Origin of the sequence: Kribbella sp. NPDC051586 (assembly GCF_044453965.1) — a bacterium.
GTDB lineage: Bacteria > Actinomycetota > Actinomycetes > Propionibacteriales > Kribbellaceae > Kribbella.
The window spans coordinates 1,705,125-1,760,489 of the sequence record NZ_JBITDF010000002.1; the positions used below are offsets into that span (position 1 = coordinate 1,705,125).

The 55,365-nt window shown below is 67.3% G+C and carries 58 protein-coding genes (2 of these 58 running past the window's edge); 20 read left to right on the forward strand and 38 right to left on the reverse strand.

The window, feature by feature from the left end:
- The 6 genes in view from ACIA58_RS18455 to ACIA58_RS18480 are tightly spaced (at most 25 nt apart) and all read right to left on the reverse strand, a layout consistent with a single transcriptional unit that may run on beyond the window.
- On the reverse strand, positions 1–266 hold the 5' end (the start) of the coding sequence (locus ACIA58_RS18455; protein WP_396404867.1) for a mandelate racemase/muconate lactonizing enzyme family protein. The gene continues 883 nt to the left of window position 1, outside the view; only the first 266 of its 1,149 coding nucleotides appear in the window; the start codon lies at positions 264–266; the stop codon falls past the left edge of the window.
- Complete coding sequence (locus tag ACIA58_RS18460) at positions 263–2,314, reverse strand: alpha-amylase family glycosyl hydrolase (protein WP_396404868.1); 2,052 nt, start codon at positions 2,312–2,314, stop codon at positions 263–265. The genes ACIA58_RS18455 and ACIA58_RS18460 overlap by 4 nt, the downstream gene beginning before the upstream one ends.
- A 17-nt stretch (positions 2,315–2,331) precedes the next feature.
- Positions 2,332–3,624, reverse strand: a complete 1,293-nt coding sequence (locus ACIA58_RS18465; RefSeq protein ID WP_396404869.1) for an ABC transporter substrate-binding protein — start codon at positions 3,622–3,624, stop codon at positions 2,332–2,334.
- Positions 3,625–3,649: 25 nt separating this feature from the next.
- A complete protein-coding gene (locus tag ACIA58_RS18470; protein ID WP_396404870.1) occupies positions 3,650–4,456 on the reverse strand; it encodes a carbohydrate ABC transporter permease in 807 nt (268 codons plus the stop codon).
- Positions 4,457–4,458: 2 nt separating this feature from the next.
- Positions 4,459–5,355, reverse strand: coding sequence for a carbohydrate ABC transporter permease (locus tag ACIA58_RS18475; RefSeq protein ID WP_396404871.1), 897 nt, complete (start codon positions 5,353–5,355; stop codon positions 4,459–4,461).
- Positions 5,355–6,959, reverse strand: a complete 1,605-nt coding sequence (locus ACIA58_RS18480) for an alpha-amylase family glycosyl hydrolase (RefSeq protein ID WP_396404872.1) — start codon at positions 6,957–6,959, stop codon at positions 5,355–5,357. Before ACIA58_RS18480 ends, ACIA58_RS18475 begins: the two co-directional genes overlap by 1 nt.
- Positions 6,960–7,034: 75 nt before the next feature.
- On the opposite strand from ACIA58_RS18480, the gene ACIA58_RS18485 reads away from it, so the two are divergent.
- From ACIA58_RS18485 to ACIA58_RS18495, 3 genes are read left to right on the forward strand one after another with little or no spacing between them, the layout of a single operon-like run.
- Positions 7,035–7,754, forward strand: coding sequence for a GntR family transcriptional regulator (locus ACIA58_RS18485; RefSeq protein WP_396404873.1), 720 nt, complete (start codon positions 7,035–7,037; stop codon positions 7,752–7,754).
- A 5-nt stretch (positions 7,755–7,759) separates the two neighbouring features.
- Entirely contained in the window at positions 7,760–8,551 is a 792-nt protein-coding gene (locus ACIA58_RS18490; protein WP_396404874.1) for an SDR family NAD(P)-dependent oxidoreductase, read from the forward strand.
- Between the two features lie 15 nt (positions 8,552–8,566).
- The gene (locus ACIA58_RS18495; RefSeq protein WP_396404875.1) at positions 8,567–8,920 is read left to right on the forward strand and encodes a sensory rhodopsin transducer; all 354 of its coding nucleotides are present in this window, start codon (positions 8,567–8,569) and stop codon (positions 8,918–8,920) included.
- Position 8,921: 1 nt separating this feature from the next.
- Here the strand turns inward: ACIA58_RS18495 and ACIA58_RS18500 are convergent, their stop codons facing one another.
- The 6 genes from ACIA58_RS18500 to ACIA58_RS18525 form a co-directional block, all read right to left on the reverse strand.
- Positions 8,922–9,620 (reverse strand): ThuA domain-containing protein, encoded by a 699-nt coding sequence (locus ACIA58_RS18500; RefSeq protein ID WP_396404876.1) that lies wholly within the window; start codon positions 9,618–9,620, stop codon positions 8,922–8,924.
- 10 nt (positions 9,621–9,630) lie between these two features.
- The gene (locus ACIA58_RS18505) at positions 9,631–10,578 is read right to left on the reverse strand and encodes an alcohol dehydrogenase catalytic domain-containing protein (protein ID WP_396404877.1); all 948 of its coding nucleotides are present in this window, start codon (positions 10,576–10,578) and stop codon (positions 9,631–9,633) included.
- Positions 10,575–11,402 carry a carbohydrate ABC transporter permease gene (locus ACIA58_RS18510; RefSeq protein ID WP_396404878.1) on the reverse strand — a complete coding sequence of 276 codons (828 nt, stop codon included), beginning with the start codon at positions 11,400–11,402 and terminating at the stop codon, positions 10,575–10,577. The genes ACIA58_RS18505 and ACIA58_RS18510 overlap by 4 nt, the downstream gene beginning before the upstream one ends.
- The gene (locus ACIA58_RS18515; RefSeq protein ID WP_396404879.1) at positions 11,399–12,340 is read right to left on the reverse strand and encodes a carbohydrate ABC transporter permease; all 942 of its coding nucleotides are present in this window, start codon (positions 12,338–12,340) and stop codon (positions 11,399–11,401) included. The genes ACIA58_RS18510 and ACIA58_RS18515 overlap by 4 nt, the downstream gene beginning before the upstream one ends.
- A gap of 35 nt (positions 12,341–12,375) precedes the next feature.
- Positions 12,376–13,566 (reverse strand): ABC transporter substrate-binding protein, encoded by a 1,191-nt coding sequence (locus tag ACIA58_RS18520; RefSeq protein ID WP_396404881.1) that lies wholly within the window; start codon positions 13,564–13,566, stop codon positions 12,376–12,378.
- Positions 13,567–13,727: 161 nt separating this feature from the next.
- Positions 13,728–14,936: an ROK family transcriptional regulator gene (locus tag ACIA58_RS18525; RefSeq protein ID WP_396404882.1), complete on the reverse strand. Its 1,209-nt coding sequence runs from the start codon at positions 14,934–14,936 to the stop codon at positions 13,728–13,730.
- A 147-nt stretch (positions 14,937–15,083) separates the two neighbouring features.
- On the opposite strand from ACIA58_RS18525, the gene ACIA58_RS18530 reads away from it, so the two are divergent.
- Positions 15,084–15,890, forward strand: coding sequence for an alpha/beta fold hydrolase (locus tag ACIA58_RS18530; protein WP_396404883.1), 807 nt, complete (start codon positions 15,084–15,086; stop codon positions 15,888–15,890).
- A gap of 16 nt (positions 15,891–15,906) precedes the next feature.
- On the opposite strand, the gene ACIA58_RS18535 is transcribed toward ACIA58_RS18530, so the two are convergent.
- The 3 genes from ACIA58_RS18535 to ACIA58_RS18545 all read right to left on the reverse strand — a co-directional run bounded on the left by ACIA58_RS18535 (position 15,907) and on the right by ACIA58_RS18545 (position 19,202).
- Entirely contained in the window at positions 15,907–16,794 is an 888-nt protein-coding gene (locus ACIA58_RS18535) for a sigma-70 family RNA polymerase sigma factor (RefSeq protein ID WP_396404884.1), read from the reverse strand.
- A gap of 115 nt (positions 16,795–16,909) precedes the next feature.
- Positions 16,910–17,920 (reverse strand): amidohydrolase family protein, encoded by a 1,011-nt coding sequence (locus ACIA58_RS18540; RefSeq protein WP_396404885.1) that lies wholly within the window; start codon positions 17,918–17,920, stop codon positions 16,910–16,912.
- A 67-nt stretch (positions 17,921–17,987) separates the two neighbouring features.
- Positions 17,988–19,202, reverse strand: a complete 1,215-nt coding sequence (locus tag ACIA58_RS18545; RefSeq protein WP_396404886.1) for a YbfB/YjiJ family MFS transporter — start codon at positions 19,200–19,202, stop codon at positions 17,988–17,990.
- Between the two features lie 44 nt (positions 19,203–19,246).
- On the opposite strand from ACIA58_RS18545, the gene ACIA58_RS18550 reads away from it, so the two are divergent.
- A complete protein-coding gene (locus tag ACIA58_RS18550) occupies positions 19,247–19,828 on the forward strand; it encodes a TetR/AcrR family transcriptional regulator (protein WP_396404887.1) in 582 nt (193 codons plus the stop codon).
- 28 nt (positions 19,829–19,856) lie between these two features.
- Here the strand turns inward: ACIA58_RS18550 and ACIA58_RS18555 are convergent, their stop codons facing one another.
- Positions 19,857–20,600, reverse strand: a complete 744-nt coding sequence (locus ACIA58_RS18555; RefSeq protein ID WP_396404888.1) for a hypothetical protein — start codon at positions 20,598–20,600, stop codon at positions 19,857–19,859.
- An 86-nt stretch (positions 20,601–20,686) separates the two neighbouring features.
- Here ACIA58_RS18555 and ACIA58_RS18560 point away from each other — a divergent pair, with 86 nt between their 5' ends.
- Complete coding sequence (locus tag ACIA58_RS18560) at positions 20,687–21,295, forward strand: TetR/AcrR family transcriptional regulator (protein ID WP_396404889.1); 609 nt, start codon at positions 20,687–20,689, stop codon at positions 21,293–21,295.
- Here the strand turns inward: ACIA58_RS18560 and ACIA58_RS18565 are convergent.
- Together ACIA58_RS18565 and ACIA58_RS18570 are read right to left on the reverse strand one after the other, a co-directional pair.
- Positions 21,240–21,935 carry an alpha/beta fold hydrolase gene (locus tag ACIA58_RS18565; RefSeq protein WP_396404890.1) on the reverse strand — a complete coding sequence of 232 codons (696 nt, stop codon included), beginning with the start codon at positions 21,933–21,935 and terminating at the stop codon, positions 21,240–21,242. The two genes, ACIA58_RS18560 and ACIA58_RS18565, sit on opposite strands and share 56 nt — an antisense overlap.
- Positions 21,932–23,017, reverse strand: coding sequence for a saccharopine dehydrogenase NADP-binding domain-containing protein (locus ACIA58_RS18570; protein WP_396404891.1), 1,086 nt, complete (start codon positions 23,015–23,017; stop codon positions 21,932–21,934). The genes ACIA58_RS18565 and ACIA58_RS18570 overlap by 4 nt, the downstream gene beginning before the upstream one ends.
- 103 nt (positions 23,018–23,120) lie before the next feature.
- Here ACIA58_RS18570 and ACIA58_RS18575 point away from each other — a divergent pair, with 103 nt between their 5' ends.
- Positions 23,121–23,717, forward strand: coding sequence for a TetR/AcrR family transcriptional regulator (locus ACIA58_RS18575; RefSeq protein ID WP_396404892.1), 597 nt, complete (start codon positions 23,121–23,123; stop codon positions 23,715–23,717).
- A 41-nt stretch (positions 23,718–23,758) separates the two neighbouring features.
- On the opposite strand, the gene ACIA58_RS18580 is transcribed toward ACIA58_RS18575, so the two are convergent.
- Positions 23,759–26,497 carry an AAA family ATPase gene (locus tag ACIA58_RS18580; RefSeq protein WP_396404893.1) on the reverse strand — a complete coding sequence of 913 codons (2,739 nt, stop codon included), beginning with the start codon at positions 26,495–26,497 and terminating at the stop codon, positions 23,759–23,761.
- A gap of 32 nt (positions 26,498–26,529) precedes the next feature.
- Positions 26,530–27,522 carry an MBL fold metallo-hydrolase gene (locus ACIA58_RS18585; protein ID WP_396404894.1) on the reverse strand — a complete coding sequence of 331 codons (993 nt, stop codon included), beginning with the start codon at positions 27,520–27,522 and terminating at the stop codon, positions 26,530–26,532.
- Between the two features lie 124 nt (positions 27,523–27,646).
- Between ACIA58_RS18585 and ACIA58_RS18590 the strand changes: the two genes are divergently transcribed.
- Positions 27,647–28,219: a GNAT family N-acetyltransferase gene (locus ACIA58_RS18590; protein WP_396404895.1), complete on the forward strand. Its 573-nt coding sequence runs from the start codon at positions 27,647–27,649 to the stop codon at positions 28,217–28,219.
- Here the strand turns inward: ACIA58_RS18590 and ACIA58_RS18595 are convergent.
- Complete coding sequence (locus ACIA58_RS18595; RefSeq protein WP_396404896.1) at positions 28,196–29,188, reverse strand: alpha/beta fold hydrolase; 993 nt, start codon at positions 29,186–29,188, stop codon at positions 28,196–28,198. The two genes, ACIA58_RS18590 and ACIA58_RS18595, sit on opposite strands and share 24 nt — an antisense overlap.
- A gap of 228 nt (positions 29,189–29,416) precedes the next feature.
- Between ACIA58_RS18595 and ACIA58_RS18600 the strand changes: the two genes are divergently transcribed.
- Positions 29,417–30,901, forward strand: a complete 1,485-nt coding sequence (locus ACIA58_RS18600) for an MFS transporter (RefSeq protein WP_396404897.1) — start codon at positions 29,417–29,419, stop codon at positions 30,899–30,901.
- Positions 30,898–31,293: an NAD(P)/FAD-dependent oxidoreductase gene (locus ACIA58_RS18605; protein ID WP_396404898.1), complete on the forward strand. Its 396-nt coding sequence runs from the start codon at positions 30,898–30,900 to the stop codon at positions 31,291–31,293. Before ACIA58_RS18600 ends, ACIA58_RS18605 begins: the two co-directional genes overlap by 4 nt.
- 280 nt (positions 31,294–31,573) lie before the next feature.
- Here ACIA58_RS18605 and ACIA58_RS18610 read toward each other — a convergent pair whose 3' ends face one another.
- Positions 31,574–32,320: an SDR family oxidoreductase gene (locus tag ACIA58_RS18610; RefSeq protein WP_396404899.1), complete on the reverse strand. Its 747-nt coding sequence runs from the start codon at positions 32,318–32,320 to the stop codon at positions 31,574–31,576.
- Between the two features lie 260 nt (positions 32,321–32,580).
- Between ACIA58_RS18610 and ACIA58_RS18615 the strand changes: the two genes are divergently transcribed.
- The gene (locus ACIA58_RS18615) at positions 32,581–33,039 is read left to right on the forward strand and encodes a carboxymuconolactone decarboxylase family protein (protein WP_396404900.1); all 459 of its coding nucleotides are present in this window, start codon (positions 32,581–32,583) and stop codon (positions 33,037–33,039) included.
- Positions 33,040–33,198: 159 nt separating this feature from the next.
- On the opposite strand, the gene ACIA58_RS18620 is transcribed toward ACIA58_RS18615, so the two are convergent.
- From ACIA58_RS18620 to ACIA58_RS18660, 9 genes are all read right to left on the reverse strand, one after another.
- A complete protein-coding gene (locus tag ACIA58_RS18620) occupies positions 33,199–33,702 on the reverse strand; it encodes a pyridoxamine 5'-phosphate oxidase family protein (RefSeq protein WP_396404901.1) in 504 nt (167 codons plus the stop codon).
- Entirely contained in the window at positions 33,699–34,070 is a 372-nt protein-coding gene (locus ACIA58_RS18625) for an STAS domain-containing protein (RefSeq protein WP_396404902.1), read from the reverse strand. The genes ACIA58_RS18620 and ACIA58_RS18625 overlap by 4 nt, the downstream gene beginning before the upstream one ends.
- Positions 34,071–34,207: 137 nt before the next feature.
- Positions 34,208–34,723, reverse strand: coding sequence for a GNAT family N-acetyltransferase (locus tag ACIA58_RS18630; protein ID WP_396404903.1), 516 nt, complete (start codon positions 34,721–34,723; stop codon positions 34,208–34,210).
- Positions 34,724–34,783: 60 nt separating this feature from the next.
- On the reverse strand, positions 34,784–35,542 hold the full coding sequence (locus ACIA58_RS18635) for an alpha/beta fold hydrolase (protein ID WP_396404904.1): 759 nt from the start codon (positions 35,540–35,542) through the stop codon (positions 34,784–34,786).
- A 108-nt stretch (positions 35,543–35,650) separates the two neighbouring features.
- A complete protein-coding gene (locus tag ACIA58_RS18640; protein WP_396404905.1) occupies positions 35,651–36,445 on the reverse strand; it encodes a sugar phosphate isomerase/epimerase family protein in 795 nt (264 codons plus the stop codon).
- Positions 36,442–37,494: a zinc-binding dehydrogenase gene (locus tag ACIA58_RS18645; RefSeq protein ID WP_396404906.1), complete on the reverse strand. Its 1,053-nt coding sequence runs from the start codon at positions 37,492–37,494 to the stop codon at positions 36,442–36,444. Before ACIA58_RS18645 ends, ACIA58_RS18640 begins: the two co-directional genes overlap by 4 nt.
- Before the next feature lie 36 nt (positions 37,495–37,530).
- Positions 37,531–38,427: a carbohydrate ABC transporter permease gene (locus ACIA58_RS18650; RefSeq protein ID WP_396404907.1), complete on the reverse strand. Its 897-nt coding sequence runs from the start codon at positions 38,425–38,427 to the stop codon at positions 37,531–37,533.
- Positions 38,427–39,317, reverse strand: a complete 891-nt coding sequence (locus ACIA58_RS18655; RefSeq protein ID WP_396404908.1) for a carbohydrate ABC transporter permease — start codon at positions 39,315–39,317, stop codon at positions 38,427–38,429. The genes ACIA58_RS18650 and ACIA58_RS18655 overlap by 1 nt, the downstream gene beginning before the upstream one ends.
- 29 nt (positions 39,318–39,346) lie before the next feature.
- Positions 39,347–40,651 carry an ABC transporter substrate-binding protein gene (locus ACIA58_RS18660; RefSeq protein WP_396404909.1) on the reverse strand — a complete coding sequence of 435 codons (1,305 nt, stop codon included), beginning with the start codon at positions 40,649–40,651 and terminating at the stop codon, positions 39,347–39,349.
- Positions 40,652–40,792: 141 nt separating this feature from the next.
- On the opposite strand from ACIA58_RS18660, the gene ACIA58_RS18665 reads away from it, so the two are divergent.
- Positions 40,793–41,869 carry a LacI family DNA-binding transcriptional regulator gene (locus ACIA58_RS18665; RefSeq protein ID WP_396404910.1) on the forward strand — a complete coding sequence of 359 codons (1,077 nt, stop codon included), beginning with the start codon at positions 40,793–40,795 and terminating at the stop codon, positions 41,867–41,869.
- A gap of 17 nt (positions 41,870–41,886) precedes the next feature.
- Here ACIA58_RS18665 and ACIA58_RS18670 read toward each other — a convergent pair whose 3' ends face one another.
- Complete coding sequence (locus tag ACIA58_RS18670; protein WP_396404911.1) at positions 41,887–42,318, reverse strand: nuclear transport factor 2 family protein; 432 nt, start codon at positions 42,316–42,318, stop codon at positions 41,887–41,889.
- 60 nt (positions 42,319–42,378) lie between these two features.
- Between ACIA58_RS18670 and ACIA58_RS18675 the strand changes: the two genes are divergently transcribed.
- Positions 42,379–43,059 (forward strand): TetR/AcrR family transcriptional regulator, encoded by a 681-nt coding sequence (locus ACIA58_RS18675; protein ID WP_396404912.1) that lies wholly within the window; start codon positions 42,379–42,381, stop codon positions 43,057–43,059.
- Positions 43,060–43,120: 61 nt separating this feature from the next.
- Here ACIA58_RS18675 and ACIA58_RS18680 read toward each other — a convergent pair whose 3' ends face one another.
- Positions 43,121–43,306: a hypothetical protein gene (locus ACIA58_RS18680; protein ID WP_396404913.1), complete on the reverse strand. Its 186-nt coding sequence runs from the start codon at positions 43,304–43,306 to the stop codon at positions 43,121–43,123.
- Positions 43,307–43,945: 639 nt separating this feature from the next.
- Between ACIA58_RS18680 and ACIA58_RS18685 the strand changes: the two genes are divergently transcribed.
- Complete coding sequence (locus ACIA58_RS18685; protein WP_396404914.1) at positions 43,946–45,814, forward strand: hypothetical protein; 1,869 nt, start codon at positions 43,946–43,948, stop codon at positions 45,812–45,814.
- Here ACIA58_RS18685 and ACIA58_RS18690 read toward each other — a convergent pair whose 3' ends face one another.
- Positions 45,815–46,600: a helix-turn-helix domain-containing protein gene (locus tag ACIA58_RS18690; RefSeq protein WP_396404915.1), complete on the reverse strand. Its 786-nt coding sequence runs from the start codon at positions 46,598–46,600 to the stop codon at positions 45,815–45,817.
- 114 nt (positions 46,601–46,714) lie between these two features.
- Here ACIA58_RS18690 and ACIA58_RS18695 point away from each other — a divergent pair, with 114 nt between their 5' ends.
- Together ACIA58_RS18695 and ACIA58_RS18700 are read left to right on the forward strand one after the other, a co-directional pair.
- Positions 46,715–47,074 (forward strand): nuclear transport factor 2 family protein, encoded by a 360-nt coding sequence (locus ACIA58_RS18695; protein ID WP_396404916.1) that lies wholly within the window; start codon positions 46,715–46,717, stop codon positions 47,072–47,074.
- Positions 47,075–47,104: 30 nt separating this feature from the next.
- Complete coding sequence (locus ACIA58_RS18700) at positions 47,105–48,592, forward strand: FAD-dependent oxidoreductase (RefSeq protein WP_396404917.1); 1,488 nt, start codon at positions 47,105–47,107, stop codon at positions 48,590–48,592.
- Between the two features lie 62 nt (positions 48,593–48,654).
- On the opposite strand, the gene ACIA58_RS18705 is transcribed toward ACIA58_RS18700, so the two are convergent.
- The 3 genes from ACIA58_RS18705 to ACIA58_RS18715 all read right to left on the reverse strand — a co-directional run bounded on the left by ACIA58_RS18705 (position 48,655) and on the right by ACIA58_RS18715 (position 50,979).
- Positions 48,655–49,356 (reverse strand): GAF and ANTAR domain-containing protein, encoded by a 702-nt coding sequence (locus tag ACIA58_RS18705; RefSeq protein ID WP_396404918.1) that lies wholly within the window; start codon positions 49,354–49,356, stop codon positions 48,655–48,657.
- Positions 49,353–50,075 (reverse strand): ANTAR domain-containing protein, encoded by a 723-nt coding sequence (locus ACIA58_RS18710; RefSeq protein ID WP_396404919.1) that lies wholly within the window; start codon positions 50,073–50,075, stop codon positions 49,353–49,355. The genes ACIA58_RS18705 and ACIA58_RS18710 overlap by 4 nt, the downstream gene beginning before the upstream one ends.
- Positions 50,076–50,274: 199 nt before the next feature.
- A complete protein-coding gene (locus tag ACIA58_RS18715) occupies positions 50,275–50,979 on the reverse strand; it encodes a GAF and ANTAR domain-containing protein (protein WP_396404920.1) in 705 nt (234 codons plus the stop codon).
- Between the two features lie 272 nt (positions 50,980–51,251).
- On the opposite strand from ACIA58_RS18715, the gene ACIA58_RS18720 reads away from it, so the two are divergent.
- On the forward strand, positions 51,252–51,992 hold the full coding sequence (locus ACIA58_RS18720) for a carboxymuconolactone decarboxylase family protein (RefSeq protein WP_396404921.1): 741 nt from the start codon (positions 51,252–51,254) through the stop codon (positions 51,990–51,992).
- Positions 51,993–52,066: 74 nt separating this feature from the next.
- Here the strand turns inward: ACIA58_RS18720 and ACIA58_RS18725 are convergent, their stop codons facing one another.
- Complete coding sequence (locus ACIA58_RS18725) at positions 52,067–52,315, reverse strand: winged helix-turn-helix transcriptional regulator (RefSeq protein WP_396404922.1); 249 nt, start codon at positions 52,313–52,315, stop codon at positions 52,067–52,069.
- Positions 52,316–52,520: 205 nt separating this feature from the next.
- Between ACIA58_RS18725 and ACIA58_RS18730 the strand changes: the two genes are divergently transcribed.
- The 3 genes from ACIA58_RS18730 to ACIA58_RS18740 form a co-directional block, all read left to right on the forward strand.
- Positions 52,521–53,567, forward strand: a complete 1,047-nt coding sequence (locus ACIA58_RS18730; protein WP_396404923.1) for an NAD(P)H-dependent flavin oxidoreductase — start codon at positions 52,521–52,523, stop codon at positions 53,565–53,567.
- Entirely contained in the window at positions 53,564–54,043 is a 480-nt protein-coding gene (locus ACIA58_RS18735) for an RrF2 family transcriptional regulator (protein WP_396404924.1), read from the forward strand. The genes ACIA58_RS18730 and ACIA58_RS18735 overlap by 4 nt, the downstream gene beginning before the upstream one ends.
- A 77-nt stretch (positions 54,044–54,120) precedes the next feature.
- Positions 54,121–55,365 carry the 5' portion of an MFS transporter gene (locus ACIA58_RS18740; RefSeq protein ID WP_396404925.1) on the forward strand. It continues 225 nt past the right edge of the window, so 1,245 of the gene's 1,470 nt are visible here — the first part of the coding sequence; its start codon is at positions 54,121–54,123; the stop codon falls past the right edge of the window.

Sequence of the window (55,365 nt, forward strand, 5' to 3'; positions counted from 1 at the left end):
CCCAGCCAGAACGTGGTCTGGTGCAGCTTCTCGCTCACCCGCTCCGGCTCGAGCGCGGACTCCCCCAGGTACAGCGGCCGCAGTACGTCGAGCGCCGCCCGGACCAAATGATGACTCGTGAACACACTGCCGACGCCTGTCGCCCCTTCGTCGGTGTGCACCAGCACGATGGTGTGCACCGCGTCGTCGGGTCGAAGCTCCTCGGTCCAGCCACCGGCCGGGGTCGCCCCCGTCAGGCCGACCGCGTCGATCCGATCGATCTTCATCGTTCCTCCTCGCTGCAGTTCGTGACCCGTACCTCGTACGGCGCCAGATCACCGGCCGGTTCGGCCGACAGGTTGACCCGTACCAGCCACGCTTGATCCTGAGTACGCCGTACCACCGCGAAGACCGATTCCTCGCCGGCGAGGTCGTACTCGACCGAGGCGCCGCCCATCCGCCGGCGCAGCTCGAGCACCTGTCTGAGCTCGTCCTCGATCCCGGTCTCGCCGCCGACATAGGTCATGAACGCCCCGCCGTTCAGCGCGAACACCGCCAGCAACGCCTTCGTCGCGGCCAACCCGTGCTGTTCGCGCCGCCATTTCTGACCGGGCAGCGGCCACCAGAACGTGTCGTGCGAGTCGATGTGGTGCGCGATGAGCGATCCAGGAGGAAGCACTGCGTCACGATCGGCGAGCCAGGCCGCGAGCTCCCGGCCGCTGCGGATCACCCCGCCATCGAGCACAGACGGGATCAGCCATTGCTCGTCATAGTTGTAGGTGACGTCCATCGCCTGCCGGAACAGTACGCCGGTCGGCTCGGTGTACAGCATCAGCGATTCCTTCAGGCGCTTGAGTCGCGGCCGCAACCGATCGAAGAGCTCCAGACAGCCGAGCGGCGAGTAGCTCGCCCGCCGGCGAGTCTGGGCAGACCAGTTCGGTAGGTCGTTGTACGTCGGCGCATCGATCCGGAAGCCGTCGACGTCGAGCCGCCGGACCAGGTTCTCCATCGCGGCGCAGAAGTAGTCCTGCCAGTCGGTGTTCGCGACATCGAACGCCTTCGTATAGATACCGATGATCTCCTGGGCGGAGTCGCGCATGAACCATTCCGGATGCTCGTCGACCAGCTGGTGGTGCTTCGGCGCGGCCATCCAGTACGGCTCGAAGTCGAGGATGTGCCGGGCCCACGAGATCAGCTCCGCGGTCTTCGCGGCGGCGCTGGTGCCCTGTGAGCTGGTCGTGTCCTCGCCGAGGCGCGCGTAGAAGTCGCTGTCACGAATCTGCTGCGCGGTCCGGGCCATCACCTCCTGATCGATCACGCCGTGCATGAGGACGTCGAGGATGATCCGCATCCCACGGTCGTGGCAGGCCGTCACCAGGTCGCGCAGCTCCTCCTCGGCGCCGTACGTCGTGGCGATGTCCTCGTAGCCGTGCACGTTGTAGCTCGGGTACGGATGACGCGGCATGAGCTGCAGTACGTCGAAGCCGAGGCCGGCGATCCGGTCCAGGTCGGCCCGCAGCGCGGCGAGGTCCGGGTACGGCTCGTATCCGTAGCCGTTCGAGAACGGCGCTCTGCCGACGTGCACCTCGTAGATAGTTGCTGACAGCACCCAGTCCGGGCGGTCCGCGGGCGTCGAGATCCCGAGTCCGCGGTACCAGGACGGGACCAGCGCCCGGGTCTCCTCCCACCCGGTGTCGAGGGCGTCGAGGTGGATCGCCTCGTACCGGAGCGTTTGGCCGTCCAGTTGCCCGGCCAGACCGGTGTCGAGCGTGAGATGCAGGCCGTCGCCACCGCGAATCGTGCAATGCCCGATCTCGGTCCGGCAGATCGGCCAGATCACCAAAGTCTGGCTGTCGTCGTGCGCCGCGACCAGACCGGACGATCCCATGAACCCACCGGCGGTCGACACCACGATGGGCTCGGTCAGCTCGGCCAGCGCCGTCCCGGGCCGGATTTCGTTGCCAGGGGCCTCGATTCGTCCTGCCATCGGGCTGGAGAACTCCAGCAGGAGGTCGCGCAGTACGCCGGGGCCGGTGATCTCGACCGCCAGCGCGACCCGCGGGTGCGTGTGCCGAACCGTGTACTCCCAGGCCACTGTCCAGTCGCCTACCGAGGTGACGACCGTGTAGACGTCGGCGGTGCCGTCTATGCGGTGCCGGACGGGTTCAGCGGTCCGTTTGAAGTCCGAGAGTGCGACAGTTCCCTCGTACCCGATTCCCCGCAGCGGAAGCCGGACGTCGTGCCCGCCGGTGACCAGGGTTGCCTGCAGCAACAACTGCACCGAGCCGAGTCGCGTGAGCAGACCTGTCGTGGCGTCGAAGTCGAGAAGTGTCAAGTCCCTGCCTCCGTCCATCATTTGCTCTTCGCAACGATCTGCTCGAGGGCGGTCTGCAGCTGCTCGGCCGCGCCGGCGGGGCTGACAGCGCCACGCAGCGACGCGTTGAACGTCTTGGCCATCGCGAGCGACATGTCGGAGTAGTAGGCGGTGAGCGGCGGAACAGTGGTGTGCTGGATCGCCTGCTTGGCCAGGGTGATCACCGGCATCGCCTTGAGGATGTCCTTGTCGTCGTACAGCGCGGGTCTGGTGGGCAGGAAGGCGTACCCGGCGGCGAGCTCTTTCTGCTGCTCCGCGGCCGTGAGGTACTGGACGAGCTTCCAGGCGTCGTCCTGGTTCCGCGAGTTCGCATTGACCATGCAGTTCCAGCCGCCACCGACATTCACCGGGTTCAGTCCAGCGCGCGCGACCGGGAGTTCGGCGACGCCGACCTGATCGGGGCCGAGGACGGACTGCTGCTTGTCCGCGAGCTTGCCGTACAGATAGACCCACTGCCTGGTGAACACGGTCTTACCGCCGAGGAAGGCGCCAAGACACTCGTCCTCCTTGTAGTTCGCCACGCCGGCCGGGGCGGCGCCACTGGTGACCATCGTTCGCTCGGTCGTCAGTCCTTGCACAGCCTCGGGGGACCCGATGGTGACCTTGCCGTCGGCCAGGACGTCACCGCCCGCGCTGCGGATGTACTCGATTCCGTTGACCGTTCCACCCTCGTAGTTGGCGCCCTGGAAATTGAATCCGAACGGGGTCTTGGTATCTCGGCTGATCTTGAGTGCCATCTCCCGCAGCTCGTCCCACGTCGCCGGCGGAGCGGTATACCCGGCCTTCTCCAGGAGGTCCTTGCGGTAGTACAGCAGGCCCGCATCCCAGTACCAGGGCACGCCGTAGACCTTGCCCTCCACGACGTTGGCGTCGACGGCAGCTTTGAGGTGCTGCGCGCGCAAGTCGGTGCTGAACCGCTCGGACAGGTCGGCCAGCCAGCCGTTCGGTGCGAACTGCGCGGACCAGGAGATGTCGCCGCCGAACACGTCGACGTCGGCCGACCCGGCCTGGAACTGGGTGCGCATCTGGTCCAGGAACTGCGAACTGTCCGCCGGCATCAACCGAACCTTCACCGGCTTGGCGGTGACCTTGCTGTCGTTGAATCGCGCGATCGACTTCTCGATGGCTTTGGCGATGTCCGGTGTGGCGCCGAACACGACCTGGGTGGACTCCTTCGACGAGCCGCAGCCGGTCAGAAGGCCGGGCGCGGCGATCGCGGTAGCGCCTGCGCCGGCCAGGCCGAGCAGGCGGCGGCGAGTGATTTCGAGCATGAGAAACTCCTTGGAAGCGGGGAATTCAGGACTTGAGCGCGCCCGCGGTGAGTCCTTCGACCAGCCGGCGCTGGAACACCAGCACGACGAGGGCGAGTGGGATGGTCACGAGGATGGTCGCGGCCGCCTGGGCGCCGTAGTCGACCGAGTGGACGCCCGCGTAGCCGGGGATGACCACTGTGACGGGCCACCGGGCCTGGTCGAACAAGAAGGTGTTGGCGAAGAGGAACTCGTTCCAGGCTGCGACGAAGGTCAGGATCGCCGTCGTGACGACACCCGGTACTGCGAGCGGCAGGATCACCCGACGGAATGTCTGGAGCACGCCGGCACCATCGATCCGCGCCGCTTCCTCGAGCTCGAACGGCAGCTTGCGGAAGAAGGCGACCATGATCCAGACCGACAAGGGCACCGCGAACGCGGTGTCGACTGCGATCACCGCGATGTAGGTGTCGAGCAGTTCGGCGGTCCGCAACTGCTTGAACAGCGGCGCGATGATCGCCACGCTCGGGAAGTACGCCATCGCCAGGAAGCCGATCAGCACCAGGGTCCGGCCGCGGAACCGCAACCGCGCCAACGGGTATGCCGCCAGGCTGCCCAGCGTCATGGAGATCACCGTCGTCGTACCGGCGATCAGCAGACTGTTCAGCACTCCGGCCCGGAACGCGGAATCGCCGAGCACAGCCGTGTAGTGACTCGCCGTCGGATGTCGCGGAACGAGCACCGGCGGCGTACTGAACAGATCCAGCCTGTCGCTAATACTCATCTTGAACACCCAGAGGATGGGCAGCACGCTCCAGACCGCGAGCGACAGCAAGGTAAGACGACGCGTCATCTTCATGCCTCCGAATCCCGGGACCGGAACAGCAGCAGGTAGCCGAGCGCGATGCCGATCGAGGTCGCGAACACGAACACGGCCGCCGCGTCGCCTCGGGCGAAGCCGAGCTGGCTGACCCGGACCCCGGAGTAGACGTACGTCGACAGCGAGGGCAGCCCGCGGTCGCTCATCACCCAGAACAGGTCGTAGACGCTCCAGGCCTCCAGCGTCCGGAACAGCAGCGCGACGAGGATCGCGGGCCGGAGCATCGGGAGGGTGACAGAGACGAATCGCTGCAGGTTCGACGCCCCGTCGACCTGTGCCGCCTCGTTCAACTCCCCCGGTATCGTCTGCAGGCCGGCCAGCAACAGCAACGTCACGAAGGGCGTCGTCTTCCACACGTCCACCCCGATGGCCGCGATCAAGAGGGAGGTGTGGTCGGACAGGATGGGCTTGTCGGTCAGGCCGATGCTGTGGACGAGCCAGGACACGACGCCGATCTGGTCCTGCAACATCAACCGCCACATCATCGCGGAGACGACCACCGGGAAGGCCCACGGAAGGAGCGCCGTCGTCCGGGCCAGCCCGCGGCCACGGAACTCTCGGTGCAGCGCCATCGCCATCGCCAGTCCGACCCCGAACTCGATCGCGACACCGGCGGCGGTGAAGACGGCGGTGTTCGCCAGTGCCGCCCGGAAATCAGGATCGGCGAACATGCCGACGTAGTTCGCCAGACCGGTCCAGGTCCCCGAGCTCGCTACCGTGGCGCTGCGGAAGCTCAGGTAGACCGAGTACACCACCGGGAACACAGCGACAACAGCAACGAACGCTGCCGCCGGCGCGATCATCGATGCTGCCACCGGCGCGTCCGACGGCCTGCTGCTCGTCCGGACGCGCAACTGCCTGTGGTGCGCCATCACAGTGATCCCTCATCGAGCACGACGCCCTCGTCGGGACCGAGCACGAGTGCACCGCCCGCAGGGCGACGGTCCCCCTTTGTGGAGATCAGAACCGTGCCGTGCGCGGTGATCTGCTGAGGTTCCGCAGTGAGGTTGAGCGCGACGAACTTGCGATCCTCGCCGGCCGCTCGGCGATAGGCCAGTACTCCGTCAGGCGCCTCGACCGGCGTCAGGTCACCCTGCCGCATCGCCGGACTGTTGTTGCGCAAGGCAATCAACTGCCGGTGGAGATTCAGGACCGAGGACGGATCGGCGAGCTGGGCCTCGACGTTCACAGCGCTGAGGTCGGCCGAGACCGGCAGCCACAGGCGACCCTCCGGCGCCGACGAGAATCCGCCGTTCGGGCCGTTGTTCCACGGCATCGGTGTCCGCACGCCGTCACGGGACACCCCACCGGCGAGCAGTCCGAAGCGATCGCGTTGCCTCGACAGCTCCACCGGCTGGTCGGTCAGGCCCAGTTCGTCGCCGTAGAAGAGCGACACGGTACCGCGCAACGTCAGCAGCATCATGGCCGCGACGCGTGCTTGTGACCGGCCGAGCCGGGATGCGAGCCGCGGGCGGTCGTGGTTGCCGAGGGCAAGGCATGGCCAGGAGTCAGCCGGCAGTGCCGATTGAAGCGATCGGATCTCCTTCCGCAGCGCGTCGGTGCGCCACGGCGTCTCGATCAGGCGGAACGCGAACGGCAGGTGGATCCCGTCCCCGGTGGTGCCGAAGAACTCGGCCCAGCGGTCCCACGGCAGTGCTTCGATCTCGGCGATCGAGACCCGTTCGCCGTACTCGTCGAGGACGGCCCGGATCTGCCGCAGCACCTCGTGCACATCGGGATGCATCCGGTCGTTGACGTGCAACTGGGTCGTGAAGTCCGGGTGTTGCAGGTCGTACTGATTCGGCCCGGCGTTCGGGGCCGGCGGGTTGTCCCGCAGCTCCGGATCCTTCATCAGCATGTGGGCGACGTCGATACGGAAACCGTCGACACCGCGGTCGAGCCAGAAGCGCAGTACGTCGAACATCGCCTCGCGCACCTCGGGGTTGCGCCAATTGAGGTCCGGCTGCTCCTTCAGGTGCGAGTGCAGGTAGTACTGCGACGTCGGCGCGTCGTACTCCCACGCCGACCCGCCGGGTTCGCTGATCCAGTTGTTCGGGGCCGAGCCGTCGACCTTGGGATCCGCCCAGACGTACCAGTCGCGCTTCGGGTCCGACCGGGACGAACGGGACGCCTGGAACCATCGGTGCTGGTCGGAGGTGTGGTTGGGCACGTAGTCCGCGATCACGCGGATGCCTCGCCGGTGAGCCTCTGCCAGCAACCGGTCGACCGTCTCGAGCGTGCCGAACAGCGGCTCGACGGCGCTGTGATCGGTGATGTCGAACCCCTGGTCGAGCAATGGCGACCGGAAGAACGGCCCGACCCAGATCGCATCGACCCCGAGCGTCCCCGCGAGATAGTCCAGCGAGTCGATCAGGCCATCCAGATCGCCGATTCCGTCGCCGTTGCCGTCCCGATAGGTCGGCAGGTGACTCTCGTAGATCACCGCGCCCTGCCACCACGGCCGTTGAGCTGTCATGGTTGAGAAGATTATAGATAGTTTATAATCTGTCAAGAGGTTAGAGTGCTGTCCCCGACGACTCAGGTGGTGCGTGTGTCCCGACCGAACAATGGAGACCGCCGGCTGCTGCTGCCCGCGCAGTCAAGGCGCCAGCAAGTACTCGATGTGCTGCGCGAGGAAGTCGTCACCGGCGTCCGCAAGCCCGGCGAGCAGCTCAAGCAAGACCTGATCGCGAGCGAGTTCGGTGTCAGCCCGGGACCGGTGCGCGAGGCCCTACGGCACCTCGAGAGCGAGGGGCTCGTCGAGCACGTGCCCAACTACGGCGTCTACGTCGCGGACATCAACCCCGGCGAACTCATCCGGCTCCTGCTCCCGGTCCGGCTGGCGATCGAGACGTACGCCGTACCCCTCGCGGCCGGCAAACTGGGCGCGTCCCGGCTGGACGAGCTCGAGCGAATCATCGACCAGATGGACGAAGGCGTCCGGACCGATGACCTCGCGCTGATCAACGACCTGGACGTGCGCTTCCACGAGATCACCGTCGAGGCCGCCGGCTCCCTGCATGCGCTGCAGCTGTGGCGCAGCGTCCAGCCGCGCATCCGGGCCTTGATCTACCGGCTCGCGCCCAAGCACCAGGATCTCGCCGAGATCCCGCAGGAGCATCGGCAGTTGCTCGACGCACTGCGCGCCGAGGACGAGATCGCGCTGCGCAGGGCGATCGAGGTCCACATCATCGGGACCAACACCGAACTGCTCGAGGCCACCCTGACGGACGCCGGATCGTCGGCCGCACCGGCGCGCGAGAGCGACTGATCGCCATGCGAGACCGAACGATCCTGGTCACCGGTGGCGGGTCGGGCATCGGCCGCGCCGTCGTCCTGGCTTGTGCCGCGCGGGGCGCTCGCGTCGGCGTGCTCGACATCGATGGGCGGTCCGCGAGTTCGGTCGCCGACGAGGCGCTCACGGCCGGAGCGACCGATGCCCTCCCCGTCAGTTGCGACGTGTCCGACGAGAGTGCCGTGGCCGACGCGTTCACCACTTGCGAGAAGCACCTCGGTGCTCCGGCCGCCGTACACGCCAATGCGGGTATCGAGATCAATCACCCTGCTCATCTGATGCCCTACGAGGACTGGCAACGAGTACTGCGGATCAACCTCTCGGGCTTGTTCCTGACCTGCCGCGAAGCGGTTCGCACGATGCTGCGGACCGGCCATGGTGGGTCGATCGTGTGTACGTCGTCCCCATCGGCCTTCACCGGATTCAGCGGCGGCGGCAACGCGGCGTACGGATCCTCGAAAGGCGGGGTGTCGGCGCTGGTTCGCTCACTCGCGATCGACTACGCGCGCCACGGGATCCGGGTCAATGCCGTGGTGCCCGGCGCCGTCGACACGCCCATGCTCCTCACCGGCCTGCGCGCAGATCAGCAGACCGCCGCCCACGAAGCCATCCTGCGGGACGCGAGCGAACAGATACCGCTGGGCAGGCTGGGACGACCGGAAGAGATCGCGGCCGCGGTGACCTGGCTGCTGTCCGACGACGCGTCGTACGTGACCGGCTCGCACCTGGTCTGTGACGGCGGCTTGATGGCCCGCAGTGCAAACACATTCTGAACGGAGACCGCGACGATGATCGGGACCACCACGTGGGTGATCAGCGACGGATACGTCCCGCCTGGCAGCTCAGGCGACGATCCGGCGCTCGCAAGCCACGAGAGCGCCTGCATGCTCAACACGAACGCCGAACCGGCCACGGTAGAGCTGACGGTCTACTTCGCCGACCGCGAGCCGGCAGGCCCACACCTGCTCACGATCCCCGGCCGTCGGATCTGGCACCAACGCCTCGACGAGCTGGTCCCTGCCGGAACGGATTACTCGGTGGTGATCCAGGCAGATCGCCCCATCGTCGTACAACACACCCGCCTCGATTCCCGGCAGGCAGCCAACGCGCTGATGACCACAATCGCCTTCCCCGCCGGCTGACTCAGCGGGGGTCGGTGGGAGTAGCCCAACGAACCGCGTTGGCGAGGACCCGTTGGACGTCGGGATGATGGTAGACGGGGTAGTCCTGGTCGCCGGGCGAGAAGTAGAAGACCTTCCCACGACCGCGCGTGTAGGTCACACCTGATCGGAAAACCTCGCCGCCGCTGAAAGTGGAAAGGAAGATGGTCTCCTGCGGCGGCGGAACGTCGAAGTACTCGCCGTACATCTCCTGTTCCGGAATCTCGATCGGGTGCGGCACACCCGCCGCGATCGGGTGCTCGGGTGCAACGGTCCAGACCAACTCCTGCTCTCCGTCGTTGCGCCACTGCAGCGAACAGGTGCTTCCCATCAGCTGCTTGAACACTTTCGAGTAGTGACCGGAATGCAGGACGAGGATTCCCATCCCGGCCCGCACGTGGCGCACGACGCGTTCCACTACGACGTCCGCGACGTCGTCGTGGGCCTCGTGTCCCCACCACAGCAGTACGTCGGTGTGCTCGACCCGCTGCTCGTCCAGTCCGTGCTCATGGTCGGCCAGCGTCGCAGTACTGACGACGACCTGTTCACCCAGCAGCCGCGTCAGGCCATCGCCGATCACACTGTGAATGCCGTCGGGGTAGTGCTGCAGTACGGCGGGGTCCCGCAGCACGGACTCGTGCACGTTCTCGTTCCAGACCAGGACACGGATCGGCGTACGCATGATCCCGTCCTCAGTTGAAGTCGACAACGGACTTGATGAAGCCGTGCGGCTTGCTGCGAAGCGTCTCGAACGCCTCGTCGATCCGCCCGGCGGAGAAGCGATGCGTGACCAGCTTGTGCAAGTCGAGCCGTCCGGCTTGCTGCAGGCGGAGTCCGGCCAGGGTCGCCTCCCGCAGCAGGCGCTGATCCCGTACGTGAGCATTCACGACGTCGAGGGCCTTCCAGTTCCAGTTCTCCACGTCGACCTGCCGGGGACCCTGGTGGTAGCCGAGGATGGACAGGGCTCCGTGCGGGCGGACCAGGTCCCCGGCAAGATCCAACCCTGCTTGGGATCCGGAGGCTTCCACGACGACGTCGACGCCGTGGGTCGCGGCGCTCCCCAGGCCGTGCCGCAGTACGGCCGGCACGGCGGCGGGTTCGTACACCTCGCCGGCACCACAGGCCAAGGCCGCTTCCCGGGCGTCGGCCCGCGGATCGATGACGATCAGGTTCTCGATCAGTGATGACGCCAGCAGTTGCACCATGACCAGTCCCATGAACCCACCGCCGATGACGGCGACCCTCGCCCCGGGCGCGAGCGGCGTACGCCGGTAGCCCTCGACGACGCAGCCGACCGGCTCGGGAAGTGCGACGGCGGGGTCCACACCATCGGGGATCACGACGACGTCCGCGACGTCGGCGACCGCATAGGTAGCGAAGGACGGCTCGATACGGCCTCCGACCAGCGATCCCACCCTCACGTCCGCGCCCGGACCGGCCTCGACGACCTCGCCGACAGGTTCGTGCCCGAGCTGCACCGGGTACGCCGGTTGCTCGCCCGCCCAGGTCGGCAGATCGCTGGCGCACACGCCGACGGTGTGCACCCGGACCAGGACCTGATTGACGCCCGGGCTGGGCAGCTTCTGCGGGGCGAGCCGGCCGCTGCCGGGACGGGTGAGTTCGTAGATGGTCGCGGTCACTTGGCGGCTCCTGCGGTCAGGCCCTGGATGAACTGGCGGTTGAGGACGACGTAGATGATGAGGACCGGCAGTGCGGCGAGCGTGGTGCCGGCGGCGAGGACAGAGGTGTCGGTGGTGAATCGGCCCTGGAAGAAGGTGAGGCCGATCGGAAGGGTGCGCACATCGTCGGTCTGCAGGAAGAACAGCGGGACGACCAGCTCGTTCCACGACGTCATGAACTGCAGGATCACGACCGCCTGCAAGGCCGGCCGGACGGCCGGGCGCACGATCGACCAGAGCGTGCGCAGCTCGCCGGCGCCGTCGATCCGGGCCGCTTCGACCAGCTCGCGCGGCAGGTCCCGCAGACTCGCTCTCAGCAGGAAGATCGCGAACGGGATCCCCATCGCGGTCTCGACCAGGACCGCGCCGATGCGGGTGTTGATGAGGCCCATGTTGCGCATCTGGAAGAACAGCGGGATGACCACCGACCAGACCGGGATCATCAGGCCGAGCAGGAAGGTGTAGAACACCGCCGAGGTCAGCCGGAGCTTCAGGACTGTCAACGCGTACGCCGCCGGGAAGGCGACGGCCAGCACCAGTGCGACGGTGCCGGCGGCAACGATCGCGCTGTTGAGCACGTATTGCGAGAAGTGCGCCTGGTTCCACGCGGTCAGGTAGTTCCGGAGAACCGGCGGCCACTCGAACGCGAACGGGTCGAGAGAGGTGGCGTTGGACGTCCGGACCGACTGCAGCAGCACCCACACCAGCGGTACGACCGAGATGATCGAGACGACGACGAGGGCGGCGTGGGCGGAGATCCTGGCCGAGCCGGCTGTCCGGTTCACCGGTCGTTCCTTTCCCGCAGCCGCAGGAACACGACTGTGATGACGAGGATCAGCAGGGTCAGCACCACGGCGGCCGCGGCTCCGTAGCCGACCTGATGGGTGACGAACGCGAGCGAGTAGATGTAGTAGGCAACGACCTCGGTCGCGTGGCCCGGCCCGCCGTTCGTCATGATGTAGACGAGATCGAAGGTCTTCAGCGTGTTGATGAACGAGAGCACCAGCAGCAAGGTGATCTGGTTGCGGATCCCGGGCATGGTGACATGGACGAACTGGCTGACAGGGCCGGCGCCGTCGACCGATGCCGCCTCGTACAGGCTGCGGTCGATGGACTGGATCCCGCCGAGCAGGATAACCATCGCGAAGCCGTAGTAGGTCCAGTTGGCCGTAGCGATGACGGCCGGCATCGCGGTGTGCTGGCCGGACAGCCAGCCCACGCCGTGCAGTCCGGTGGCCTCCAGCGTCCCGTTCAGGATGCCGGTGTCGGGTTGGTAGATCTGGTTCCAGGCGATGCCGACCACGACCAGGGACATGGTGGCCGGGATGAACAGCACCGTGCGGAACAGGGTCCGGGCCCGGATCCAGGACGCCGAGAGCAGCGCGGCGAGGATCAGCCCGAGTCCCTGGGCCAGCCAGCTTCCGGCCACCCACTCGAGGTTGTTCAGCAGGGCACCGAAGAAGCGACCGTCGCCCACCAGCTCCCTGTAGTTGTCGAAAGCAACGAATGACTGCGAGGGCGACAGCCCGTTCCAGTCGGTGAAGCTCAGGTACACCGTCTGGAGGATCGGCCAGACCGTGAACACGACGTAGATCGCCGCGGCCGGCAGGATGAGCCAGTAGCCGATCGCCTTGCCGTGGCTGAGATGATGACGGTGGTTGGTCCGCGCCGGCGGCCGCGGTGCGACGGCGGCTCGTCGCTCAAGCGAGGTGTATGCGCTCACAGCTGCTCAATCCTTGGTGTTGGTCTCGGACGGGGCTACTTCTTCTTGCGCGCCTGGGTCAGTGCGTCGTCGAGAGTGGTGGCCAGCGCGGCCGCGTCCCGGCCGCCGCCCAGGAACTGCTGCGCGGCGCCGTTCCAGGCCTCGGTCACCAGAGCGCTGGAGGTGTAGCCGGTCCAGGCGCCGACGCCACCGCCGTCCTGCGCCGCCCGCACGACGTCTACGTTCTCCTGCAGCAGCGGAGCGACGTCGACCTTGCTCGTGTCGAAGGTGGACGTCGGTAGCACGCCGGCCTTCAGCCAGGCGGCCTCGGCGGTGTCGGAGAAGTGGACGAAGTCGATCCAGTCGGCGGCGATGTCGGCCGCCTTGGACGATGCCGAGATCGACCAGGCTCCGCCGACACCTCCCTCGGCCTGCTGCTTCAAGGAGCCGTTGATCATCGGGAACGAGACGAAGCGGAAGTCGGCGGGCTTGCTCGCATTCTGGAGAATGTCGGGCGTCACCCCGGTGCCTTCGACGAACATGCCTGCCCGGCCGGTGTAGAACGCCTTGAACGCGTCGTCGAAGGCGACACCGTTGAAGTTGCTGCTCAGGTAGCCCTTCGTGGCCCAGGACCGAGCGATGGCCAGCGATGCCTGGACGCTCGGGTCGTCCCAGGTCGCAGTTCCGTCGAGCGACTCCAGCGACCGGATCGTCTGCACCGGCGTGTTCGCATGCAGCGCCGCGCCGATCAGGTGCGACGACGGCCACTGATCCTTGTTCCCGAAGGCGATCGGCGTGACGCCGGCTGTTTTCAGCCGGTCGGCGGCCGCAAGGAACGCCGCGTACGTCGTCGGTGCCGCGATCCCGTACTTCGCGAAGATCGCCGTGTTGTAGAACAGGCCGACCGCCTCGCTCGACCGCGGGACGCCGTACTGCTTGCCGCCGTACTTGGCCCGGTCGAGGACCGATGGCTGCATCTTCTTGGTCCAGCCGTACTTGGCGGCGTACGCGTCCAGCGGGGCGACGAGGCCGTTGGTCGCGAGCTCACCGAGCGCCGACTGCGCCGCGTCGTAGTCGAAGATGTCGGGACCGGATCCGGAGGCCAACGCTGTGGGCAGGGTCTTCTGCTCGTCATCGGCCGACAGGAACTGGATGGTGACGGTGACTTCGGGATGCTTGGCTTCGTACGCCTCGTTCAGTTTCGTCAGCACCGGCTGCAGTGCGGCGTTGTCCCCGAACTGGGACACTACGGTCAACGTAGCCTTCTCGCCCGGTTTCAACCCGCCGGAGGTCCCGCCGGAACCACCGCCGGTCGTCGTGCCGCAGGCTGCCACCACAAGTGCGAGCGTCGTGCCGGCGGCGATCGGGCCGAGGTGTCTCAGGGCGCTACGTGCAGAGAACGAGATCATCATTGCCTCCTTGGCGCCGGCTGCTGAGTGCCGAGCGGTCCGGACAGCCGGCGGGCGGTGTGGGTGAGCAGGTCGGCACCGGTGATCTCGTCGAGGATCATGATCGCCGCGCCGAGACTCGCCGATTCGTCGCCGAGTTCCGACGGGACGATCTGCAGATCACGCGTGGCCAGCGCGAGCGACCGGCCGTAGATGGTTTCGCGGATCCGGGCCAGGAAGTCGTTCCCGTCGGCCGGCCGGCCGGCGACCACGATGATCGCCGGATTGAAGAAGTCGACCAGCACGGACAGGACCTGCCCGATGCTCTCGGCGGCTTTGTCGAGCAACTCCCGGGAGGCCTCGTCACCGCGCTGCGCGGCATGGACCACCATCCGGGCCGTCATCTCCTGCCCTTCTCGCGTCGCCTCCGCGAGCAGTGGGCTGCGGCCGGACTCGACCAGGCGCGCCGCTTGCTGGACGAGGTATTCGCTGCCCTGGCTGGTGACGAGGCTGCCTGCGCTGCCCTGTGCACCGCGGTGAAGCTTCCCGTTCGAGATCAGGCCCGCGCCGACGAACGACCCGACTTTGATCACCAGGAGATCCCGGACGTTGCGGCCACGACCGACGGTTCGCTCGGCCAGCGCCATCAAGTTCACTTCGTTGTCGACCCGCGCCGGTATGCCGAAGCGCTGCTGCAGCCGGTCGCGCACCGGCTGGTCGTGCCAGTCAGGATGGACCGGCGGATGAATCGTGCGGCCGGTCTCGAACTCGACCGGCCCGGCGATGCCGACACCGATTCCGCAGAGGGGCCGGTGTGCCTCGGTCGCGGCCAGCCCCCGCTCGATCGCGCGCTCCAACTCGTCGAGGACGAGCTCGGGTCCCTGCCACATCGAGACCGGCACGCGCTCTTCCCACAACACCTCGTACGCGAAGGAGAAGACGCTCACCTGGAGGTGAGTCATCGCGACCTCGGCCGTGACCACGACGCCGCGGCTCCGGCTCAGGGACAACGCCGTACCCCTGCGCCCGCCCGTGCTGGCGTTCGCGCCGGTCTCCTCGACCAGACCGGACTCGACCAGCCAGCGCACCCGCTCGGACACGATCGCCTTGCTCAAGCCGGTGAGCGTCGCCAGATCCGCGCGCGATACTCCCCCGGCGTGACGGACGACCGCCAGGATCGCGGCCGAACTCGGCGATGACGTCGGGAGATCATCCAGATCTTCGTCCACTGTCCATCCTTCTTAGTTCGACAGGTGATCGAAGTTGATCGTAAGCCGAACTTAGCTCCCGTGCAAGACCGGAAGCTACTTCACGGCTCCTCACCTCACCTCGCGCGGTCGCTCGCGCTTGTTTTGTGGTTGGGTTGGGTGGTGGACATGCTCGAGCTGGACGGACGGACGATTGCCTGGACCCGGCAAGGATCGGGGCCCGCGGTGGTGTTCTGTCATGGCACGCCGTTCTCGTCGCGGGTGTGGCGTCCGTATGCCGATGCCCTGAGCAACGACTTCACCGTCTATCTGTGGGATCTGCCCGGGTACGGCGCATCGTCCAAGCGGGCCGAGGACCCGGTGGACTTCGATGCGCAGGGCAAAGTGCTGGCGCAACTCCTGCAGCGGTGGGAACTGGCCTGCCCTCACATCGTTGCCCATGACTACGGCGGCGCGGTGTCGCTGCGGGCGACGCTGTTCGAGCAGGCGACGTACGCGTCCCTGATGCTGGTCGACACCGTCGCGATACCGCCGGCCGGCTCGCCGTTCTTCCGCTTCGTCCAGGACAATCCGACCACACTCGACCAGTTGCCCGCCTACATCCATGAGGCGATCCTGCGCGCCTACATCCAGAACGCGACCCACCAGGGTCTGCGCCCCGACGAACTCGACGAGCTGATCGCACCATGGCTCGGGAACGACGGGCAGCCCGCCTTCTATCGCCAGATCGCCCAGTTCGACGAGAAGTACCTCCACGAGATCGAGGCCCACCTCGGCGAACTCACGATCCCTGTGAACATCCTCTGGGGCGCCGACGACGCTTGGCTGTCCCCAACCATCGGCCGGCGCCTCGCCACCCTCGTCCCGACTGCGACGTACACCGAGATCCCGTCGTCGGGCCACCTCATGCAGTACGACGCCCCCATCCCCCTCACCAACCACCTCACCGGCTGGCTCACTCGCGTCGGGGGTTGAGCAGATCGGCGGGTTTCTACTCGCCGCTCAGTACGTCGATGTCGAGCTGACGCAGGCGCTCGGGATCGGCGAGGATGTCGATCGCGACAACCCGCGCGCCGGTGATCGTGAAGCTCATCACCGCCATCGGCTGGCCGTCGGTCACCGTGATCAGGCCGGCGTTGCCGTTGACGAGCACCGGCAACTGGAAGGCGGACAGGCGTCGGAAGGTCATCGCCTGGTCGGCGACGGCGGCGGCGCCGCGAATCTCGGTCCAGCTCGCTCCGCCGATCAGGCCGCGGTCCGCACGGAGGACGACGTCGGGATGGAGCACGGCAACCAATGCGGCGAAGTCTCCGTTGCGCGAGGCAGCCTGGAAGGCATCGACGACCTGACGCTGCAAGGTGAGGTCCGGATCGGGCGCCGGCGCGGCTGTGCGAACTCGGCGACGTGCACGGCTGGCAAGTTGCTTGGCCGCCGGAACCGAACGCTGCAGGATCGTCGCGATCTCGTCGAACGGTACTCCGAACATGTCGTGCAGCACGAAGGCCAGCCGTTCAGCGGGGCCGACCGACTCCAGGACGACCAACAGAGCCAGCCCGACGGAATCCGCGATCAGTACCTCGTCCTCGGGATCGACGAGATTGTCGCGGCTCACGATCGGGTCGGGCAGATGCGTCGCGTACGGCGACTCGCGGCGCGCGTTCCGCCGGCGCAGCAGATCCAGGCACACGCGGCCCACCACGGTGGTCAGCCAGCCGCCCAGGTTCTGCACGTCGCTGGTATCGGTTCGGTGCAGTCGCAGCCAGGCCTCCTGAACGGCATCGTCGGCCTCGCTCAGGGAACCGAGCATCCGGTAGGCAACCGCCTTCAAATGCACTCGGTGCGCTTCGAAGCCCTCAGCCAGGAACTCCTGCTTGTCCATCATCCACCTTCTCGCTCGTCCGTTGTACAGATGACGGATCAATTCGCTCCAAGGTGACCGGTCTGCCCACCTCGCAACCCGCTCCAGAGGCCGTGTGCAGAGTGCCGGAGCCGGATCAGCCGAGCAGCTTCTGTGCGTTGCCTGCCAGCACGCGCTCGCGCTCGGCGTCGGTAAAGCCGGCATAGCGGCTGAGACCGTCGAGGGTGTAGCGCAGACCGATCTCCTGTCCGAACGGGAAGTCCGTACCGAGCAAGATGTGGTCGGTCGGCACGACGGTGCGCAGCGCGTCCAGCACCGCATCGGCGGTCGACAACGCCGTGTCGAAGTACAGCGATCGGACCCGTCGCCGGGCGTCGTCCTCGGCGGTCCGCAGTTGGGCCAGCAACTCGTCCACCGGCGGCGGCGTACCGTGCTCCTGCAGGTACGCCTGGTAGGACGCGACCATGGGCTTGCGGTCCAGCAGTTTGTGCAGGACGGACGGCACGCACGCGGCGCTGTGGGTGAAGAGGAAGCGGATCCGCGGGAAGCGCCGATCAACGTCATGGAAGATCAGATTCGCCACCGCGCGCGTGGTGTCGAAGCCGAACTCCAGCTGTGACGGCTGGACGCCGGCCACTGTCGCCCCGTCGGCCGGATGCTGTGGAAACCGGTCACCGGTGAACACCGACGGGTGCACGAACACAACGGCGCCGCGCCGGTCCAACTCGTCGTACAGCGGGTCGAGGATCGGGTCACCCTGATAGATGCCGGCGTGGTTGGTCAGCATCCCCACCCCGGAGGCGCCCAGGTCGTCGAGCGCTCTGACCGCTGCCGCCGTAGCCGCGGTGACGTCCGGGAGCGGCAAGCTCGCGAAGAAGCCGAACCGCTCCGGCCACTGCCGCACGCAGTCCGCTCCGAACTGGTTGATGTCGTCGGACAGCGTCACGGCGCGGTCCGACGGGAGGAAATGGAGCGGGATCGGCACCGACAGATAGGCGCGGCTGATACCGGCCTTGTCCATCGCGTCGATGCTTTGCGACGGCTTCCAGGACGGCAGCGGCTCACCACCGATCGTCGTGACCTCGTTGTCCGCAAGGACATCGAGGAGATGGGGCGGGAGCATGTGGTGATGGACGTCGACAGCCATACTCGCGACTCTAGGTCGATCGGCGGATGGCAGCATCTGTCGACTGACTGGGATCAGCGGCCGTGTTTCAGGCCGAACTGTTCACGTCCGAATCGTCCCCGAGCGGCCGACTCGCCGAAGGGGTGATGCCCGCCTTCCAGGTGGCGGCGGCCACAGCACCCGCTGCGCAGAGGATCGCGGTCCACCACAGGGCCGTCGAGGCGCCAAGGTGGTCGGCGATGAATCCGGCCGGCCACGGTCCGACGGTCTGGCCGACGGCGAACAGCAGAGTCAGGGTGCCGAGGACGGCGGTCCACTCGTGCTGTGGCACGGTACGCCGTACCAGCGCCGCGACCGACGCGGGAACATTGAGGAACGTGAGTCCGACGACCACCGCAGAGGCCAGAACGGTTGCCCGGCTGTGATGCAGCACAGGGAGCAGGGCAGCGACCACTTGCAGAGCCAGTAAGGTCGCCATGGCGCGAGCGTTGCGCCAGGTCGTCAACGGCTTGGTCACCAGGAACGGCGCGACGATCCCGGCTACGCCGATCAAGGTCCAGGTGAGCGCGACCTCGGAAGCATCGCTGCTCTGCGCCTTCAGATAGGCCGTCAGGAAGGTGATGTAGACGATGTAGCCCGCGCCGAAGAGCACATAGGCGATGCCGACCGGCCACAAGCGCCCCAACCGGGCCTTGCGGTCCGGGCTGAGCGGGGCCGAACTGACGGCCGTCCAGGAGATGCCGGTGGCGACCAGTGATCCGGCGGCCAGCAGCAGCCAGGCGGTCGGCCAGCGCTCGGGGTGACCATCGAGGAGGACCGGAAGCACGACGCCGCTAAGGGCGATGCCCAGCCCGGCGCCGCCGAAGTACACCGTGATCGCAGACCGATCGGTTGCTGCCAATCGCGCGGCGATCACCGTGCCGGCGACGAAGACCATCGCACCGGACAATCCCGCAGTTGCCCTCAGCAACATCTGGAGGAGCTGCGAGGACGTGCAGGCCGTCGCCGCGAGGGCGACGGTCGTCACGACCATGCCGGATTGGAACGAGCGGGCGGTGCCGACCTTGCGAACGATCATCGCGACCACCATCGCGCCGACGAGATAGCCCACTCCGTTGGCCGTCGTCTGCAAGCCGGCATCGCCCAGCGACCAGCCGAGCCGGTCGCGCATCGCGGGGATCACCAGGCCATAGGCGAACCGCGCGAATCCCAGTGCGACCGCTGAACCGAGTGCGAGCCGGAATTTCACCACGACGTCCTCAGGCAGATGGGTGAGAAGATTGATCGAACCGATCGGTACCATCAGCAGCCTAGCAAGAGATCGGTCCGATCGGTACCATCTATCTCATGCCAGTAGCCAAAGGGACCTCGCTGGACCCTGCACGGACCCGCTCGGGAATCCTCGACCTCGCCGGCCCGATCCTCTACCAGCGCGGCCTCGACGGGGTGGGGATCGCCGAGCTGTGTGCGACCGTCGGCGCGTCGAAGGAGACGCTCTATCGGCATTTCGGCTCGAAGGACGGCCTGATCGAGGCGGTCCTGCAGGCTCGCAGCGACCGGACCATCCGTTGGATCCGCAGCGCCGCAGGGGCAGCTGGACCCGATCCTGCCGCCCGGCTGACGGCGGTGTTCGACGCACTGGGGACCTGGTACGAGGAACCGGACTTCCGGGGATGTGCACTCCTGAACGCGGCCGCCCAGCATCATCACGCCGAGCCCGCGCGGACGATCGTTGCCCGCCACCTGGATCGCTACCTCGAGCTGTTCACCGACATCGCGACCGATGCCGGCGTCGCGGATCCTGACCGCGTCGGACGTCAGCTCCTGATCTTGCTGGAAGGTGCGACAGTCGTGGCCGACCAGCGCGGGCTGGGCCGAGCGGCGGCCGAGGACGCGTTGGCCGCCGCGTTGCCGTTGCTCGCCGGCTAGTTCGCTCGACCCGACCGCGAAGCGCCGCTCACATCATTCTGCTTCCGGCGCTCAGCCACTCCGAGAAGCTCGGGCCGATCACCTCCGCGTCCTTGCCGGGGACCAGCGTGCCGTCGCGGAACGCTCGCCCTGTCCGACCGGGGATGGGCAGAGGCACAGGCACTACGCCCTTGCCCGGAAGCTCCTTCGTCATGTCCCACAAGGTGGTGACCTCGGGGCCGGCGATCTCGAAGAACCGGCCGGTACGGCGCCCGACCGCGACGTCGGCGATGACACCGGCCACCGCGTCCAGGGCCACCGGCTTGATCGTCATCCGCGGCACGAGGCAGAACGGTCCCAGCTTCATCCGCTCGAGATTCTGACCCGGGAACTCGAACCACTGCGTCGAGCGCACGACGGCCAGGTCGTCGCTCTCGCTCCGCGCAACCCGCTCCTGGGCCGTCTTCCCGGCGAAGTACCCGTAGCCCTGCACTACCGGCAGATCGCAGTTCACGATCGACAGCAGGATGTGCCGTGCGCCTGATGCACGAGCAGCCGCGGACAGAGCCCGGGTCGAGCGGGTGAAGAAGTCTGTCGCCGCCTTCTCGCTCATCGCGAAGCGGCCGGTCGCTTCGACGATCACCTCCGCGTGCCGCAGGCGCTCGGTCGCATCATCTCGGAGTACGTCGAACCCGGTCGACCGGGAGAGCAGCTCCACCGTCGCGCCGCGCTCGACGAGCGCCCGCTCGATCGCCCGGCCGGACGACCCTCCGCCCACGACTGCAACCCGCATGGGATCCTCCGCATCATCGAACCCAACCGTGTCTCTATGATCGTAGAGACTCTATGATCATAGAGGAACCATCGGGAAGGAGCAAAGTGGCACGACGCGAGCAGATTGCCGAGGCAGGCGTGCGCCTGATCGCACGGAGCGGTGTCCGCACCCTCACCCACCTCCTGGTCGACAAGGAGGCCGGCTTACCCCGGGGATCCACGTCGTACTACGCACGCACCCGGCGCGACCTCACTGCTCTCGTCGTCGAACGCCTGTCGGACGACACCCAGTCCGACCTCGACGGCCTGGCCATTCCTCCGACCCTGTCTCACGCCCAAGCAGTTCAGGTCGTGGTGGAGCTCCTCGATCACCTCGCCCAGCGCGAGGATGCGCAGGCCGCGCGCTATGCCCTGCTGTTCGAGCTCCGGAACGACGACAAACTGCGCGCTCTGCTCACCGTCGACGCTCCCGTGCGCGAGATCCTCGTCGAGCAAGCCGAAAAGCTGTTGCAAGCAGTCGGTGTCGCCGACCCGTCACGGCACGCCACTGATCTCGTCGGACTGCTCGACGCACTGCTGATGTACCGCACGGCCCAGGCCGCACCCGTGGACGCCGCCAGGGTCATCGGCGCCTACCTCGAAGGTCTCCGGCAGTCGGTCAGGACCGCACGTCGACGTCGAGAAGGAGCGCGGCCAACTCGTCAGGGGCAGTGAGCATGACGTTGTGGGGTCCGTCGACGGCGACGGTACGATACCCGAGGTCCGTGGCGAGTTGCTCGAACGGATAGGTCTGCGGGCGGCAGAAGATGGCCGTCCCAGGGACCTTCTCGACGGCTCCGGTCAGTCGGGAGACGTCGGTGAACGTTCGCAGCGACTGGGGCCGCAGCCGGGCCGCGAGCCAGTCGGCGTCGCCCGGCTCGGTGATTCCGAAGGCGGCGGGCGCCGGCGCGGGGACATAGCGTTCGTCCCCGCCCGCCGTGACCATGGCGCGGATGGCGTCGACGAACGGCGCCGGTGCCAGCGTGAACACCCCGGCACCGTCCCCACCCGCCCAGCCGTCGATCAGGACGAGATGCCGGACCAACTCGGGACGCTGATCGGCAGCTTGGCGAACGACAAGTCCCCCGTAGCTGTGGCCGACCAGTACGAGCTCATCCTCGTCGCTCGACTCCGCCGCCGCGGAGTCGAGGACGCCGACGATCTCGCGGACATGGTCGTCGAGGCCCGGGCTGTTCGCCTCGGTCAGGGTCGGAGTGATGGTGCGGGCGCCCGCCTGGTGAAGCCGGGAGGCGACTCGCTCCCAGGCCCACGAGCCGTGCCAAGCGCCGTGAACCAGGACGAATGTGGTGGTCATCTGGACTCCTTCAACTGGTTGGTCTGGTGATCACGACTCGACTCGTCGGGCGAACGTCCTGCCGTTCCTGCGATGGGCTGCGGACGCGTGTCGGTGAAAGCGCCGAGCGTTGCGAGCTCCCGCAGGAATTCGAGCGGTTCGAACAGTTGCGCGGCGCTCCTGACGCCCCCGGTGTGCACCGGGCGATCGGCGAGCGCAAGCGCCGCTTGCATCGAGGTGAGTGCGCCGACCCGATAGATGTCGTTGCCTCGGAGGTAGCCGGTGCGCGTCTCGTCGCCGGCGGTCGCCTGGACGACGATGGTGAACGCCGATCCCCCGCGGTCGGCCGCCGCGATGGTCTCGCTGGTGAATACCGTCTCCTCCTGAAACGTCTCCGCGGTCATCAGGATGCGGACCGAGCGGGTGCTCAGGTGGCGCGGGATGGTGACGACCTCACCGGCCGGGTAGTTCGCCAGCATCGGCCTGGCACCGATCGGTGCGGGGAAGTCGAACGTCACCGGCGCGGCACCGCCGGACACCAGCCGGAACGCGCCGTCGTCATAGGTCGGCCGCTCGGAACTCGAAAGCTGCACGGCGGTGCTCTTCGACGCAGGGGTCATCCGCCAGCCGTTGACCGCGTAGGCGACCGTCACCGAGTCGAGCGGTCCTTGCCGCTGCGCCACCGCAGCCGCGAGCAGGTCGGCGATCGCCCCGTAGAAGCTCATGCCGGGGCTCACCAGCACCTTCGCCCGACCTGCCGGTGAGTCGAAGCGATCGAACAGATCCTTGACGTGCAAGGGCTCGGCCGCGTGATCGAGGTAGTGCGCCCCGGTTGCGATCGCTGCCCTGGCGACCGGACCACCGGATCTGGCGAACGGCCCCGCGCAGTTGATCACCACGGCCGCACCCGTCGCGACGGCCCGCAATGCCCGGTCGTCGTCCAGGTCGGCCACTCGCACCTGTACGCCTGCGCCCAGTCCCGCGGCCACCTGCTCCAGGCCGCCGGCGTCGCGCCCGGCCAGCACTACCTCTGCGCCCCTGGCAGCCAACTCAGCAGCCACCAACCGCCCGGTGTGCCCGGTCGCTCCGTACACCGCGATCACGAGACCCCCTTCCGCGTATCCATTTCGTACACTTCCAAACTTGAAGTATGTAAGTACACGAGGCAACATACATACCCAAAGTATGTTTGTCAAAGGAGATTCGATGGCCCGTCAGACGCAGGCCGAACGATCGGATGCGACCACTTCGGCCCTGGTGACCGCGGGTCTGTCGCTGTTCGGCCGGGACGGGTATGCCGCGACCTCCATGGACGCGGTCGCCGCCGCGGCCGGACTGACCAAGGGCGCGGCGTACCACCACTTCGGCGGCAAAGCCGCGTTGTTCCGCGCCGTCCTCGTCCGCCAGGAAGAGGTCCTGGCCAAGGCGCTGACCGCTGCCGCCGCGGCTGCTCCCGACAGCTGGACGGCGCTGCGCGCCGGCTGCCACGCGTTCCTGGAGCAGAGCCTGGACCCACAGGTACGCCGGATCGTGCTGCTCGACGGTCCCGCCGCGCTCGGTTGGGAGGCTGTTCGCGAGATCGAGTACGAGCACACCCTCCGGCTGCTACGGCTCGGCATCGACAACGCGACACGGGACGGCTTCATCAGGCCCGCCGACCCGGCCATCAGCTGCCAGCTCCTCTTCGGGGCGTTGTGCGAGGCAGGCATGCTGCTCGCTCGTTCCGACGATGCTGCCGCCACCCTCCCGAGAGTTGCCGCTGAGGCAGATCGACTCCTCCGGTCCCTCACGCTGTCCGACTGACCCCCGCCGCGTACGTCGGGTCCTGGTCGCGGTGTGAAGGCCTAGCCGTCCGGCAGCACCATCTGCGCAAGCTCGGCCCGGACCGTGATACCGAGCTTCGGATAGGCGTTGTAGAGGTGATAGCCCACCGTGCGGGGACTGATGAAGAGCTGCGCCCCGATCACCCGATTGCTCAGGCCGGTGGCGGCCAGCCGCACCACCTGCAGCTCCTGCGGCGTGAGCCGGCTGAGCAGGTCCGAATCACCGTCGGCCGGCAACACGGTCTCCCCCGCCGCCCGAAGCTCCGCACGCGCCCTGTCCGCCCAGTGCAGGGCGCCGAGCCGCTCGAACGTCTCCAACGCCGACCGCAGCTGGCCTCGCGCCGACGCGGGCCGCTTCACCCGGCGCAGCCAACATCCGAACAAGAACTCGGTACGGGCAGCCTCGAAGGGCCGCTGCGGATCTTGCGCGTGGAGAAACACGGCGGTCGCGTAGTGTTCCGCAGCCTGGTCCCCCTCACTGAGCAAGGCACGGCATCGCGACATGATCGCGTCCGACCAGGGCTGACGCACCTGGGCCGCCCAGCTCTCGAAGCGCTCCATCGGTCCGCGGGCACGCTCAGGCTGTCCGAGCCGTACCGCGGCTTCCACCTGGTCAGGCTGGCAGTACAGAACGATCATCGTGTGCCGCCGTGGCCCCATCCCGAGCTTTTCCATCCGGGCCAGGGCAGCTTCGTACCGGGCGTGGCCGAGATCGAGCTGGGTCAGCGCACACTCGCCCCAGGCAGCACTCGGACCGGAACCACAGGCCAGCGCGTCACCGCTCAGCGACCTGCAGCGGTCGTCGTTGCCCTCGATCGCCGCCAAGTAGGCGAGCACCCCACTCAAATGGCCGACGTGTTCCAGTTGACCCGTGTCTCGTGAGATCTGCAGGCCGTCCTCGCCGCTGTTCCATGCCGACCGATGCTGCCCGAGCAGCAACTGGGAGCGGGCCAGACGTGCGAGAACCTGTGGCAGCGCTGCGATGGCGCCCTGGTCCCGGCACTCCTTCTCCAGATCCGTGGCCAGGTCGAGTGCTGCTTCGAGATCGCCTGCCAGCATGTCCCAGCCCGTGATCCTGGCCCGTTCCGGCAGACCGATCAGATGACCTCGCTGGTGCAATCCGTCGTACAGGTCGCGCAGCGGTGACACCTCGGACCGTCCGCCACCTGCCGACAGGCCGAGGAGTCCGGAGGCAGCCGATCGCAAGAGCCGCGCGCTCTCGGCCGGTGGCTCAGGCAGGGCGACGAGCCGTTGCGCGGTCTCTTCGGTTGCTCGCACGTCACCGGTCGCCCAGATCGCGGTGAGTGCGTCGAACAGCAGGTAGACAGCGCTGTCGAGATCAGCGCCTGCCACGTCTTCGGCCTGCCCGACCAACACGTCGTACGCCGACCTGGGCTCGCCGCGCACGAAGAGTTCGGCAGCGCGCACTCGTGCCAGCGGTACCGACACCACCGGTTCGGCGCGTCGCAGCCCGGCCTGAGCCGCCAGCCGAGCAGCCTCGTCCTGGTCGCCCGCCTCGCTCGCCGCCTGAGCAGCAAGGGCCAGTCGGCGCGCCCGCTCGTCCTCGTCGGGGGTCAGTTGCGCGGCGCGCTTCATCGCCGCGACGACCGCCAGCAGATCGCCGTGCCTTCGGGCGTCGGCCGCTGCCTGCTCCAGCTCGCCGGCAACCGCCTCGTCGGGACCGGTGCCGGCTGCGGCCAGATGCCACGCCCGCCGAGCCTGCTCCACTCCGGCGAAGCCTTCCGCGAGCGCCTGATGCACCGTGATCCGCTGCGCGCGTGACGCGTTGCGATAAGCGGCCGTACGGACGAGTGGATGCCGGAACGAGATCTCGCCGTCGACCAGATCGACCAGGCCGGCGTGCTCCGCAGGATCGAGATCCGCCGGACCGGCGCCCAACGCCTGTGCGGCGGCCAGGACGACGTCCATCCGCCCGGTGTCGTCGGCAGCGGCAGCGAGCAGCAGCGCTCGCGTCGGAGGAGGCATTCGTTGCACCTGCACCTGGAAGGCCCGGATGACAGAACCACCCAGCCGCTCGAGGTCGGCGGGAATCAGGAACGGAGACGACCTGCCCGCTCGCTGGTCGGGTGTCATGGTGGCCGGAAGCTCGATCAGCGCCAGCGGATTGCCGTCCGCCTCCTCCACGATCCGCTCGGCGACAACCGCCGCAAGCGTGCCTTGCTCGGCCACCAGTGCTCGGGCCGCGTCGGGCTCGAGTCCACCCAGCCGCAATTCCTCGAGTCCCGGCGCCACGACGTCGGTGCCTTCGTCCCGGACGGCGATCAGCACGGCAACCGCGTCGGCATGTAGCCGGCGAACAGCGAACAGCAACGCGTTGCGCGACGCACGATCGAGCCACTGCGCGTCGTCGATCAGCAGGAGTAGCGGATGTTCCTCGGCGAGATCGGCCAGCAGCGTGAGGACAGCCAGTCCGACGAGGAACTGGTCGGAGCCCGCGGCCACGCCCTGCCCGAGGGCGGCACGAAGAACTGTTGCCTGACGATCCGGCAGGGCGTCGAGCCGGTGCAACTGGTGCCGAAGCAGCAGGTGCAGCCCGGCGTACGGAAGTGCGGACTCGGACTGGACAGCCGCACCCCGCAGGACCGTCGGACCACCCCACGCCGTCGCGGCGTAGTCGAGCAGGACGGTCTTCCCGATCCCGGCCTCGCCCCGGAGCACGAGCGCGCCGCTACGGCCGCGGCGCGCGCGGTCGAGCAGGTGGTCGATCACCATCCGCTCGCCGTCGCGCCCATAGAGCATGCTGTGCAAGATATCCGGCCGTTCGCGAACCGTCAGTTCCTGGCCTCGAGCAGTCGGTAGACGGCAAGGATGTTGAGCTTGTGCAGGTTGTGGCACAGCGCGAGGAACTGGTCGACCACGGTTTGCTGTGGCAGCTGGTACGTCGCAAGTCCGGCGAGCAGCCGTGGATCCAGCCCATCGTCGAACGGCGACGGGCACTGCTCGATCGTCTCCTCGACCGTGCGGCCGGAGTCGTGCAGGCTGGTCACGTCGGCGCGGAGCTGCCGCAGGTACTCGATCAACCAGGCGATCGACTCCGGGCCGTCGCCCATCGGGCCGTGTCCGGGGACGATCGTCTCCAGGTCGGGCAACGCCTTCCGCATCGCCGTCAGGGACTCGATATAAGGCTCCGGACCACCCTGCAACAGCATGTGCGCGGTACCGGCGGCACACAGGAAGTTGCCCGTCCACGCGGTCCTTGCCTCCGGCACGTACACGATCGTGTCGCCGGGACCGTTGCCCGGACCGAAGTGCCACAACTGCACGATCCGGCCGCCGAGATCGATCTCCGCGAACGACTCGAAGACGACGTCCGGGAGCCGCCAGCTCTGGTCGGCGTCGAGCAGCCGCTCGTCGCCGTACATGTTGCCCGCGCGGATCTTCTTCTCGAAGGCCAGGTCGGTCATGTTCGCCTTGTTCGCGCGCGACGAGATCACCGTCACCTCCGGCGGGAACGCCGCGTTCCCGAAGGTGTGGTCACCGTGATAGGTCGTGTTGACCAGGTAGCGCACCGGCCGATCGGTGCGGCCGGTGGCGAGCTCCTGGATCTGCCGTGAGACCTCCGAGGTGATGCCCGCGTCGACGACCAGCGCCGAGTGCTCGCCGACGATCAGCCCGTTGTTGTCCTTGGGCGGCAGGTTGGCCATCAGGGCCAGAACGCCGGGAGTCAGTTCCTGCGGCAGCAGCCGTAGTCCGACCGGGCTGAGGTTCGGTCCCTGGTAGCCTTCCGGACGCTCCGCGATCTCACGATCGGGGATGTGATTCATGTGATTCTCCCTGTCCGGGCACGAAACGTGACGTGCCCACTCGAATCTAGATCGCCGGCGACGGTCACGGATCTGTCGATCGACTGGGATGCGATCCCCGGCCGGCCATGGGTATCGTCGTGGCGTGACGCTCGCCCTGGTCGTGCCCACCGTCGAACTGCGCACCGCCTGGCTCGAGGCCCATGACGACTGGGGTCCGGGCCTCCACGAGGACGGGTTCGGCCTCGGCGCAACCGACGACGTCGGGTCGCCCGAGGGATTCGCTGCCTGGATCGAGCGGCTGACCGCTCGATCCGGCCGCAGCACCTGTCGCTGGATCGTCGAAGACGAACGTGTCCAAGGTGGTATCGCACTCCGCCACGAACTCGACGAGCGGACCGGTCATCTCGGCTATGGCATCCGGCCCTCCGCTCGCGGCCGCGGACTGGCCACCTGGGCTCTGGGCGGGATGCTCGACATCGCCCGCAGGCGCGGCTTGCCTCGACTACTTCTTGTCTGCGCGGACGGCAACCTGGCATCTGCGAAGACGATCGAGCACAACGGCGGCGTACTGGACGAGATCCGCCGCACCGAGCAGGGAAGCGTACGGCGATATTGGATCGAGCTCGACGCACCCGGGCCCGATGCGACTCGCCAACCACCTCCGGGTCACCCCCACTCGCTGGATCGAGGTTCAGGCCAGGAAGTCGATCAGTGACTTCGAGACCAGTTCCGGATCCTCCTCACACAGCCAGTGCAGGGCCTTGTCGATGGTGATGATGCCTCGGACGTCGGTCGCGATCTGCGGCAGCGTGTACTCGAACCACGGCCTGGTGTCCGGTGCGACCAGGCCCAGCAGCGGCATGGTGACCTTGGCGTAGGTCGCCATGTCGGCGATGTCTTGATGCACCGCCTGGTACCAGCCGTTCGATGCCCGGATGGCATCCGGGTGGTCGTACCACGACGTGTAGACCCGGCGATCCGCATCGGTGACGTTGTCCTGATCGCGCAAGCCGATGCCGTAGTGCCAGTCGATCAGGTACCTCGACCGGTCCCGCAACAACTGCTCGGGGAGTCCCTTCACCTGGTTGAAGGCGAACCACCACATGTGAACGCCCGCACCGGGCTTGGTCAACATGGGCAGGTCGTACAGCGTCTCGTCGGGGTGCAGAACATCCAGCAGGGCAACCCGGCGGGTCGCCGCGCCGTGGTTGGCGGCGAAGCTGAAGGCGACCATTGCCCCGATGTCATGGCCGGCGATGTTCACCTGGCGATAGCCGAGGCTGCGCACCAGTTCGTAGATGTCGCGGGCCATCGTCTTCTTGTCGTACCCGCCGGCCGGACGCTCCGAAGCCCCCATACCGCGAATGTCGACCACGATCACCCGGTAGTGGCGGGCCAGCAGCGGCATCACCTTGTGGTAGCTCCACCAGGTCGCCGGCCAGCCGGGCACCAGCACCAGAGGCTCTCCCTTGCCACCGGCAACATAATGCAGCCGTACGCCGTTCACCGTGGCGAAATGACTGTGGAAGTCGCCGTCCAGTCGCCTGGCGAGCATCTCGTCGTTCATCCCGGTCGCCGGCCGATCGTCGACGGCCACCGCCTCGCTCGCGGCGGTCGGCACCGACGCGACCCCGGCGGCCACCGCCGCGCCCGCGCCCAGGGTCAGGGCCTTCCTTCTGTTCATTTCCATGTGTGTGGCTCCTGCTCCTCGAGCGCCCCGAACAGGGCGATGGCTTGTGTTGGGAGACGGCGGGAGTGCGCCCGTCCGGGCCGTCGGAGTGTGTGTCCCGGCCGTTGGTGGTCTGACGCAGCCGGGCAGTTGAAGGTGACATCCGCGCCGGACCGGCGATACCTCTGCGTCGTCCGGCGCGTCAATGCAGCGAAGAACAATCTCCTCGGATCGGACCGTGTCATGACCGCACCAGACCACCATCTCGCCGTCGACGTTCCACCGGCCGGGCGTTCCGGGATCGCCTTGCTGGTCATCGCCGTCGCACAGTTGATGATCGTGCTCGACGGCACCATCGTGACGGTGGCCCTGCCGAGCATCCAGAACGGGTTGCACCTGGCCGGGCCGGACCTCAACTGGATCCTGACCGTCTACGCCCTCGCCTTCGGCGGCCTCCTGCTCGCCGGCGGCCGCGCCGCGGACCTGTTCGGTCGCCGGCGGATGTTCCGCCTCGGTCTGATCGTCTTCGCCGCCGCGTCGCTCCTCGGCGGCCTGGCCACCACCGGCGCCGTACTCATCGTCGCCCGGGCGCTACAGGGCCTCAGCGCGGCGATCATCGCCCCCACCGCACTGTCGTTGCTCGCGGCCACCTTCCCGGCGGGACCCCGACGTACCAAGGCCCTGGGCGTGTACGGCGCGATGGGCGCGCTCGGATCCGTCGTCGGACTGCTGGTCGGCGGGGCACTCACGGAGTACCTCAACTGGCGATGGATCCTGTTCGTCAACATCCCCATCGCCTTGATCCCGCTGGCGGGGTCAGGCGTCTTCAGCCCGGGCGGCGCGCGACGCAGCGGAGTCGACCTCCCCGGCCCACTGACTGCGACGCTCGGATTCGGCGCGCTCGTGCTGGCCGTGAACCAGGCCGATCAGGAGGGGTGGACGGCCCCGATCGTCCTCGGATCCGCCATCGCCGCCTTCGTCTTGCTGACCGCGTTCGCGCTGCTGCAGCGGTTCGGCACCGACCCGATGGTTCCGCCCGCGATCCTCGCGAACCGCGGCCGCGCCGGCGCCAACATCGTCATGCTCCTGATGGGCGCCGGGATGCTCGCCACGTTCTACTTCCTCACCCTGTACATGCAGGTGGTGAAGGACTACTCACCGATGCTGACCGGCGTTGCCTACCTGCCGTTCGCGGCTGGGATGGGCATCGGCGCAGGATCGGTCGGACCCGCGCTGCTGGCCAAGAGCTCTGTTCGTGTCGTGTCGGCATCCGGGATGGTCGTGGCCGCCATGGGGATGGTCTGGTTCGCGATGCTGTCTCCGCACCAGAACCCGTTCGCCGTACTCCTTCCCGCGCAACTGGTCGCGGGCGCAGGCCTCGGTATGGTGATGGTCGCGATCACGATCGCCGGCGTACAGGACGTCCAACCCCGCGACACCGGAGTCGCGGCAGGACTCATCAACACCAGCCAGCAGATCGGTGGAGCCATCGGACTCGCCGTTCTCGCCTCGGTTGCCACCCAGATCACCGAGGGCCGGGCCGCCGGCACCACACCGCCTGCCGCTCTGACCAGCGGCTACACAGCCAGTCTGCTTGTCGGCGGCGGACTGTACCTCCTCGGCGGCCTGGTGGCGGTTGTGACCTTCGCCCGGACCGACGAGCCTCGAACCGGCGGCCCGGACGACGTTTCGCAACCGACGCTGTCGCGCGACGTCGATGCCCGATGACCGGCACGGTCGTTGTTGGTGCCGGGATCACTGGAGCCTCGCTGGCCTACCATCTGGCGTCGCGCGGGCAGAAGACGATTGTGCTCGACGCCGACCTGCCTGGATCAGGCGCGACCGGCGCCTCGTTCGCCTGGATCGGGCGCCCGTCCACCAGCGCGCTTCCGTCGGCACCCCTGCGGTACTTGGCCCTGGACGAGTTCCGGCGCCTCGAGCAAGAGGTCCCGCAGCTCGCGATCCGATGGTCCGGAGCCCTGACCTGGGACGCGTTCGCCGATGACGGGGACGAGGTCGACGCGGCCCAGGTCGAAGCCCTCGAGCCCAACCTGGTCGAGCCGTCCGCGGGGGCGCATTTCAACAAGGACGACGCGGCGTCCGAACCACTACGGGCGTGATACCCGCGAGCACCGTGGTCCTTGCCGCCGGCAACGGGGCGGGGTCACTGTGCCGGAGTATCGGGCTCGAACTTCCGGTCGCACCCTCGCCGGCCATGCTGGTTCGCCTGCGCACCACTCCGGGCCTCGTCCAGAGGATCGTGGCCCGCTCCGATCTCGAGGTTCGCCAGCAAGCCGACGGCACCCTGATGGTCGTCATCGAGTACCGCGGCGAGAACAGCAGTACGGCGCTCGCCGACGCCGCACGCACGGCCCGGCAGCGCGTGGCCCCTTCGACGCCCTACCAGGGCAGCGGTCCCTGCTCCTGGGAGAACGACGCCGTCGGCCCGTCCGGACCGAGGGTCGCCAGCCGGACAGCCTCCGAGGCGCCCTGTTCCGCGGTTCGGTAGCCCTGGAAGTTGTTGATCGCCGTCGCGCACCAACCAGGATCCATGGCGTTCACCTTCACCGGCGTGTCCCACAACTCCTTCGCGTACGACACGGTGAGCATGTTCAAGGCGGCCTTGGAAGCGTTGTACGCCGTGTCGTGCAGCGCCCAGGTCGGGGCGTCACGGTCCAGCATGCGCTCCATCGAGCCCAGTTCGCTCGACACGTTGACGATGCGTCCCGCAACGGACCGGCGCAGCAGGGGAAGCATCGCGTTGGTCACAGAGATGACGCCCAGGACGTTCGTCTCGAACGTCTGGCGTGCGACATCGACCGGAGTCGCGCTCGGCAACAGGTCGGGGGCCCCGAGCACTCCGGCGTTGTTGACCAGGATGTCGAGTACGCCGTACTTCTGCTCGATCCATTGGGCTGCCGCCCGGACGCTGTCCGGGTCTGTGACGTCCAATCGGACGAAGGGCTGCCCGAGACGTGCGGCGGCCGCCGTGCCGCGGTCGGCATCACGCGCGCTCACGATGACCCGAATGCCGCGTTCAGCCAAGATGCGCGCCGTCTCGAAGCCGATACCTTGACTCGATCCGCTGACCAAAGCTGTCGGGCAGCGAGTGCCTCGGCTTCCGTCGGAAAGGACTTCCTGTGTCATGACTGACTCCTTCTGGAGGGGATCTGCCGCGCTCCGGAGTGCCGGGACGCAGAGCTTTGACGCACCCGGACCACAGAAGGTGACTGCCTGCATCGTCAGTGGCCTCGTCGCCGGTCAGTGCCTCAGGCAACGATGGCTTGCCGGTCGGGCCGTCGGAGACCTTCGGAGCGGACGGACCTCGGCCTGCGGTTGTCACCTTTCCTTCAGCAGGTTCGTCAGTGTGGTGGAAGAGCCTCACAGGAATCTCAGGAGTTGCAGACATGAGTGCCAGGATGAAGAACCCCGCCATGGTGTTGCCCGACGCGATGACGGGCATCCAGAACATCTACAAGGCGATGCACAAGGGCGGTGTACCGGAGACAACGCTCGAGCTCGTGCACCTGCGGGCCAGCCAGATCAACGGCTGCAGCCCGTGCGTGGACGCCGGCGTGAAAAGCGCCCGCAAGGCAGGCGAGTCGGACGACCGGCTCCTCCAGGTCGTCGCCTGGCGCGAATCGAACCTGTTCACCGACGCCGAGCGGGCCGCGCTCGCCATGGCCGAGGCCGCGACCCGGCTGGCCGACAACCCCGAAGCCGTCACCGACACGATCTGGGACGACGCTGCGGACCACTTCAACGAGGAACAACTGTCCGCGATCATCCTCATGATCGGCATCACCAACCTGTTCAACCGCCTCAACACCACGATTCGCGAACCAGCCGGCGCCACCTGGGGCTGACCCGGTTCGTACCAACTGCCGGCCCGGCGCGCCCGTCGCCGGGCCGGCGGCGTTGTCCAGCAACACCGACGACCGCCGAACCCTGGACCGTCAGCTACCACCGCTACAAGGCTTATCCGAAGCTCAACGCGGCGAACCGCGCGCAACTCGGTGTGCTACTCACGGCTCGGAGAGGTCGACGGTCTCGTTCTCGGCCGGGAACTTGTCCGGATCGCGGGCGATTGCCGCGCGGGCCGCACCGAGCAGCCTGACGACCTTGCTGCTCGGGCCGGACCAGTACTCCGCGGTGTTGGCATGCACCTTGAGCAGGACCAGACCGGGCGACTTCGGCCCGTCGGGAAACCAGGCCTTCAACGGCGCCGACCACAGCTCCTCGGCTTTCGCCGAGTCGACGACGACCTCGGCGGTGCCTGCTATCGAGGTCCACTCGCTCTGCTTCGGGTTCGAGAAGGACACGTTGACCTGTGGATTCGCCCCGATCTCGCCGACCTTTTCCGATTCGGCGTACGCGAAGAACCACAGATCACCGTCGAACTCGACCTCCTGTATGGCCATCGGGCGCGCCACGTGCTGCCCGTCCGGCGTCATCGTCGTCAACATGCAGATCGTCGCCCGATCAACCAGCTCCGCGACGGTCGCTACCGAGTCCTTGCCTTGAGTCATGGGCCCTCATCACCTTCCGCTTGTCGGTTGGCCGGCCAGATACCCGCGGCGGCCAGAACTTCACAGACGTCGGGATCGGCCGCCGTCACCTCCAACCGGCAACTAGCCGCCCAGCAACGCCGCTGAGCCACATCGACCAAGTGCCGCAGTACGGCGTGATCGGCCGCGGCGACGGTCGCCTCGACAGCCAGCACCACCCCGGCAGCAGTCCTGTCGCAGGCGTCCAGCAGCAACTCTTGTGCCATCGCCGAGGCCGCCTCGGAAAACGACCCGTCGATGACTATGCGCACCACCCCGGCGTCGCTCTCCAACCTCACCGCGGCCGGCGCGGCAGGTCGCTCAGGAGCGGAACCCCCAACGATCGTCATACCTGAACCTCCGTCAGACAGCAGCCCACCACTCGCTCACTGTCTGACGAGTCCAGCGAACCGGTACCCATCCGACACGCAGCGACAAACACCGGCCCCACTGAGCTCGTGAGCTCGCTATCCAGTGGCCGTGCTGGTTACGGCAGGTGGACGAAGCCGACGTAGTCCGCCCCGGCTGGGCCCGGACGCGAGGTTCCGTCCCGGGTCCAGCCGTGGCGCTCGTAGAACCGGATGGCACGAGAGTTCCGTTCCCAGACATCGACCTCGCCCACGGCGTCAGCCTGGCGGGCGATAGCGACGAAGCGTGTCATCAGGGCGCTACCAACGCCGCTCGACCAGTGGCCCGGCTCGACGAAGATCCCGACGAGCCGAACGCGCGTCTCGTCGGGCGCGTTCGTCGGTAACACTCCGTTGGCATCCAGCGTGATCACACCGACGATGTCATCATCCAAGACAGCTACCAGGACGGCGAGTCGAGAATCCACCACCATCTTGCGCAACGTCTCCCGGTACCCCTCGTCAGGAAGCGCTGCCACCTCATGGCCGCCGGCACGGTAGTACACAGCCCGCGACCGGGCATGCAGCTCCGCAAGCGCATCGCTGTCGCCGGGTGCCGCGTCTCGAATGCGGACGACCTGAGTTGGCTCTGTCATGAGGTACGAGGCTACGACTTCCCAGGACCAGCTCCTCGGGCAATGCGGGCAGGCCCCCGGCTAGTGATCGCTGAGCCAGTCGAGAACGGTTGCCAGCAACCAGCCGTGGTGTGACAGATGTACGTCGTGGCCCGCTCCCAGCGCCTCACGGTACTCGCCGCGGGGGATGGCATCGGCCATGTCGCGGACCAGGTCAGGAGGGCAGAACGGATCGTAGGTCCCTGTGATCAGGAGCGTCGGGCAGGTGATCAGCGCGGCCCGTGATCGACTGACATCACCGCCTGCGTCGATGATCCCGCCCAGTGCCCGAGCCCAGCTTGCCGCCATGATCCGGGCGTTGTGCACGCCGTGCGCCTCGACCAGATACGCGGCCAGCGACTTCAGGGAATCGGTCGGTTCATCCACCAGGTGCGCCAGCCGGCCGAGCATGTCCGGGGAGGCCACGACTTGACCGGCCGCGCCCCAGGTGACTGCCGACAGCGCGCGACCCGGTTCGAGTGCCGCCATCAGCAGTGCGTTCTCGCCGCCGTCGCTGAAGCCGACGAAATGCGCCACCTCGACCTCGAGTGCGTCGAGTACGCCGAGAAGTGCCCGGGCGTCGTCCAGGTAATAGCTCGCGGTGTAGTGCCGAGGCTGGGGCTGCGATCGCCCGGATCCCGGCAGATCGACGGCAATCACCCGAAACCCGGACGCGAGCTCGCGGCGCAGGCGATCCAGATCGGTGATGCTGCCACCCCAGCCCGGCATGAGCACCACGGTTTCGCCGCGGCCGGTGTCCTCGTAGTAGATCTGCCGTCCATCCGGACCGTGCCAGGCCATCGCAGTCCTTCCACTCAGGGGCGCAGCACCATACAACGCGCAGGCTCGTCTTCCTGCCACGCGTGCCCTCGGACGGGGTCGAACTGCCGGGAAGTCTGCGGGTGTCGGTCAGGTCGTCAGCAGGTCGGCCACCTCCGGGAGGACCTGGTCGACCGGGCCGCTCAGGCCGCATTCCATTGCCAGCCAGCCGTCGTATCCGATCGCTTGCAGGGCTTCCAGGGTCTCCGGCCAGTCGTAGTGACCGGCGCCAGGCTCCAGCCGGTTGCTGTCGCCCAGCTGAACGTGGCCGATCATCGAGCCGGCCTTCCTGATCGACTCGCCGATCCGGGCTTCCTCGATCGACATGTGGAACGTGTCCGCGGTGATCATGACCCCGGGTGATCCGACCTCCTCGACCACGGAAGCCGCATCGGCCAGCTGGTTGATCACGAAGTCCTCGAACCGGTTCAACGGTTCCAGATAGACCTTCGTACCCACGGACTCGGCGTGCTCGCCCACCTCACGCAGAGCCTCGACCAGTGCCGCGCGGGAGTCCTCGACCGAGCGGGGCGGAGTGAACGGCGGCAACCGCCGGGAGAAGAGGCCGAAGGCGTGCGGCGAGACGATGCCGGTGCCGCCCGCTGCCGCGATCGTACTCAAGTGGATCTTGAGCTGCTCGATCGCGTCCCGGCGCCGGCCGGCATCGAAATCACCGATGAAATGGTCCATGTGTACGACCGCGGTCGGCATCTGCACGCCCGCGTCGCGGGCCCGTCGCAGTTCGTCGATCCGGGCACCGAAGATGCCGTCGCCGCGGGCGGACAGTTCGATACCGTCGAAGCCGACCTTTCTGACGAAGGTGAACTTCTCCTCCAAGGTCTCGCCGGGCAGGGTCATCTCGGCAGCTGCGAGCCGGAAGCTCATGCGGTCACCTCATCGTCGAAGCTGAGCACGACCTGCAAAGCCTCTTCCGGATGCTCGTCAAGCATCCGGAACGCGTCCGCGGCTTGAGCCATCGGCACCGTGTGGGTGATCAGATCGGTAACGTGCAGCCGCTTCTCCGAGGCGAGCCGGATCGCTGTCCTCGCCAGTCGGTCGTAGTTCCATCGATGCTGCAACACCGGCGCGACCCCCGAGATCTGCGAGCAGACCAGCGCCACCCGGTTGTGATGGAACTCCTCCCCCAGCCGCAAGCCGACCCCGTCGCCCTGCATGAAGCCCGCGACGCAAACCCGCGAGCTGTACGCGACCGCCCGAACCGCCTCGTGCAGGGCGTGATGGCTCCCGGACACCTCCAAACACACATCGGCGCCGCGGCCGTCGGTGAGGTCGCGGATCCGCTCGGCGACACCGCCCTCCGCAGGATCGATCACGTGATCGGCACCGAGGTCCAGGGCCAACTGACGCCGGGCCGGAAGGTTGTCGACGGCAATCACCCGGCCGCCGTTCAGCCGGGCCAACTGGGCCGCCAGCTGCCCTGGTACGCCGAGGCCGAAGACGGCCACCGTCTCGCCGATATGGATGTCGGCGTCCAGCACCAGGTTCAGCGCGATCGCACCGATCTGGCTGAAGATGCCGACCCGCGGATCGACGGCGGCGTCCAGGATCCGCTGCGCGGCCCAGTCGGCCTTCTTCACCGTGTGGCTGCGATGCCCCCACGTCCCCCAGACGACGTCTCCGACGTTCACGCCCGCGGCGCCGGCACCGAGCGAGACGACCTCACCGACCTCCTCGTATCCCCACCCGTCCACGGGGTAGCGGATCGAGGTGTCGCCGTCGACGAAGAGCCGCGACGTGTCGTCCCATCGCTTGTTCAGATAGGGATTGCTGCCGCGGTACGCCGTGAGTTCGGTGCCCGCGGAGATCCCGGAGTACAGGGTGCGGATCAGTACCTCGTCCGGTTGGACAGTGGGCTCGGCGCCGGGCACGACCTCCGCGACACGGGGCGAGCTGAATCTGACCAGGGATGGCATTGGTCTCCTTCGAGTTCGGCAACGATGACGACGCGGTCAGCCTTTGACGGCGCCGGAGAGGAAGCCCTGCGTGACCTGCCGTTGCAGGACGACGAAGATCGCGATCACCGGAACGATGGTGATCAAGGTGCCGGCCGCCAGCGGTCCGATGTCCATCGAGCGACCACCGGTGAAGTTGTAGAGACCGGCCGTGAGGGGCCGGTACTTCCCACTGGGCAGGTAGAGCAACGGCACGAGGAAGTTGTTCCAGTTGCTCAGGAACGTGAAGACGGCCAGCGCGGCGGCACCCGAGCTCACCATCGGCAGCATCACCTGCGCGAAGATCCGGCTCTCGGAGGCCCCGTCGATCCGGGCCGCCTGTTCCAGTTCTTCGGGCAGATCGGAGAAAAACGCCCGCATGAAGAACGTCCCGAACGACAGGTTGGTCGAGATCAGCACCAGGTTGGCGCCGACCAGACTGTCCAGCAGTCCCATCGACCGGAGCTGGAAGTACAACGGGATCATGTACGTGAAGAACGGCACCAGCAGACCGAGTACGACGAGGTAGAAGACGACCGTCCGGCCCGGGAACGGCAGCCGGGCGAAGGCATACCCGGCCATCGTCGAGATCACGATCACCACGACCGTACTGGGCACCGTCAGCAGGACGCTGTCCCACAGGTAGCTGCTGAACCGGCCGACGGTCCAGGCCGATCGCAGGTTCTCGAAGGAGAACGAGGAGAACAATCCGAACGGGTCGCTCCGGACATCCTGGGGTGTCTTGAGTGCCGTCGAGATGATCAGCACGACCGGGAACAGCGTCAGCGCCGCCATCGCCACCAGAACGACGTGGCGGACCGCGAGACCGGTGGTCCGGCGGAAGATGTGCCGGCGGAGCTCCGACTGCTCCGCGGACTCTGTACGGCGGGACACGGCGACAGGCATCTCGACCATCAGGCCCCCAGCCCTTGCAGCGAAAGCCGTCGCTGGAGCCGGTTGAGCATGATCGTGAACGGCACCGCCAGGACCGTGATCAGCAGCGCCAGCACCGTGCCGTAACTGATCCGGTTGAGCTGGAACGCGCTCGAGTACGCGTAGGTCCCGAGCACCTCGGTGGCATCCGCCGGCCCACCGCCGGTCATGATGAAGATGATGTCGAACACGCTGAACCCGCCGACCAGCGTGAGCGTCAGCACCATCAGGAAGACGGGCATGATCTGTGGCAGCAGGATGTGCCACAACCGCTGGGCGGCGTTCGCCCCGTCGATCCGCGCGGCATCGACGAGTTCCACGTCGACGTTGCGCAGCGCGGACAGGATGATCATCGTGACGAACCCACAGGTCGCCCAGATCGCAGTCGCCAGTACGGCGTAGATGGCGGTCTTCGGATCCCCGAGCCAGCCTCGGGTCAGGCTGCCGAGACCGACGGCGCCGAGCGCACGGTTGATCCAGCCGTTGACGGGATCGTAGATCCAGCCCCAGACGATGCCGATGGCAACACCGGGCAGCATGAACGGCAGGAAGAACAGCAGGCGGTAGACCGCGCCGCCGCCCCGGCCGGACCAGATCACCACGGCGACCAGCAGCCCGATGATCATCGGACTGGCGGTCCCGATCGCGATCCAGATCGCGTTGTTGCCCAGCGCGTGCCACGTCGCGGCGTCGGTGAACATCTCGGTGAAGTTGCTCAGCCCGACGAACGGCGGGGTCGGGTCGAGACCGTCGAAGTCGACCACCGAGTAGTACAGCGCGTTGAGCATCGGGAACACGAAGAACACCGCCGTGACGACCGCGACCGGAAGCGCCAGCAGCACACCGAGGCGCGCCTGCGCCCGGCGGGTCACCGGAGGAACGTTGCTGACGGCCCGCATATCTACTTCGCCGGCTTCTCGTACGCCGTCTGCAGCTGGGCGGCGACCTTGGCCGGCTCGGCCTGACCGCTCAGGATGCCCTGGATGCCCTTCCACATGGCGTTGTTGAAGACGTCGGTGGTCAGGACGTCGATGTTGTACCCGAAGTCACCGGTGCCCCCGGCGATCTTGGCCGAGTCGTCCAGCACCTGCTTGAACAACGGCGACGCCTTCATCCCGGTCGTGTCGATCGGGTACGCCGGGATGTCCTGCAACTTCTCCGCGGCCCACCGGCCGTGGTCGGCGGTGAGCAGGTAGTCCAGGAACTTGATCGAGGCATCGGCCTTCTTGGTCGAGGCGGACACGAAGGTGCCCGATCCGAGACCGCCGCTGAAGATCCCCGCGCCGTCCTGGGCCGGGAACGGAATGAACCCGACGTCGAACTTGGCGTTCCGCTCGATGTCCAGGGCCAGCCAACTGCCGGTCGGGTTCATCGCGGCCTTGCCGGAGTAGAACAACGCGTTCGCGTTGTCGTAGCTGACCGCGGCCGGTGAGGGAGTCAGCAATCCCTTGTCGTTCCACTGTTTCCAGACTGCCAGCGAATCGACGACCGGCTGGGTGTTCCACGACGTACGGCCGTTGAGCAGGTCGTCCATGCCCTTCGACCCGACGGCGCTGGACAGCGACATGCTGAGCAGATGGCCGCCCTGCCAGCCTTCCTTGTCGCTGACGGCGAACGGGATGACCTTGTTCTGCTTGAGCTTCTCGGCCGCGGCGGTCAGCTCGGTGAGGTTCGTCGGCTGCGCGATGCCGTACTTCGCGAACAAGGTCTTGTTGTAGAAGACGCCGACCTCCTCGATCTGGCTCGGGACCCCGACGATCTTGCCGCCGAAGGTGACCCGGTTCTTGGCGAAGTCGTAGATCGGCCACTTGTGGTCGGCGTACGCTCTGGTCAGGTCGTACACCAGCCCGGCCTTGGCCAGGGCGCCGGCGAATCCCGGCCCGGTGTCGTAGCCGAAGACGTCCGGGCCCTCACCGGAGCGCAGCTGGGTCTGCAGGACGGTCCGGACATTCTCGCTCGGGATCACGTCGAGCTTCACCGTGATGCCCTGGTTCTTGGACTCGAACGTCTTCAGGTCGGACTTGATCAGCTCCAGGTCCGCCGGATCCTCGGGCTGGCCGATCATGTAGCGGATCTCCTGCTGACCGCTGGTGTCTTGCTGCACGTCCCCGGAGCCGGTCCCCGGAGCGCCGCCGGTGCACGCCGCGGTGGCGAACAGCGCTCCGGTGGAGAGGACGGCAGAGACGACGAACGCGATCTTCTTCACGAGCCACTCCCGTTGTCGGTGGCGATGCGTCGGCAAAACTTCTAACGTTAGAACTTCTAACGTTAGAAGTGATGTTCGCGGGGCGCATCAGCTCTGTCAAGATGTCGTCCTACGGTGTTTGAAGTCATCGAGGGGAGAACGATGGACGACAAGCGCGACGACGTCGGCGCCGGTACGAACGGTGGGCCGGCTCGTCCCGCCCGGTTGAAGGACGTCGCGGAGCTGGCCGGGGTGTCGCTGAAGACCGTGACGAACGTCGTCCACGAGCGCCGCCATGTGAAGGCCGAGACCCGGGCCCGGGTGAAGGCCGCCATCGCCGAGCTGGGCTACACCCCTTCACTGGTCGGCCGGCAGCTACAGAGCGGCCGCAGCAACATCGTCGCGCTGGCCGTGCCGCGGATCGACGAACCGTACCTGGGCGCGCTGGCGCACGCCGTGATCATGGCGGGCGAACGGCACGGCTACACCGTCTTCACCGACGAGACCGGGCGCAGCGACGACCACGAGTTGCGCGCCGCCGCCGGATATCCCGGCAACAGCATCGACGGAGTGATCTACAGCCCGCTGGCCGTGGACCCGCGGCGGCTCGCGGACATGAGCCGGTTCACTCCGATGGTGCTGCTCGGCGAACACCTGAGTGAGGGCGCGGCGGACTACGTCGCGATCGACAACGAGCAGTCCGCCCGGGACGTCGTCCAGCACCTGGCCGACGGTGGACGGCGGCGAATCGCCTACGTGGGCAGCAATCCGGCGCGGTCGTCGAGCGTCGGACAACTACGGTTCCAGGGCTTCCGTGCCGCTGTGAAAGACCTCGACCTGGAGACCCGGGACGACTGGTTGCTCCGATGCGACCGGTACACCCGGGAGACGGGTGCGGCGATGGCAGAGCAGCTGCTCCCCCAGATCGGTGAGATCGACGCCTTGGTCTGCGCCAGCGACCTGCTGGCGATCGGCGCCATCCGGACCTTCATCGCTCACCACGTCCGGGTCCCCGACGACGTCGCCGTCACCGGCTGGGACAACATCGTCGACGGCCGCTACCTGTCCCCCAGCCTGAGCAGTGTCGCCACGGATCTGGACCTGCTGGCGGACCGGACCTTCGAGGCCCTGATCAGCAGGATCCAGGGCAACCGAGACCCCGCCGCCGTCTACACCGTGCCGCACGAACTCATCATCCGCGAGTCGAGCCGCCCCCCGACCAGCACCTCACACGACTGACGAATCGGCGGGATCAGTCATGGCGCAGTCAGCTGGGCGATCGCTGACGCGCCGTCGATCCAGACGTTCTCCCGCGCGATGCGATCGCCCCGGAACTCGAAGACGTGCAGCACCCGCACCGAGATCGTCCGCCCGTTGCCGGGCAGCCCCATGAACTCTCCGTCCACGCGGGCCGTCCAGATCTTGTCGTCGACGAGGAAGTTGTCGCCGTACAGCCGGTGCAGCACCTGGCTGTCTTGTCCCCGGACGTTGCCGAACAGGTGGTCGTAGCGCTTCCCGGCCGCCGACGGCCCGTGAAGCTCCCCGAGCGGATCGCCGACCACGTCATGGATCACGTCATCGGTCAACGTCTGCACCGTTGCCTGCGCGTCGCCTGCCTGCTCCGCCCGGAAGTGGGCATCGAGCAGTCGATCCATCGCCTCGCGAGAGACGCTCTTGTCCGTCGTCATGGCACCCCCTAATTTCGCGTACCAAGCATCTAATGAATATATGGACGGTACGCTCGGTTGATGGACGACGTCAATGGACGACGGCGGTACTCGTCGCGGCTTCGGGCCCAGCAGGCACAGCAGACCCGGCACGCCGTATTGAAGGCCGCCGAGGACCTGTTCGTGGCGAACGGCTACGGGTCCACGACGGTGGAGCAGGTGGCTGAGCGCGCCGGCGTGAGCAAGCCCAGCGTGTTCCGGGCGGTGGGCAACAAGCAGGCGCTGCTCAGGACGGTTCGCGACGTAGCACTCGCGGGCGACGACGACGCGACCGCCGTACGGGATCGTCCTGGTCCGCAGGCCGTAAGGACGGCGCCAGACCTTCACCGCGCCGCCAGACTGCTCGCCCGTCACCTTCGCGAGGTGGCCGAACGGTATGCAGACCTGTACGAGGTGATCCGCGGAGCGGCCGCCCTCGGGGAGAGCGACCTCGTCGAACTCTGGAACGTCGAGGAGGACCAGCGTCTCATCGGCGCCGCGCACTGGGTCGACACGCTCAGCTCGAAGACACCGCTACACCAGGGGTCTTCCAGGCAGTCCGTCATCGACGAGGTTTGGTTGCTTATGGCACCCGACAACTACTCGCGCCTCGTCGGACAACGTGGCTGGACCCACGCCAGGTACGAGAACTGGCTCAGCCGCAGACTCACGACTCTGTGGCAACTACCCCACGACGCCCGCGGGAGCGGTGGGACCAGTTGACCCTGGAGCAGGAGATGCCCTCCAGCGAGGTACGCCGGCCGGATCGGGACGAGCGGCCAACTCACAATTCGGGCCGGCGGCGCGTCACCACAACGGTCCAGCGCGCCGACGGATCGCCGAGGACGGTGAACACGTCGCCGCCCGCGACTTGCCGGCGGACCTGGTCCAGGCCGTACGGAAGCTGAATATCGCCGCCGAACTGGCCCTTGAGCTCGATCGGACCTCCGCTGCATCGTGCGTACAGCACAATCTCCGGAGCTGCGGGGACAGCGACCGGCGTCCGGCTGTTGCCGGCACCCGACCTGATCGTCAGAACAGTCTCGTCGGCCGGGATGTGAATGATGGTGTCAGACGCACCTACAGCTCGTCCTGGAACGGGACCAGGGCTGGGTGCGTAGCGGCGCTGATCACCGCTCGCGTAGGTGTGCGGTTCTCCTGAAGGGGACGATGCACAGGCGGTCGTGAGTAACGCAGTACCGACTACGACTCCGACGACCCGCCCGACTGGGGTCAACGTAAGTACCAACTCCTGTGAATTCGGCGCGTCCCTCGAACGGACGCTGAGCGGTCGAAACGGAACCTCGACTGGAGAAACTCATCGCAGGACACCTTTCGCTCAGCACCGAAGGACCCGGCCGCAAATCACCGGAGTTCAGAGAGTCGGCGAGCAATCTCGACTTACGACCCGTGGGAGCGTCAACTCCCGCCACCCTCGCACCCGACTCGCCCACTGTCCACGCATTTACCGCACCTCAAGCCACGCACCAACCAGCTGGGGCCCCGGGAGTTCGATCGGGACGCAACCCGCGGCGCGCCGGAGGCCAGGACTCGGCAATGGGTGCGAATGGCATAGTGCCCTCCAGGAACGCGTGAGGAGGGTGGGGATTTGGCGAGGTGGCGCGACCGGGTCCGGTACTGGTTCGACAACACGATGTCGCGTGGTACGCCGGCACTCGTCGGGCTGCTCGGACTCGCGTCCCTGGTTCTCGTACTGGTCGTCTCCGCGCTGGTGTTGCTGTTCGCGCCGGTCGACGTCCGCGCCCACGGCGAGTGGCACGGCGTGTTCTGGATGAGCCTCCTGCGCACCCTCGACCCGGGCACGATGGGCGGCGACCAGGGCGGGCTGACCTTCCTCGGTCTGATGCTCCTCGTCACGCTCGGCGGCATCTTCATCGTCAGCTCGTTCATCGGCGTCCTGACCACGGGCCTGGAGAACAAGATCGCCGTACTGCGCAAAGGCCGGTCGCGGATCGTCGAGCGCGATCACACCGTGCTGCTCGGCTGGTCCGAGCAGATCTTCACCGTCGTCGCGGAACTCGTGCACGCCAATCGGAGCAGCCGCACCTCGTGCGTGGCGGTCCTCGCCAACAAGGACAAGGCGGCGATGGACGAGGCCATCCGCTCCCGCGTTCCCGATCTCGGACGGACCCGCATCGTCTGCCGGTCCGGCGATCCCTTGCATCCTGCCGATCTCGACCTCGTCAGCCTGTCCACGGCTCGGTCGGTGATGGTACTGCCGACCGACGGACCCGACTCCGACATCCACGTCGTGAAGGTGCTCCTGTCGCTGGGCAGCCGAGCGGCCGACACCACACAAGGTCCACACGTCGTCGCCGCCGTCGCGGATTCCACGAATCTGCGGGCCGCTCAACTGGCCGGCGGTCGACGTGCGCAGTTGGTCGGCGCCGACGAGCTCGCCGTACGCCTGCTGGTGAACGCCCACCGGCAATCCGGCTTGTCGGCCGTCTGCGCGGACCTCCTCGCGTTCGCGGGCAACGAGTTCTATCTGCGTTCCGAACCGGCGCTCGCCGGGCGCGCCTTCGGGGACATCATCCACGCCTACGAGCTCGGAGTACCCGTCGGACTGCGGCACCGCGACGGACGCATCAGCCTCAACCCTTCCCCCGGCTTGTCCGTCGATGCGGCCGACGAGGTCATCGTGCTGGCCGAGGACGACACTCTCGTCCAACTCGCCGACCGCGGCCCACGCATCGTCGACGGCGCGATCTCGCTCCGACCACGCCACGATCCCGCTCCGGAGCACACGCTCATGCTGGGCTGGAACAAGCGCGCACCCCAGATCATCGAGCTGCTCGACAAATTCGCCTTCCCCCGGTCGAGACTGCAGATCGCGTGTCTCGACCAGGTCGAGCACCTGATCCCCACGACCACCAACCTCACCGTCGACGTCACCGCGGCCGATCCGACCGATCGGCCCGACCTCGAAGCTCTCGATCCACGAGCGTGCCAGCACGTGATCGTTCTGTCGTCCGACGGCCTCGGCGCCCAGCAGGCCGACGCCCGGACGTTGATCACGCTCCTGCACCTGCGCGACCTCGCCGACGGCCTCGAGCAGCCGTACTCGATCGTCAGCGAGATCAACGACGACAACAACCGGGCCATCGCCGAGGTCACCCGCGCCGACGACTTCGTGGTCAGCGACAAGCTGATCAGCCTGCTACTGACCCAGCTCACCGAGAACCGCCACCTGGCGGAGGTCTTCGAGGACCTGTTCAACCCGACCGGAGCCGAGATCTATCTCAAGCCCGCTCCGGGCTATCTGCTCCCTGGCACACCGGCCAACTTCAGCACGATTGCCCAAGCAGCCGCCCAGCACGGCGAGACGGCGATCGGCTACCGCATCCATGCCGAGTTCTACCGCCCGCCGTCGTACGGCGTCGTCCTCAACCCACCGAAGGACGCTCCGCTGACCCTCACCGAGAAGGACCGCGTCATCGTGCTGGCGGAGGACTGATCAGAGCGAGCGAAGAATGGCCGCGGTGGTGGAGTTGGCGGGGAAGAAGGTCTCGATCGCGATCTCGTCCAGGGTGACGTCACGTGGCGAGCCGAAGACTGTTGCCGCGTACAAGAAGTCGAGGTCGCCGTACGGCGTGGTCAGCTGCAGCGGTACGACGAGGTCGTCGGCCAAGGCGGGAGCTGCCGACGAGGTGGGTCCGCCGTAGCTCTCGAGCTCTGCCAGAAGGTCGGCGAGTCCGTCGTCGGCGGTCCGCTCGAGCTGGCGACGTACGCGTCGCACCACCTGGGAGCGCCACTGCTGGAGGTTGCGAACCATCGGGGCCAGGCCGTCGGGGTGCAACGTCGCGCGCAGCATGTTGACGGGCGGTCCGGCAAGCCCGTCCGGAAGGTCGCTCAGGAACGGACCCATCGCCTCGTTCATCGCCAGCAGGTCCCAGCGGACGTTGACAGCGACCGCGGGGTTCGGCGCCATCCCGGTCAGCACTGCCCTGACGGCATCCGCCGCCGCGCCCAGATCCGTGAACGGCCGCTCCCGGTGCGCCGGTGCGAAGCCGGCCGCCAGATAGAAGCGGTTGCGTTCCCGCAGCGGGACGTCGAGCTCGTCGCAGATCCGCTCGATCATGTCCCGGCTCGGATTCGAACGCCCGGTCTCGATGTAGCTCAGATGTTTGGCGGACAGATCCGCCGCCAGGGAGACGTCGAGCTGCGAGCGCCGCCGCCGCTCGCGCCATCGCTTCACCAGCGTTCCGATCGTCTCGTCCGGGTGCACCGTGATCGCAGTCACGACCGCAACGATGCCGCCCCGGCGGACGCTCGGCAATCACCTCCGAGGTTATTGAGCCGGGTCATCGTCCGCTTCCAGAGTGGACGGCAGCAAACCTCGACGAAGGAGTTCCACATGACAACCACCGACCTGACGCCCGTCGAGCAGTACGTCGGCTTCTGGAACGCGAGCGCCGACGCGAACTTCGCGGACGACATCACCTACCACGCGCCCATCGGCGTACTGCACGGGGTCGAGGAGTTGATCGGCTTCCGCAACCAGTTCGCCGAACACCAGCCCGGCTACGTCTTCCGCCCCCGCAGCGACCCCGAAGCCCACCACGGCCGCGCCCGCCTGCAATGGGAACTCCTGGTCGACGGTACGTCGTTCGCCACCGGCACCGACTTCCTCGAAATCGACGACCACGGCCGCATCGCCGCAGTCGCCGCCTTCCTCGACCGCGCACCGGAAGGCTTCCACCCCGACGATCACTGACCAGCCGATTGCGGGCGGGTACTGGGGGACATGGCATCTGTTTGGACGGCGACCGCCGAGGTCCCGCAGTACGGCGTGCTCGAAGGTGACACGAGTTGCGATGTCGTCGTGGTCGGTGGTGGGTGGATCGGTCTGACGACAGCACTGCTGCTGGCCCAGGAGGGCGCCGACGTGGTGGTGATCGAGGGTGGACGCGTCGCCGGCCGCACCAGTGGGAACACCACGGGCAAGGTCACCTCGCAGCACGGCGCGATCTACGCGGCCTTGCGAGACCGTCATGGCGATGAGGTGGCCCGCCTGTACGCCGATACCAACCAGAGCGCGGTGACGCAGGTGGCAGCACTCGCCGACCGGCTGGGGATCGACTGCGAGTTGTCCAGAACCCCGTCGTACGTCTACACCACCGACCCGGCGACGAGCCTGCGAGGCGAGGCGGACGCTGCCGCCTCACTGGGACTGCCCGCGCATCTGGTCGACGGTCAGGAGGTGGGCGTGCCGGCCGTTGCCGCGGTGCGGTTCGACGACCAGCTCCAGCTGCATCCCGTCCGCTACCTGGCCGGGCTTGCGCGCGCGCTCGTTGATGCCGGCGGACGTATCTACGAACAGAGTCGCGCCACGTCCGTCGACGACACCGACGACGGGGTCGAGGTGAAGGTCGCGTCGGGCAACGCAGTACGAGCTCGGCATGCCGTGACGGCAACGCTGCTGCCGATCGGAACCATCGGCGGGTACTTCGCCCGTACGACGCCCGAGCAGTCGCACGGCATCGCCGTACGGCTTCCGGTCGAGGCACCGACGGGAATGGCCATCTCCGTCGACTCACCGATCCGCTCCACCCGGCCGTGGCCCGGCGGAGGCCCGAACGGGCTCATCGTCGTCGGCTCGGATCACAAGGTCGGCAGAGCCGACGACACCCGTGCGGCGTACCAGGCGTTGATCGATTGGGTCGGGTCGACGTGGAACGTCGATGCGCAGCCGGAGTTCCGCTGGTCCGCGCACGATTACGCCAGCACAGATCTCCTGCCGTACGTCGGACGCGCACCGGGTCACGAAGAGATTCTGATCGCCACCGGCATGCACAAGTGGGGCCTCAGCAACGGCACCGCCGCGGCCGGCGTACTTCGCGACCTGATTGCCGGCCGTGACAATCCGTCGGCGGCACTGTACGACGCCGGCCGGATCGGTGACGCCCGTTCGGTCGCCGCATTGATCAAGAACAACCTCGAGGTCGGCAAGGATTTCGCCACCGGTCACGCGGCGCGGATCCTGACCACCGGCCTCGACCATCTCGAAGTCGGAGAAGGTGGGCTGTACAACCGCGACGGCCGGACGGTCGGCGCCTACTGCGACCAGGACGGCGAACTGCACACGATCAAACCCGTCTGCACGCACCTGGGGTGCAGCCTTACCTGGAACCAGGCCGACACGACCTGGGATTGCAGTTGCCACGGGTCCCGCTTCTCCCCCGACGGCGCCGTCCTCGACGGCCCCGCCACCCGGCCACTCGACACCGACTGATCAGCACCGGTTCCGCGCCGGGCGACCGCCGCTCCTTGAACGCTGTACGGGCGGCTGGAGGCTCAGGTGCGGCGCTGTGCTTCGAGAATGATCGCCGTCGCCGCTTCGGTCAGGGTGGAACCGTTCTGGGTGGCGCGCTGGACCAGGAGCTGGTACGCGGCAGCCACGTCGACGCCCGAGGTTTCGGCCAGGACGCCCTTGGCCTGCTCGACGACGGTCCGTCCTTCCAGCACGGTGCGGACGCGCTCGTCGAGCTCGTTGCTGGTAACGACAACCGGCTGGACGATGACGACCGTTGCGATGTCGGCGAAGGCCTGTGTCAGCTGCAGGCTTTCGTCGTCGGCTGTTTCCGCGGTGGCGTGGAAGGTGTTCATCGCACCGATGAGTTGGCCGTGCCAGCGCAGCGGAACCGCGTGGACGGCGTGAAATCCGGCAGCGACGATCGCTTCACCGACCTCCCCCCAACGGGCGGCCACCTCACCGGGCGAGCGCACCGAGAACTGGCTCCCGTCGCGTGCCGCGTCAACACACGGACCGGCGTCGTGCTGGAGTTCGTACAGCTCCAGCTCGACGGCCTGATGCGAGGTCGCACTCAAGATCTCCAGCCGACCGTGCCCGTCCTTCACCAGCAGCCCGATCGCCCCCGCGCCGGTCAGCCCGGCGCAGTCGTTCAGAAGACGAACCAAGATATCGGCGACATCGTCCTGCTGAACGATGGCCGCCGCGGCATCGACGAACGCCTGGGAAGCAGTGGTGGCAGTCATGAACTCTCGCTTTCGGCGTCATGCTCGGCGTCATCGGAGAATCGCAGCCGCCGGCTGGTGATCTGCTCGGCGACGTCGGCCAACGTGATGCTGTGGGAAAAGGCATGGGCCCGCATCAACGCCATCGCGTCGGCAGGACTGATCCGCAACTGGGTCAGCACCATCCCCGTGGCCTGGTGGATCCGCGCCCGCGTCGGCCACGGCCCGGGGTCGAGATCGGACCCGATCGGCGGCGGCGGATCCTTCATCAAAGCAGCACCGATCGCATCGGCCAGAAACTGCGCCCGGCCACCGTCCGGCAGATCACCGACGTCCTGATGAACCGTCAGCACACCGATCGTGTGCTGACCGGGACGCATCGGTACGGCGTACACCGTACGTACCCCAGGCACCTCACGGGCAGCATCGGTGAACAACGGCCACCGGCCACGATCCACGCGCAGATCGGTCGCGATCGCGGTCTGCGTCTCGTAGGCAGTGGGGCCCGGCCCCTCGCCCAGGACCTCCTGCAGGTCTTCCAGCCGCGCCGCCACATCGTCGGTCGCGCACAAAGTGACCCGGCTCGGCTCGGTATAAGACAAAGTGATCGCCGCCCCGTCCCCGCCCACGATCGCCAGGAACGCGCGACACAGACGAGTCTCCAGCGACTGATCCGGACCGTACTCAGCGATCTGCCTCGCCAACCGCGCCAGCAGCGTGGTCCGATCCACCTGATCCATCTACCTCAACCCCGAACCCAGCCGACAGCCTCGCCACACCGGCCCAGGCACCGAAGCGGGTCCTTCCACCCTCGCAGATCCCAGGCCCGAATGCACCCACCCCCGACCAGCGGATCGGGACGGTCCGGATCGCCGGACCAGGTCCTTGCGGAATGTGCCAACGCCGGTACCCCTGCGGCTCCAGAGTGTGATGCTCACCTTACGGCTTGTGAGCAGTGCGGATCGCGTCGTCGACGATCCGGTCGGCGACCTCGCGAAGTTTGATGTTGCCGGTCTGGGACGTGCGGACCAGGAATCCGAACGCGCGGTCCGGGTCGAGTCGGTAGCGTTCCATCAGGATGCCGATCGCCTGGCCGATTGTGGTGCGGCTGGCCAGCGCGTTGCCCAGAGTCTGGTCGTGGCGGGCCCAGCCCATCGCAACCGCGACCAAGGCCGCGAACATGGCACTCAATTGGCGGCCTTCATCATCGATGGCGTGCGGCTGCGTGGCGTAGAGGTTCAGTGCGCCTCGGGCATGCGTGTCGGCGCGGAACTGGAACGCCATCTGCGACCCGATCCCGAGGGCAGCGGCCTTCTCGCCGTACGCCGGCCAGCGCACATCCGTGGCCACATCGTCGACCTCGACCACCGGATCGGACAGGGCCGCCTGCAGACAGGGGCCTTCGCCCAGCTCGTACTGCAATTCGTCAGCCTGGACCGCCAGCGCGTCCGTAGGTGCGAGGGTCTCGATCTGGCCGCCATGGGTGGTCACCGAGATGCTGGCGTAGTCGATCCCGGAGATCGTCTCGGCGACGCTGGTGGTGATGACGACCAGTGTCTCGTCCAGGTCGATCGGCAGCACAAGCGCGGCCGCGACCTCGGTCATCACCTCGATCAGGTGTACGTCGCGGGGTGGGATGCTCACGATCAGCCCCTTCCGGTCCGAACCGGCAAGCGCTGTCGGTGCCTTCAGTCTGAACCCAAAGTCGCCCCCGAGATCCCCCGGCGAGCAAATCAATCCGTCGAATCGTCGGCAGACCAACGCGCCTTGTGAGCGGGCCTGGATCCGCGGAGGATGAAGACACGGTCAGCCGCTGCCTCGACGCGCCCATATCGCGCCCACCCCTCCTGGCGGCTGACCGCCGCGCTCGCCGGACCGCGTACGACGACGAGCTCCGCCGCCGCCACCTGCCCCGGGTGCTGCTGTCGGACGGAACCGAGCCGGAACCGTCGTACTGCCACCCGCAGAATCCGGCCAGGGGTGAATCGATCGCTTCTATTATCGAAGCCTTGTGCTTCTATTATCGAAGTGCGAGGATCGTCGGACCAACCCTCGATGTGGACGGCGGCGTGCGCACGATGTCTCGTATCGAACCCCTGACTGAGCCGTATGCCCCCGAGGTGGAACGCGCCCTGAAGCGCTGGATGCCTCCCGGGGTGGACCACGAGCCTCTGTCGTTGTTCCGCACCCTGCACCGCAACCCCGAGCTCGCATCACGGATGTTCGTCCTCGGTGCGGGGCTTCTCGGACATGGCCTGCTGCCTGACATCGATCGCGAAGTGGTTATCGCCCGGGCGACCGCCCGCGCCGAATGCAGCTACGAGTGGGGCGTGCACGTGACCGCCTTCTGGCAGAGCCTCGGGCTGACGGAGGAGCAACTCCTGGCGACAACGAAGGACCGAGCAGCCGAAGCAGCCGATTGGAGTCCGCGCCTCGGCGCGCTGCTGGATGCCGTCGACGAGTTGCACGACACGGCCGGCATCTCGGACAAGGCATGGTCTGCTCTGCGGCAGTACTACGACGACGCGCAACTGTTGGAGCTGCTGGTCCTCGCGGGCTGGTACCGCACCATCAGCCAGGTGGCCAACGGCCTTCTGCTGAACGACGAGCCGTGGGCCGCACATCTACCCGCCAACTCGCGATCTCTCGACTCCTGAGCACGGAGAGACGCCACCCTGCTCCGACCGCGCGCCTTGGCCCGGGTGGCATGAGGCAGCGACGGGTGCGTCACCTAGCCATCGACGGCTGAACCGGATTGCTCGTCCGCCCATCGTTCGGACCAGCGGATCAGCGGCCGCAACGCGCGGTAGACGTCGGCTCCGAGCTCCGTCAACTCGTACCGTCGGTCCTCTTGGAGTCGCACGATCCCGGTGGCCAGCAACTCGCGGAGTCGCAACTCCCACACGATGCGCAGAGTCCACCTGCGACCGAACAGGTCCAGGGCGGCCATCAACGGGCGGCCGGTCGCGGATCCGCGCACCTGACGACCAGGACGCGGAACACGCTCGTCGCCTGGCTCGGCAGGCCGACGAGATGCTGCGGCCACCGGCACACCCCACCCTCGCGCGTACGACTCGATGTCTGACGTCGCAAGGCTAGTGGCTCGTCGAACAGTTGCGAGGACAGCCACTGCCCGGTACGACCGGTGCTGCTAAAATCGAAGCACATCGGAGAGAGGACACGCGATGGTCGACCTAACGCCGGGGCGAGCGCTCTGGCCAGAAGCGGCGGCAACGGCCGCAGTCACGCCACCGAATGCCTTGTGCGCCAAGCTGGGCATCAGCGTGCCCATCATTCAAGCTCCGATCGGTTCTGCGGTAACTCCCGAACTGGTGGCTGCGGTATCGGGCGCGGGTGGACTCGGGATGCTCGCACTCACCTGGAGTGGCGTCGAAGGCTCGGCGGAGCTGGTCCGAGCCGTCCGGGCCCGGACCAATCGGCCGTTCGGCGCAAATCTCGTGCTCGACTTTCCGGTGGATGACCTCCTCGAGGTGTGTCTACGCGAGCGTGTCCCGGTCATTTCGACGTTCTGGGGCGATCCTGGCGATCTGCATGACGAGATTCGGGCCGGCGGGGCGGTGCACGTACACACCGTCGGCTCCGTCGCCGAGGCCGCACGCGCCGCCGAGGCCGGGGTCGACGTAATCGTGGCCCAAGGCTGGGAGGCCGGCGGCCACGTCCGCGGCACAACGTCCACGCTGGCGCTCGTGCCCGCCATCGTGGACGAGGTGGGTCCCCTGCCGGTCGTTGCCGCAGGGGGGATCGCCGATGGCCGCGGACTCGCCGCGGTCCAGGCGCTGGGGGCACAGGCCGCCTGGATCGGCACACGGTTCCTCGCCGCTGCCGAGGCAGCCACCCACGACGTGTACCGGCAGCGCGTGATCGACGCGACTGTCGACGACACGGCCCATACCTCGTGCTTCGACGTGGGCTGGCCCGACGCTCCGCACCGAGTGCTCCGCAACTCGACCCTCGGCGACTGGGAAGCCGCTGGTTCTCCACCGTCACCCGGACGACCCGGCGAAGGAGACGTGATTGCCGTCGGCAAGGATCGCCGCTGCCTGCGGTACGAGGATTCTCCACCGCTTCCCGGCCTCGCCGGAGACGTCGCCGCGATGGCACTGTACGCGGGGCAGTCGGCTGGTCTGGTACATCAGGTCCTGCCGGCCGCCGCGATCGTACGCTCCATCGCCGAGGAGGCTACAACCTCGCACTTATGCTGGCAGGCATGAAGATGTCCCAAGGCGTCGAATGGATGATGCACAGCACCGCACTCATCGCGCAGACGCCCGACGGTGCGGCAATGCCACGGCGCTTCCTCGCCGAGCACTACGGACTTCCGGAGCCGTACCTGGCCAAGCATCTCAAGGCGTTGGTACGAGCGGGAGTCCTGACCGCCACACCTGGACCGAGTGGCGGGTTCCGGCTCGGCCGCCCGGCCGAGTCGATCACCCTACTGGACATCGTCGAGGCGATCGAAGGCTCATCCCCGCCCTTTGCCTGCCTCGAGATACGGCAGCAGGGCACGGGCGCACTCCCGCCGGAGGCATGTAGGCGTCCGTGCGGCATGTCGACCCTCGTGCAGCGCGCCCACCAGGCATGGCAGGCGTCTCTTCGCGAGACCAGCGTCGCCGACCTCGTGAAGACGACCCCGAACAGCGTCAAGCGAGCGAACAAAGCCAAGCTGGCCCAACTCTCGGCGCGGTAGAGGTCACCCGATTGGACGAGCTGCTGCCAAGTGTCCAAAAAGTGGATATGATAGATCTAAGAAAGGAATAATGACTCGTGTCCGTACAGATCGATGAACAGCAAGCGGGACAGTCCCGCCTCGGAGCCACGACGTTGGCCGTGCTGCTCACTGCCACGTTCATCACGGCGTTCGACTTCTTCGTCGTCAACGTCGCGGCGCCTTCGATCCAGCATGAGCTCGCGACAACACCGGCAGAGCTCGAGCTGGTGGTGGGTGGCTACGCGTTCTCCTACGCATCGGGCCTGGTCCTCGGCGGTCGGCTCGGTGACCTGCTCGGGCACCGGTTGATGTTCGTGCTCGGAATGACCTGCTTCGCAGCCGCCTCTGCCGCCTGCGGACTCGCGGACACGCCGGGGACTCTGATCTGGGCCCGGCTCGTGCAGGGCGCAACGGCGGCGGCGATGATGCCTCAGGTGTTCGGCGTCATCGGCCGAGGCACTGACGCGGCCGGCCGATCCCGCGCGATGGCGTGGTACGGCGCAGCGGCAGGGGCCGGCTCCGTGGTTGCCCAGGCCCTGGGGGGATTGATCGTGAGCGCTGACATCTGGGGCTTGGGCTGGCGTGCGATCTTCCTGATCAATGTCCCGATCGGTCTCGTCGGCGCCGTTGCAGCAGCATGGGCGCTCCCCGCCCATGGGTACGCCCGTCTCCCGCTGAGAGGCCAACTCGATCCTTTCGGCGCCATAGGCCTCTCGATGGGTCTCGGGCTCGTTCTGGTGCCACTCACCTTGGGGCGCTCGGCCGGCTGGCCGCCGTGGACCTGGGTCTCGATGGTGTCGGGACCCATCGTTCTCGCACTCACGATCAGGTGGCAGCAGCGCTATGCCCGACGAGGCGGTCTTCCCCTCCTGGACAGGGTTGTCTGGCAAGCGCCGTCGTTCCGGATCGGCATCATCGCAAGCCTCACCTTCATGGCCTATTTCGGCAGCTACATGTTCACTCTCGCGTTGCTGCTCCAGAACGGCCTCGGTCTGTCTGCATTCCAGGCAGGTCTTTCCTTCGTGCCGGCCGGGGTGCTCTTCTCCATCGGCGCGCTGGTTGCGCCACGCCTGATCGCCAGATTCCGAGGCGGCACAGTGGCGGCCGGAGGAATCCTGACAACGACGGGCCTTACAGCTTTGGCATGTCTCACCGCAATCCAAGGTCCGCACACCAGTGTCGCGCTGATCGTGGTAGCCGCCGGCGTCATCTCTGTCGGGAACGGCCTGGTGATGCCGACGATCCTCGGCGCCTCACTGAAGGACGTGCCGCCGCCGAAGGCGGGCGTGGCGGGTGGAACC

Coding starts and splice junctions, on each gene's coding strand:
- ACIA58_RS18465 (WP_396404869.1), bottom strand. CDS start 3,624: ATGCTCGAAATCACTCGCCGCCGCCTGCTCGGCCTGGCCGGCGCAGGC.
- ACIA58_RS18470 (WP_396404870.1), bottom strand. CDS start 4,456: ATGACGCGTCGTCTTACCTTGCTGTCGCTCGCGGTCTGGAGCGTGCTG.
- ACIA58_RS18475 (WP_396404871.1), bottom strand. CDS start 5,355: ATGGCGCACCACAGGCAGTTGCGCGTCCGGACGAGCAGCAGGCCGTCG.
- ACIA58_RS18480 (WP_396404872.1), bottom strand. CDS start 6,959: ATGACAGCTCAACGGCCGTGGTGGCAGGGCGCGGTGATCTACGAGAGT.
- ACIA58_RS18490 (WP_396404874.1), top strand. CDS start 7,760: ATGCGAGACCGAACGATCCTGGTCACCGGTGGCGGGTCGGGCATCGGC.
- ACIA58_RS18495 (WP_396404875.1), top strand. CDS start 8,567: ATGATCGGGACCACCACGTGGGTGATCAGCGACGGATACGTCCCGCCT.
- ACIA58_RS18500 (WP_396404876.1), bottom strand. CDS start 9,620: ATGCGTACGCCGATCCGTGTCCTGGTCTGGAACGAGAACGTGCACGAG.
- ACIA58_RS18530 (WP_396404883.1), top strand. CDS start 15,084: ATGCTCGAGCTGGACGGACGGACGATTGCCTGGACCCGGCAAGGATCG.
- ACIA58_RS18535 (WP_396404884.1), bottom strand. CDS start 16,794: ATGGACAAGCAGGAGTTCCTGGCTGAGGGCTTCGAAGCGCACCGAGTG.
- ACIA58_RS18540 (WP_396404885.1), bottom strand. CDS start 17,920: ATGGCTGTCGACGTCCATCACCACATGCTCCCGCCCCATCTCCTCGAT.
- ACIA58_RS18545 (WP_396404886.1), bottom strand. CDS start 19,202: ATGGTACCGATCGGTTCGATCAATCTTCTCACCCATCTGCCTGAGGAC.
- ACIA58_RS18550 (WP_396404887.1), top strand. CDS start 19,247: ATGCCAGTAGCCAAAGGGACCTCGCTGGACCCTGCACGGACCCGCTCG.
- ACIA58_RS18555 (WP_396404888.1), bottom strand. CDS start 20,600: ATGCGGGTTGCAGTCGTGGGCGGAGGGTCGTCCGGCCGGGCGATCGAG.
- ACIA58_RS18565 (WP_396404890.1), bottom strand. CDS start 21,935: ATGACCACCACATTCGTCCTGGTTCACGGCGCTTGGCACGGCTCGTGG.
- ACIA58_RS18575 (WP_396404892.1), top strand. CDS start 23,121: ATGGCCCGTCAGACGCAGGCCGAACGATCGGATGCGACCACTTCGGCC.
- ACIA58_RS18580 (WP_396404893.1), bottom strand. CDS start 26,497: ATGCTCTATGGGCGCGACGGCGAGCGGATGGTGATCGACCACCTGCTC.
- ACIA58_RS18585 (WP_396404894.1), bottom strand. CDS start 27,522: ATGAATCACATCCCCGATCGTGAGATCGCGGAGCGTCCGGAAGGCTAC.
- ACIA58_RS18595 (WP_396404896.1), bottom strand. CDS start 29,188: ATGAACAGAAGGAAGGCCCTGACCCTGGGCGCGGGCGCGGCGGTGGCC.
- ACIA58_RS18600 (WP_396404897.1), top strand. CDS start 29,417: ATGACCGCACCAGACCACCATCTCGCCGTCGACGTTCCACCGGCCGGG.
- ACIA58_RS18605 (WP_396404898.1), top strand. CDS start 30,898: ATGACCGGCACGGTCGTTGTTGGTGCCGGGATCACTGGAGCCTCGCTG.
- ACIA58_RS18610 (WP_396404899.1), bottom strand. CDS start 32,320: ATGACACAGGAAGTCCTTTCCGACGGAAGCCGAGGCACTCGCTGCCCG.
- ACIA58_RS18615 (WP_396404900.1), top strand. CDS start 32,581: ATGAGTGCCAGGATGAAGAACCCCGCCATGGTGTTGCCCGACGCGATG.
- ACIA58_RS18620 (WP_396404901.1), bottom strand. CDS start 33,702: ATGACTCAAGGCAAGGACTCGGTAGCGACCGTCGCGGAGCTGGTTGAT.
- ACIA58_RS18625 (WP_396404902.1), bottom strand. CDS start 34,070: ATGACGATCGTTGGGGGTTCCGCTCCTGAGCGACCTGCCGCGCCGGCC.
- ACIA58_RS18630 (WP_396404903.1), bottom strand. CDS start 34,723: ATGACAGAGCCAACTCAGGTCGTCCGCATTCGAGACGCGGCACCCGGC.
- ACIA58_RS18635 (WP_396404904.1), bottom strand. CDS start 35,542: ATGGCCTGGCACGGTCCGGATGGACGGCAGATCTACTACGAGGACACC.
- ACIA58_RS18640 (WP_396404905.1), bottom strand. CDS start 36,445: ATGAGCTTCCGGCTCGCAGCTGCCGAGATGACCCTGCCCGGCGAGACC.
- ACIA58_RS18645 (WP_396404906.1), bottom strand. CDS start 37,494: ATGCCATCCCTGGTCAGATTCAGCTCGCCCCGTGTCGCGGAGGTCGTG.
- ACIA58_RS18650 (WP_396404907.1), bottom strand. CDS start 38,427: ATGGTCGAGATGCCTGTCGCCGTGTCCCGCCGTACAGAGTCCGCGGAG.
- ACIA58_RS18665 (WP_396404910.1), top strand. CDS start 40,793: ATGGACGACAAGCGCGACGACGTCGGCGCCGGTACGAACGGTGGGCCG.
- ACIA58_RS18670 (WP_396404911.1), bottom strand. CDS start 42,318: ATGACGACGGACAAGAGCGTCTCTCGCGAGGCGATGGATCGACTGCTC.
- ACIA58_RS18675 (WP_396404912.1), top strand. CDS start 42,379: ATGGACGACGTCAATGGACGACGGCGGTACTCGTCGCGGCTTCGGGCC.
- ACIA58_RS18695 (WP_396404916.1), top strand. CDS start 46,715: ATGACAACCACCGACCTGACGCCCGTCGAGCAGTACGTCGGCTTCTGG.
- ACIA58_RS18700 (WP_396404917.1), top strand. CDS start 47,105: ATGGCATCTGTTTGGACGGCGACCGCCGAGGTCCCGCAGTACGGCGTG.
- ACIA58_RS18705 (WP_396404918.1), bottom strand. CDS start 49,356: ATGACTGCCACCACTGCTTCCCAGGCGTTCGTCGATGCCGCGGCGGCC.
- ACIA58_RS18710 (WP_396404919.1), bottom strand. CDS start 50,075: ATGGATCAGGTGGATCGGACCACGCTGCTGGCGCGGTTGGCGAGGCAG.
- ACIA58_RS18730 (WP_396404923.1), top strand. CDS start 52,521: ATGGTCGACCTAACGCCGGGGCGAGCGCTCTGGCCAGAAGCGGCGGCA.
- ACIA58_RS18735 (WP_396404924.1), top strand. CDS start 53,564: ATGAAGATGTCCCAAGGCGTCGAATGGATGATGCACAGCACCGCACTC.